This is a genomic window from Vibrio sp. HA2012 (assembly GCF_002812955.1).
GTDB lineage: Bacteria > Pseudomonadota > Gammaproteobacteria > Enterobacterales > Vibrionaceae > Vibrio.
This window is the reverse complement of record NZ_PFXK01000006.1, coordinates 56,413-114,083: the sequence shown is the minus strand read 5'-3', so window position 1 is coordinate 114,083 and position 57,671 is coordinate 56,413. Positions and strand designations below refer to the sequence as shown.

Sequence of the window (57,671 nt, the reverse complement as noted above, 5' to 3'; positions counted from 1 at the left end):
TTGAAGGCGATTATATTAACGGCGATACCATTGCCGGTGAAAATGAACTTGCGTCACAACTCGGGGTGTCAAGAACTTCAATTCGAAGTGCGATTCAAAGTTTAGCGGGCAAAGGGATTTTATCGACGGTTCCGAAAATGGGCACGGTTGTTAATAGCAAGGATCAATGGGACTGGCTGGATATAGAGTTACTCAATTGGATAGCTGAATTTGATGTCGATGAAGAATTGATACCAAACTTGATGGAAGCCCGTCTGATTTTCGAACCTAATATTGCCGCACTGGCGGCCATGAATGCATCGTCAAGAGATCTGGTGGCATTGGAAGAAGGTTACGATCTGATGGTTAAGGCAGAGAAAATACGCGATCGGGAACTATTTAATATAGGGGATGCCCAGTTTCACAAAGCGTTGATTGCATCCAGTAAGAACTATTTCCTCATGTCGATGGGTGACGCCATCATCACTGCACTCGGAATGACTTTTAAGCACACGTTGGAACAAGAAATAGAGCTCAGTGGGCCTGCGTTACGCAAACATTATGAAGTGATGGATGCGGTACGTATGCGTGATGCAGAAAAAGCACGTTCTCTAATGCGCAACATAATTATGGATGCGATCGGCAAAACAGTTGGCGAAAATGTGATGTCAAGCCGATACTTGCTGTGATTTTTTTGAATTACATCACTTAAAAGTGATATTTTTTTACGTATTCTCCTTGTCATACAAGATGCTTCTCTTTGTACTACATGAGGTGATGGGTGAGTAAATTCTGGATAGCAGTCGATTGGGGAACCACAAACTTTAGAGCCTTTTTGATGGATGATAGTGGGCAATGCATGGCGGAGAAATCGGCACCGCTTGGCTTGCTTGCTGTCGAAAACCAGCAATTTTCTCAAGCTTTAAAAGACCAGTTGGGGGATTGGAGCAAAACTACATCCACGATATATATGGCTGGTATGATTGGTTCAAAACAAGGGTGGCTGGAAGCGCCTTATGTCAATCTTCCGGCCGATCATGCGAACTTTTTACAGTCTTGTGTAGAAGTAGAACAAAGCTGGGCTGACAGCATTAAAATTATTGCCGGAGCAACCTGCCTCAATAAACTCAATCTGCCAGAAGTCATGCGCGGTGAAGAAGTGCAATTGATTGGCTTGGCCAACTTAGTCAACTCACCTAAAGTCAGCGCTATCTTGCACGGAACCCACAGTAAACACGCACAATGTCATTATGGTGAAATCACCAAATTTTCTACATTTATGACTGGTGAGCTGTTTAATATTCTTGTGAAAAATTCGATTCTGGGCATCAACCTTCCTGCTCAGGAAGACTCTGAATCGGTGTTTAACTTCGCCGTTAAATTAGGTTTTGCCAATTCGATTAACGAAATTTTGTTTAGTGCAAGAACCAACAGACTATTTGGTGGTATCAAAGACTCTCAAGTGCATGACTATATTTCTGGCATGCTGATCGGAAATGAGATAAGTGCATTAAATAAAGACGAAACGCATTATTTAATTGGTAGTGAATCTCTATCGAAAAAATATGCGTCTGCATTGGCTTCGTTAGGCTATCAATATGAGATTGTCTCTGGAAAAGAGTGTTTCCTAAACGGCATGTATCAAATTTATTTAAAGGAATCAAGATGAATTCTAATCAGCTTAGAAGTAATGAGTGGTTTAAAAAAAATCCATTGATTGCAATTCTGCGTGGTATCGAAACCTCTGAGGTGATTGAGGTTGCAGAGAAATTAATTGCAAACGATTTTCGCTTTATTGAAGTTCCGCTTAACAGTCCAAATGCTGTCGAAAGTATTCAATTATTGGTCAAAAAATTTGCCGGTGAAGCGGTGATCGGCGCTGGTACAGTAACCGATATAGAAAAACTGGATGCCGTACTGGCTACGGGCTCAAAACTCATTGTTACGCCCAATATGAACCCACAAGTGATAGAGAAAGCAGTCGCGAATGATTGTCTGGTCTGTTGCGGTGTGTCAACTCCAACTGAAGCATTTAATGCGATCGCTCATGGTGCAACTGTATTGAAAATATTCCCTGCAGAAACAATCAAACCGATTGGTTTAAAAGCGGTGAAATCTGTATTACCTCCTGAAATTATGTGTATTGCGGTCGGTGGCATTAACCCTGATTCAAAATTACTTTCTGATTATATTGCGGCTGGAGCTGAAGGATTCGGATTGGGTTCCAATCTTTATAAGCGTGGTATTTCATTAAGTACTTTAGAGCAGAATGCTATCGAATATCGTAATGCTTGGCATCAATTATAATAACGTGGTGAAATTATGAAGCTAAAAACCCTACTTACTGCCTGCGCACTACCTATGCTTGCTGTCTCTGTGCATGCCAACGCAGCGAAAACAATGCGAATCGGTATTGGTGTGCCTGAGTCGCACTTTGAATATGCAGCGATGAAAAAGTTTGAACAACATGTTGAGACTGCAACCAATAACTCGATTGATGTCACTATTTATCCAAGTAACCAGTTAGGTAATGACCAGGAAGCTCTGGAGCAGATCAAATTCAATGCGGTACAGATGAACCTGCCTGATCCGGCTGTACTGGCGAATATCGTTAAAGATTTTAACATTCTGACATTGCCTTTTATTTTCCCGACCGAAGAGATCGCTAACCAAGTTGTTGACGGCGAATGGGGGCAAGAGCTTTCTTCGAAGCTGACAAAAGCGGGTTACGTTGGTTTAGGTTACGGTAACTTCGGTTTCCGCCATGTTACTAACAACTCTCACCCAGTTAAGACACTCGATGATTTTAATGGGTTGAAACTGCGTACTATGCAGAATAAATCGCATCTGGATGCGTTCCGTGCTCTGGGTGCAAACCCAACGCCAATGGCATTTTCTGAGCTATTCTCTTCACTGCAACAAGGCGTGGTAGACGGTCAGGAAAATCCGTATACCAATATCTATTCTCAGCGCCTGTATGAAGTACAGAAATACATATCTGATACCGGACATGTTTATTCATGGGTTGTTTTGGTTGTCGGTAAGAAATTCTACGATGGCTTGACTGACGTAGAAAAGAGCGCGATGCAAGATGCAGCGAAGATCGCGATCAACCACATGCGCGATGCAGTTAAAAAGGCCGATGCGGAATCTCTCCAACATATGATCGATGCCAATCTGGTTTACACGCCAATCGATCCAGCTGTGAAAGCAAAGATGCTGGCGAAAGTTGCACCTGTCGTCGAGAAATATGGTGACAGCATCAACCCTGACTTGTACAAGAAATTAGTAGAAAATGTAGCTCGTCTTCAAAAATAATCTCAATATTAAGAGCTGCATTCGCAGCTCTTAAATAATCTTGGTGTCTATATGAGTGACAAGAAAACTTCCTTCTTTGACAATATAGAGGAATACATAAGTACAATACTCTTTATTTCTTTAATTGTTTTATGTTTTTTACAAATATTATTTCGTTTCATATTTAATTTTTCCCTGTCATGGACAGAAGAACTTGCCCGATATGTATTTATATCGCTTGTTTACTTTGCTGCCAGCCTGGCGGTTGTCAGAGGTGCACACGTTCGCGTCGAAATTATTGACGGACTTGTGACCGGTAATAAGAAAAGAATTCTAGACTCTATTATTGATTTGTCATTTGCGGCTTTTATGGCATGGATTGGTTATTACGGATTAGAAATATCCGTTGATGCCCTTAATATCGAACAAACGACACCGGCTCTGGATTGGAAAGCGGGTTGGGTATACGCAATCATACCATTTTGTTTTTACTTAATTGCATTACGCCTGGTTCAGCGGGTTTATCGCCGGATTACCGGAAAGCTTGAGCATGAATATGCAATGTCTGAAGCTGAAGAAGCACTGCAAAAAGTTATAGATGAGCGAGGTCAGAAATAACATGGATACCTTTTTAATTACAATGGCTGTGTTTGTAATTCTGTTGTTTATCGGAATGCCAATTGCCATCAGTATTGGCATGAGCACCGCGTTTGCGTTGGTACTTGCTGATATCCCGATGTCGTTTATTTCTCAGACATCATTCACCGCTCTCGATTCATTTACCTACCTTGCCATTCCGATGTTTATTTTATCGGGATTTGTGATGGAAAAGGGCGGCCTATCTTCGCGGATAGTGAACTTTGCCTCGAGTTTAGTTGGCCGTGCACCCGGCGGACTTGGCATTGTAACGGTTGTCGCCTGTATGTTCTTTGCTGCTATTTCCGGTTCGTCCCCGGCGACCGTAGCTGCGATTGGTTCGATGATGGTTCCTTCGATGATTGAGAAGGGTTATAACCGCCACTTTGCTGGTGCTCTGACAGCTTCTGCGGGCTCTCTGGGCATTTTGATTCCACCATCGATTCCTATGATCATCTATGCGGTGACGGCTGAGATCTCCATCGGTGATATGTTCCTTGCCGGTTTTGTACCTGGTGGAATGATTGGTTTCGGCTTGATTCTCGCTGTTTATCTTATTGCTAAAAAACGCGGATATCGCGGACAGGAAGAAGGTTTTAATCTGTCACGTGTGAAGTCGACATTCTGGGAAGCTAAGTGGGCATTGCTGACGCCGGTAATTATTTTAGGTGGTATTTATTCGGGTATTTTTACTGCGACTGAAGCAGCCTGTATTACCGTAATCTATACTTTGATTGTTAGTTTCTTTATTCACAAAGAAATGGCATTTAAAGATCTGATCCCGACAATTTCCCGTGCGGCTCTGACAACAGGTTGTGTCATTATTATTCTGGGTTTTGCTACTGCATTTGCGCGTTACCTGACCATTAGTATGATTCCGCAAATGATCGGTGAAGCGATTCTGCAAGTCACGGATAGCCCAACAATTATTCTTTTGATATTTGTTGCGCTGATTATGTTCACCGGCTTGTTTATCGAAACAGCGGCTCAGATTTTAATTTATACCCCATTGTTCTTACCAATACTTGTGCAATTAGGCATCAGCCCATTCCATTTCGGTATTATTCTGATTGTTGGTACCGAACTGGCGTTAATTACCCCTCCTGTAGGTGTGAACCTGTTTGTTGCGAAAGGAATCACGGGATCTTCTATTGTTCAATTAACCCGAGCGATAGTTCCGTTCCTTATTAGTATGTTGCTTGTCCAAATTGCACTGGTGTTCATGCCTGGCGTGATCACATTTTTACCCGAACTGTTTAAGTAAGAGATAAATATGAAAATAATTAGTTATGAAACATTCATAGTGGCACCACGTTGGGGATTCCTCAAGATTGTCACTGATGAGGGTATTGTCGGTTGGGGTGAGCCTAGTTTAGAAGGCCGTACTCATACTGTTCATGCTTGTGTCGACGAGATGATGGAATATCTGATTGGTAAAGACCCGTTTGATATCGAATTACATTGGAACTACCTGCATCGCTCTTCATTTTACCGTGGCGGCCCAGTTATGATGTCGGCACTGTCGGGTATCGATCAGGCGTTGTGGGATATTAAAGGTAAAGCTTTGGGCGTTCCGGCTTATGAGCTTATCGGCGGTAAATGCCGTAATAAAATTAAAACCTACTCGTGGATTGGTGGTGACCGCCCGGATGACGTGGTTAACATGGCAAAAGATCGCGTAACAAAAGGTTTCTCTGCAATTAAGATGAATGGTACCGATGAGCTGAACTTTATCGATAACTTCAGCAAAGTAGATGCGCTGCTTGAGCGCGTTCAGAGCCTGCGTGATGCGATGGGTAAAGATTTCGGCATTGGTATCGATTTTCATGGCCGGGTTCATAAACCTATGGCAAAAGTTCTCATGCGAGAACTAGAACCGATGAAACCTATGTTTGTAGAAGAGCCTGTGTTAGCGGAACATTTTAGTGAGTCTATCCACGAAATTGCTCAATATGGAGCGATTCCAATTGCGACGGGTGAACGGTTACACACACGCTGGGAGTTTAAGGAATTACTGAAACATGGTGGTGTTGATATTATTCAGCCAGATGTATGTCACTGTGGTGGCATTACTGAGCTGAAGAAAATAGCTTCAATGGCAGAAGCTTATGATGTCGCTCTTGCACCGCATTGCCCACTAGGTCCGATTGCTTTGGCATCATCTGTTCATATCGATACAACTTGTCAAAATGCCATTATACAGGAGCAGAGTGTTGGTATTCACTACAATAAGGGATGTGATGTACTTGACTATATTAATAATAAGCAGGTGTTCGAATTTGATAGCGGCTATTGCATGAACCTTGAAGGTGATGGCTTAGGGATCGACATCGATGAAGACTTTATGCGGGATCAGGATGTAAAAGCTAGGTCGCAGCCAGCTTGGCGAAACCCTCACTGGACCAATGAAGATGGTTCCTTTGCCGAGTGGTAAGTTTAGATCAAAAAAATGGCACAAGAATTAAGATAGTAGAAGTGCGCTGTTAAGGCGCACTTTTTTTATTCCAGTGTATTATCTTGCTTCTAACAAACCAAAGCCAAATTAAAAGTATCAACCGCCACTTCTTCTTTCAAGTAAGCCAATTCTTATCGTTAAGGCTAATTTGGACGCTTAGCAACAAATTCAAAACTGTATTGATTAAGCTTGAAATAATTAATGCTGTACTCAAATATCGTTCCGTCATCAAACTCACCCACCGAGAGCACTTTCAACAGCGGAGAATCATCTTTCACCCCCAGAAGCTTGTTGACTTTTTTGTCTGCGATTTCAGGCAATACGGTCTGTCTGCTTTGCGCAATTTTCATCCCTTTGCCTTCAATATATTCATACTTTGAGCCTTTCATGGCATCAACAGTCAGGTCAGAAAATAAAGAGAGTGGCAGGTATGTGCTTTCCAGCATCTCAGGTTCACCATCAATCAGGCGCAAGCGTTCAATATGGTAAACCTTATCCTGTTCATGAAGCTCCAGCTTAGAGGCAACCAAAGAGTTTGGCTCCTGAACTTCAAAGGTCACGATTTCAGTGGTTGGCTCTTTGCCCTGCGCTTTCACACAGGCATAAAAACCGCGGAGGTAGAAAGCATCATGAACCGCTGATTTGTGTTTTTTGATGAAAGTTCCCCGCCCTTTCACCCGATAAAGCAAATCCTGCTCCACCAGAAGCGCAAGGGCCTTTCTTACCGTCATCCGGCTGACGCTATAGGTTTCCAACAGCAGATTTTCCGGAGGAAGCATGTCACCTTCCTGGTAGGTTCCTGATTTTATTTTACTTACCAGATCATCAGCAATTTTCAAATAGACAGGTTTCATAGAGTCTCAACATTAAAACATATACACAAAGTATACATTAAATAGACATTAAGTCTCTTTTTAACATTGACATGTACACCATATGTATACATATTATGTACATATCCAATACATAATAGAACGAGATCCTACAATGAAACGACAAAACCTGACCATTATCGGCGGCGGCTCTACTTACACTCTGGGTATGATGATGAGTTTGATCGCGGAAAAAGATAATCTGCCGCTTAAAACTGTCCGTTTTTATGATATCGATGGCGAACGCCAAAAGCTTAATGCCGAAGCGACGAAGATCCTGCTGAGAGAAAAATACCCGGAAGTTGAAGAGTTTGTTTTCACCACTGACCGGGAAGAAGCGTTCAGAAATACCGATGTCTTCTTCATCCAGATCCGTACCGGTGGCCTTGCTATGCGTGAACGTGATGAACAAATCTCTCTGTCTCACGGCTGCGTTGGTCAGGAAACGTGCGGTGCAGGCGGCATGGCATATGGTCTTCGTTCTATCGGTGATATGATTGATTTAATTAAAGATATTCGTAAATTCAGCCCAGATGCATGGGTACTTAACTATACCAACCCTGCCGCCATCGTCGCAGAAGCGCTCAACCGCGTTTTCCCGGACGATAAGAAGATTCTTAATATCTGTGATATGCCCTGTGTGATCATGGAAAGTTACGCCAAAATGCTTGGTTGTGAGCTTTGGGATCTGGTACCGGAATACTATGGCCTGAACCACTACGGCTGGTTTACCAAGGTCCGTAACCGTCAGGGGGAAGATCTGACACAACAGATCAAAGACATCATTCTGGAAAAAGGCCTGGAAGCCAGTGCCGTTGATATTGCTCATGACCCGTCCTGGCAAGCCACATTCAAAAATATGCAGATGATGCTGGCGGATAATCCGGAATACCTGCCAAGCACTTACCTGCAATACTACCTGTACCCTGAAAAAATGGTCGCCAAAGAAGACATTAACAATACCCGTGCCCGCCAGGTCATTAATGGCCGCGAGAAAAACGTGTTTGCCATGTGTCGCCGTATCATTGAAAACGACACCACAGAACCAGAAAACATGCACGCCGATGTTCATGGCATTTATATGGTTCGGGTTGCGGCATCCGTGCTGTTTAATCAGGGGGAAAAGTACCTTGTGATTGTTCCTAACAAAGGCATTATCAGCAACCTGCAGGATGATGCTATGGTTGAAGTACCAGCAACACTGATGAATCACGGAGTAGAGCCATATGCCATTGGTAACATTCCGACCTTCCAGAAGGCGATGATTGAAACTCAGCTTGGCTTTGAAAAACTGGTGGTTGACGCGTGGTTTACCGGTTCACGCCAACAGCTTATTAATGCGCTGACGCTTAACCGTACGGTGATTAATATGCCAACAGCGAAGAAACTTGTTGATGATATTCTAACGGAAAACAGAGCTTATCTTCCGCAGTTCTTTGAAAAGGACGCGTAACCCAAACCACTAATAACAAAGGCTCTTAACGGGCCTTTGTAAAGATGAATGTTTTCACTCACACCTCAGACTCCACTGTAAACATCCCCTAAACTAGCGTAGAACCACTTCAGATCGAAGTCAGACATAAACATTCGAGGAATGATTGAACGCCTGTATAAATGGTGAGCAACTTATTGCGAGTCCAGCGCGTACCGCGAAGCAATGTCTTTAAACGCGCGATATTTAATGCGTTTGTTAAATGTTGTCACGATTCTGTAAAAACGCATTATCAAATTCCTCTCTAAAATTATCAAACTCAGTTGAAATATTCATTGCCTCAACTCGAACCATGACAAGTTTTTCGAGGAATTCCTGTTTGCTAAGCTTATCCTTTGTCATAAAAAGATCCCTTACCTGCTGGTTAAAGGAAGTTATGTTTTGCCAAAGCATTTCATTTTTATCGTTGATTTCGTCAACAATGCTAGCTCTATTGAGAAGGCTTATATCATCGAACTTTTCAAGCTCTAGAAGTAACTGATACGCCTCGCTTAGTAATGGTTTCATAATTTCACTTAACAATCTTTTTCAACAGACAATGTCTACATTTAGTAGCGATATAATATAGACACGATAACAATAATTACCTGATTAATTGCCCAAAATTTAAGATAATGAATACAAACGCTTTGCTGCAAAGCTAACCACTATCCTTTGTACTGGTTCGTAAAACAAAAATGGGGCATTTCCGATTCAGCTAGAATCTGAATCAGGAAAATCGTTTTCGGAACTCTCGTGGAGTTAATCCAACAATTTTGATAAAAACCTTTCGGCATGCGCTGATATCTTCGTAACCAACCTGATTGGCTATCCACTCAAATGAACGTTGTGTGCTTTCCAGATAGTCACATGCATTCTGTACTCTGAGACGCTGCAAATATTGATTAGGGTTGTAACCAGTAGCCTTTAGAAACCGTCTTTGCATTGTTCGTTCAGTAAGATTTACTTGCTTTGCTAACTGATGAATGGACAATGATCCCGCATAACTTTGATGCATTTTTTGTTGAACCGCAAGATTCGAATTTCAGCTCCGATCAACGCAGGCTCTCAGTTTCTACGCTCCATTTTTTATGATTTTCTGCTGCAATACCCAGATGTTCAGCTAGATCTTCGTTTTTCCAATTCTCTGATTGATATCGAAGCGGAAGCCATAGATGTAGCGTTTCAGGTTGGCCACCCCGCAGTAGAAAATTGGATAGCTAGGCCAGTAAAAAATATTCATTTCATTTTATGCTCTCATCTTGATTATGATATTTCCGACATATCCACGCCAGACAAGTTGTACGGCCATCCCGCCATCATTTGTAATCCAATAACACCATGGCAACTGGTACACAAAGAGAGTGGTGAAGAATTTGACTATCATCCACAAAAGAGCGTGAAACTCGAAGTTGATGAGATGCTGATGCTGACTCACGCTATAAAAAAAGGACTGGGCATCGGATATGTACCGGATTACTTGGCTATGCCGATGATAACACAAGGGGAAATGAACCATGTGCTGCCTGACTGGCGCAGCAAAGCCCGCACATTGTTTATGTTGTATCGCGATCGAGATCATCTGCCTATGCGTGTACGTCTGTTAATTGATTTCGTAATCGCAAATATTGATGTGATCTAAGCTGAAACTTTGGTCATTTGCGTATTCCGGAGCAATCCAGCCACCGATTCCCGTTTTAATCCGGACACCATTTCCGGGATAAACCAGCCATTTTTCGCACTCACTCCGGAATCAGTGTCCGGTTGAGCGGAAACCCTGTCCGGTTACTCCGGAATATCCCTCTTTTCTCTTTTAAATCAATCACTCACTATTCTTGTTATGCATCTTAACTTAGCAAGGAAGTGATAATGCCGAAAAAGAGAACATCTATGACAAATATCAAAGAGGTATTACGCCTTAAATATGAGTGCAATCTATCGACCAGAAAGATCGCTTCCTGCTCGAAAGTCAGCCGCTCAACGGTCTCAGAAATACTGAACCGCTTTGAGCAAAGTACAGTCCATTGGCCACTTCCGGAAAACTGCTCAGATACTGAATTGGCTCAGGTGCTTTACCATGACAAAACACCCAGCGACACAAAGGTGATGCCGGACTTCAGTCAGTGTTTTGTTGAACTTAAACGTAAGGGCATGAGTAAGCATCTTCTGTGGGAGGAGTATCTGGCTGAATATCAGGAGAGAGCTTATCGTTACAGCCAGTTCTGCGAGCATTACACTCGTTGGTTAAAGAAACAGAAACGCAGTATGCGTCAGAGCCACCTGGCCGGTGACAAACTGTTCATCGACTACTGTGGGCCAACCATCCCGGTGGTGAATCCTGAAACCGGAGAAGTCCACAATGCTCAGATCTTCGTGGCAACATTAGGGGCTTCCAACTACACCTATGTTGAAGCCTGTGAAAGCCAGCGGCTTGAGCACTGGCTGGAAGCTCATGCCAATGCCTTCGAACACTTCGGTGGCGTTCCGGCTCTTCTCGTGCCTGACAACCTAAAAGCCGCCGTCACCAAAACGGATCGCTACGAGCCCAAACTCAACGATAGTTACCGAAAGCTGGCTTACCATTACCGAACCGCTGTTATGCCAGCCCGACCCTATAAACCCAAAGATAAAGCGAAGGCAGAAAATGCCGTACTTATCGTGGAACGTTGGATCATGATGCGACTACGTCATCGCACCTTCCACACCTTCAAAGAGCTGAATCTCTCCATCCGTGAATTAATGGACTCGCTGAACCAAAGACAGATGAAGCAGCTGGGAGCCAGCCGAAAAGAGCTGTTCGATACCTTGGATAAACCAGCCCTGAAACCACTCCCGGTACAACGTTATCTCTACACAGAAATTAAACGTGCCAAAGTCGGACCGGATTATCACATCGAATACAAAAAACATTATTACTCGGTACCCCATCAGTTAGTCGGTCAGCATGTTGAACTTGAGGCAACCTCCAGGCTGATACAGATATACCATCAAGGCAATTTGGTCTCTCAGCATCCAGTCAGTAAAAAGGAGCATGGACTCAGTACCTATCCGGAGCATATGCCCAGCAGCCATCAATATCAAAAATGGTCGCCAGAGCGGTTACTTCGTTGGGGAGGCAGAGTTGGCGCAGCCACACAGGAAGTCGTCAATCGCTTGCTGATGTCCAAAGCGCATCCAGCGCAAGCCAACCGTAGTTGTCTTGGGCTTCTCAATCTGACGAAAAAATACGGGGACACTCGCTTAGAGCAGGCATGCAAAGATGCTCTGATGGTGAATAAACCCTATCTTCGGTTCATCAAAAACCTTCTTGAAAACCATCGGGAAGGCTTGCTGTCGTCCTCACCAGAATCAACTCCGGACATCCAGCACAGCAATGTGCGTGGCCCAAACTGTTATCACTAGGAGATCATGATGAACCAGATAAATGAACAGCTAAAATCACTACGCCTGAGCCATGCCGCGTCGGCTCTGGAACAACAACGAGAACAGTTATCCACCTATGCAGAACTTAACTTCGAGCAGCGGTTAAGCCTGCTTCTTGAAAGTGAATTACTGGGTCGAAATCAGGCAAAGATCCAACGCTTAAAACGGCAAGCCAAACTCAGAGTTGATGCTCTGCCAAGCCAGATTATCTACAAAGAAGGGCGAGGACTTAAGCGTACTCAAATGAGTGAGCTCTTAACCGGAGGTTACCTGCACAAAAACCAAAACGTTCTGATCACCGGGCCGACCGGAGCCGGAAAAACCTATGTTGCCTGTGCGCTTGCAGCTCAGGCCTGCGAACAGCTACACAGTGTTCGTTACCACAGGCTCAGCCGTTTACTTGATGACCTGAGCTCAGGTCGCCTTGACGGCAAACACAGCTAATTGATTTGCTCGCTGCAAAATATCCACGACTCCTGCCGCTTCAAATAACAGCCCGCCCTCAGGTACAACAACTAGAATGTCTTTCATCATTATAACTCTTGGCTTTAATTGTAATTTAAAGCATATTGAGCCAATAAATTAAAGGATTAGTAGATGAGTAAACGTAGGTCAATTAATGCCAAAAGAAGATTGTCAAAAATTTTAGGTTGGCAAGGAAAGGCGCATAAGCGTTTTTGAAAAGACAGCGTATCGATGTGAACGCTGCCTTTTTAGTATGATACTTTAATACTTAGTATGAATCTTTATTACTCAGTATGAAACTTTATTCTACTCACACAACAATAAGATTATATTTCAATATCTTACTCAACAGTAACGGCCTTTGCCAGGTTCCTTGGCTGGTCTACATCCGTCCCTTTAATCAAAGCAACGTGATAGGCCAGTAGCTGCATTGGCACAGTGTAGAATATTGGTGCGGTGATTTCACTTACATGTGGCATGGAGATAATCTTCATGCTTTCATCTGCTTCAAAACCAGCTTTCTCATCAGCAAAAACATACAGCTGACCGCCACGAGCACGAACTTCTTCTACATTTGATTTCAGCTTTTCCAGCAGATCGTTATTTGGAGCAATAACAACCACTGGCATATCCGCATCGATCAAAGCCAGAGGACCGTGTTTCAGCTCACCGGCCGCATATGCTTCTGCGTGAATATAAGAAATTTCTTTCAGTTTCAGAGCTGCTTCCATCGCAATCGGATAGTACTCGCCACGGCCAAGGAACAAGGTGTGGTGCTTATCAGCAAAATCTTCTGCCAGTGCTTCGATCTCTTTATCGAATGCCAGAGCACTGTCGATCTGCACCGGCAGAGCGTGGATCGCTTCTACGATTTCCGCTTCTTTGGCTTTATCAATGCGCCCCTGCTCTTTACCAATAGCGGTCACCAACATCAACATAGCAGCAAGTTGAGTCGTGAACGCTTTTGTTGATGCCACACCGATTTCAGTACCGGCACGGGTCATAAAGGCAATATCAGATTCTCGCACCAGTGAAGAACCCGATACGTTACAGATCGTCATCACCGCCATATAACCACGCTCTTTTGCAATACGCAGGGCAGCCAGCGTATCGGCGGTTTCACCGGACTGTGATAAAGTAATGAGCAGGCTGTTCGGGCGGGTAACAAAATTACGGTAACGGAACTCAGAAGCGATTTCGACATCACAACTGACTCCGGCAATATCCTCAAACCAGTAACGAGCGGCCATACCTGAATTATAGGAAGTACCACAGGCAATAATCTGAACATGCTCCACTTTACTCAGGATATCAACCGCATTTACGCCAATACTTTCTGTGATCACAGAATCTTTGGTTACACGACCTTCCATCGTACTCTTCAGCGCTGTCGCCTGTTCGAAGATCTCTTTTTGCATAAAGTGCCGGTACTGGCCTTTATCACCCGCATCATGTTCAATACTGGATTCAATCACTTCACGCTCAACCTGCTCACCAGATGCAGCATAGATAGTAACATTGCGACGGGTAAGTTCAGCGACATCCCCTTCTTCCAGGAACATAAAACGGCGTGTCACGCTGAGAAGAGCCAGTTGGTCAGAAGCCAGGAAGTTTTCACCTATACCTAAACCGATAACAATCGGGCTGCCTGAACGAGCAACCACAATACGTTCAGGATCCCGGCGATCCACAGCTACTGTGCCATAAGCGCCTTCCAGTTGTACGGCGGTTTTTTTCAGGGCTTCCACCAGCGAATCAGAAGTACGCAGTTCCCATTCAACTAAGTGAGCAATCACTTCAGTATCAGTCTGAGAAACAAATTCATAACCACGGCTCTGCAACATAGCCCGCAGCTCTTCGTGGTTTTCAATAATTCCGTTATGAACAACCGCGATATCGCCAGAAACATGGGGGTGAGCATTCACTTCGGAAGGTTCGCCATGCGTTGCCCAACGAGTATGTGCAATACCTGTTCCACCGGTAACATTTTCTGCTTCAACAGCATCAGCCAGTTCCTGAACTTTCCCCAAACGGCGAACCCGAGTCAGATTTTTATCTGCATCAACAACAGCCACACCGGCAGAGTCATAACCCCGGTATTCCAGACGACGTAATCCTTCAACAAGTATTTCAGCTACATCACGCTGCGCAACCGCGCCAACTATTCCGCACATGGTATTCTCCACTATGATTTGTTGTTACCTGCCTTTCTATAGACTTGTCAGGCAAGACAATAAGGTTTAATTCTGTTGCATTTATTCAGGAGCACGGATCACCCGCACACCTTTGGATTCTATGTGTTGTTTTTGCTCATCCGTCAGCAAGGCATCTGTCACCACAATATCGATCTGTTGCCACGACAGTTCCAGATTCGGGATCCTGCGTCCGACTTTGTCAGACTCGATCATCAGGATCACTTCCCGGGAAACATCCGCCATTACCTTGCTGAGTCCGATCAGTTCATTAAAGGTCGTTGTGCCTCTTTCCAGATCAACACCATCAGCACCAATAAACAGCTGATCAAAATCGTAGGAACGCAATACCGATTCCGCAACTTGCCCCTGAAAAGATTCCGACCGGGTATCCCATGTTCCACCAGTCATCAGCAGAGTCGGTTCGTTCTCCAGCTCATTCAGCGCACTGGCAACATGCAGGGAATTGGTCATCACCACCAGCCCGCGTTTGTGATTTAATTCCGGGATCATGGCCCCAGTCGTACTGCCACTGTCAATAACGATCCGGTTATGATCACGGATAAGGGCTGCTGCCGATTTCGCAAGACTTCTCTTTCGATTCGAAACTTCTCCGTTCAGTTCCGCATTCACCACCTCTTTAGGCAATGCGATAGCCCCGCCATAACGGCGCAAAAGCAGACCATTTGCTTCAAGGGAAGCCAGATCTTTGCGGATGGTTACTTCTGAGGTTTCAAACTTATTAGACAGTTCTTCAACGCTTATCTCACCTAGATCATTCACGAGTTTTGAGATCATATGGCGACGTAGCTGGGTATTTCTCTTAGACATATTCTGAAAGCATAAAGTTTCGATTCAAAAGAATTATATTCAAGTCGAAACTTATTTGTCTATTTATTTCAGTCCAAAAAATAAAATTTTTAAGCGAAAATCTTGTCCTAAAACAATTCTTAACCGTGATATTGCACACGTTCAGTGGTAGAATTCGCGGCCTAAAAGAAAAAAAATTACAGAATTCACCGTTATTTTTTTGCAACTTTGTCAGTGTAGACTGTACTAAGTTGGTAGTTTTATAAATCCCTAGTAAAGAGAAGAAGCAAGTCTTAGCAGGGGTTAGCAACGAAATTAACCATATAAAGGCAGGAATAACGGGTACACAAAGAAGAATGTAACAATACAGAAATGTTGTCATTTTCTTTCTTATGTACCTCTGCCGAAACAAAACTGATTTTAAATTGTAACCATACTTACCGGAGAGTATTTTCCATGAAAAAGACCAAAATCGTATGTACGATTGGCCCTAAAACTGAATCTGTAGAGATGCTAGGCAAGCTGGTAGACGCTGGCATGAACGTAATGCGCCTAAACTTCTCTCACGGCGACTTTGCAGAGCACGGTACTCGTATTGCAAATTTCCGTCAGGTAATGGAAGAAAAAAGCAAACAACTGGCTATTCTTCTGGATACCAAAGGTCCTGAAATTCGTACTATCAAGCTGGAAAACGGCGATGACGTTGAACTGGTTGCTGGTCAAGAATTCACTTTCACTACTGACGCAACTGTTGTTGGTAATAAAGATATCGTAGCTGTTACCTACACAGGTTTTGCAAAAGACCTTAAAGAAGGTAACACCATTCTTGTTGATGACGGCCTGATTGAAATGGAAGTTATCTCTACGACTGAAACTGAAGTTAAGTGTAAAGTACTGAACAACGGTGCTCTGGGTGAAAACAAAGGTGTTAACCTGCCTGGTGTTTCTGTACAGCTTCCTGCCCTGTCTGAAAAAGACAAAGCAGACCTTAAATTTGGTTGTGAGCAAGGCGTTGATTTCGTTGCAGCTTCTTTCATCCGTAAAGGTTCTGACGTTAAAGAAATCCGTGAGCTACTAAATGCAAACGGCGGTGAAAGCATCCACATCATTTCTAAAATTGAAAACCAGGAAGGCGTGGATAACTTCGACGAAATCCTTGAGCTTTCTGACGGTATCATGGTTGCACGTGGTGACCTGGGTGTTGAAATCCCTGCAGAAGAAGTAATCTTCGCTCAGAAAATGATGATCGAAAAATGTAACCGTGCGCGTAAGATGGTTATCACAGCAACTCAGATGCTGGATTCTATGATCAAAAACCCTCGTCCAACTCGTGCAGAAGCGGGTGACGTTGCGAACGCAATCATGGATGGTACTGATGCAGTTATGCTTTCCGGTGAAACAGCGAAAGGTAAATACCCTGTAGAAGCCGTAACCATCATGGCTCAAATCGCTAACCGTACTGATTCTGCTCTTAAAGCTGAGCTGGGTGACCGTCTGGACAGCCCTCGCCTGCGCATCACAGAAGCAGTATGTAAAGGTGCTGTAGATACAGCAGAAAAACTGGCTGCACCTCTGATTGTTGTGGCAACTGAAGGTGGTAAATCTGCACGTTCTGTACGTAAGTACTTCCCGACAGCAAACATTCTTGCACTGACTACTAACAAGAAAACTGCGGCTCAACTTGTACTGACTAAAGGTGTCCGTCCAGTTGTTGTTGAATCTATCGACAACACTGACGATTTCTACCGTAACGGTAAAGAGCTGGCTCTGAATACTGGTCTTGGTAAGAAAGGCGATATCGTTGTTATGGTATCTGGTGCGCTTGTTGCTTCCGGTACAACTAACACAGCTTCTGTACACGTACTATAAGATTCTGTTCAGTAAGATCACAAAGAGGGCATACATTGCCCTCTTTTTTATTATCTGTTTTTTTATTATCTTGAAGACTTCCGATTTTCCAGACTTTCCATCAGGCAATATCATCACTACTGCGGCAGATTGATACTCTGTTCCGGCCAATTGATTTGGATTCATACAAAGCAATATCCGCACATTTATAAGAGCGGGTTCCTTCTTCGGTTAAATCCGTTACCCCAATACTGATCGTTGTTGGAATTCTGGTATCAGTGGCAATACTGGAGCGGATCCGATTCAGTACACGTTCTGCTTCGTCAAGCCCTGTATGCGGCATAATTACAGCAAACTCTTCACCACCGATACGGGCAACAAAATCCGTTGAACGTGTGTTTTCAGAAAGCAGAAATGATACAAGTTTGATCACTCTGTCTCCCTCATCATGTCCATGTTCATCATTGATGCGTTTAAAATTATCAATATCAACCAGAGCCAGACAACTGACATGGTTTTCCGGATAGCGCTTAATCAGATCAATTTCACTGCGTAATGCTTCTTCAAACTTTCTCCGGTTCCACAGATGCGTCATGCTGTCCCGCTCACTCAAATAGCGCAACCTGTCTTCCAGCTCTTTTCGCTCTGTAATATCAACCAGAGAGATAATATAGTTCACTATATGCCCATCTGAATTGCACATCGCCTGAATACGGGTAATCGCCGTCAGCTCAACACCTGCCCGTCCGGTGATTTTCAGCTCGCCTTCCCAGAAATGATCCTTAGCTACATGCTCCCATATATCAAACCAGCCTGTAGGATCGCGTTTATCAAACAACAACTTACGCACATTACCATAGCGAATCTGGTGTTCGGTATATCCGGTCATATTTTCAAACTCACGGTTAACCTTCACCATATGATGATTTTTATCAGTGATCAGTACTGCAGACATACCGTTCAGAGCAGCCAGAGCCAGTTTGCTTTCAATACTTCGCTTCTGAAAAATAAAAATAAGATAGCCCGTAGGTATTGTGCATAACCCAAGAAGAATCAACATAACAATGGCATGCTGTATCGCACTGGATCGTTCTTCTTCTACATGCGCAGACAATTCCGTTTCGGAGAAGCTCTGCAATAAAAAGATCTCCTCTGTGTAATTAACTCTCACCCGGCTAAAAACATGCAAGCTACCATCCCGGCTAAGAAAGACACCGGATTCGTTATCCTGCATATTTTGCCACAGTTCAGGCTCCATCTTACCTAAATTGAACTGTTTTCGCTCCTGGATAGCGAAGCCATATAACATACTGGCATCCTGTCCTTTCAGGTAATACCCTGATGATGAAATAATACTGGTGATGTATTCATGATCCTGAAAAAAAGTCAGCCCGTCCTGAGTTGCCTCAAAATTAATCCTCAACGTCAGGTAACCCATCAGCGTGTCCCCGATATAGTAAGGATGAGTAATACGAACAAAAGCCATATACTCGTCCCCTTTCCGGGACAATTCAAACCGCCGGATATTCTGATACATCCCCAGGCGGTGTAAAGCTTTCTGAAAAAAATCGCTCTGACTGACATCCTGATAGTCATGCTCAACAATGTCCGTTCCGTCAGGCGCAAAGCTGACTTTGATCTGCTCTTGTCCCTGAAGGTCAATATAAGTGATTTGATCGATCTCATGCTGAGAAGCGGGAAAAGAGAGCCAGAGTTCTTCCACTAGGTGACGATTGACAGTATCCGACTGGAAAGCAAAGCGGTACAGTGCCCGGCTTTTACCCAGCAGATCGATCAGAGTATCCAGCTTAACATCAGTTTTATGGATCTGATTTTGGGTATAGGCAAGCTGCAATCTGGCATTATCCGTTACCATTGCAACATTTTGCTTATAGATATGTTCATATCTGGCGGCGTAAAAGAGTACAATTAATGAACTCAACAATAACCAGCCAGCCAGCAAATAGCCAATCCAGTGCTTATTAACCATTATTATCTATGCCAAAGAGCAAGCATTATATCCGTAGGGGGTTGTAGGGGACGGAATTCTAGCAAAAACGAGCTATTTTTTAAACAAAAAGACCACTTTATATTAAGCGGCCTTTAGAGTTATTATTCTAACTATATTGATGATAAGTTCATCAACATCATTTTGTTTTCATGCTTTCCAACACGCTGGTAAGTACAGATTCTGTCTTCTGGTTATTAAATTGCTTACGTAATTCAGAATCTTCACTGTTAGCAGCATCAACGACTTTGTCCAGATTTGATTCGTAAGCCGGCTTATCCATACCAATTAATACGTATAAACCACCGGTAGGGCTTACCTGACTCACAATCACACGGCTATTTGCCAAAGTACGATTGGTTACACTTTTGGTCACATCACGAAATGCTTCCATTACATCTTCAGAGGCCGCTTCACTGCTGGTCAGAGAAGTTCCGGTCAACGCCTGCTGAAACATATTACTTACATTAGTTTCAAATTCGGAAGCTAAGGCGACACGTGCATCATTCATGGCAATACGACGCATCACATTCTGACCAGCCGCGCTTTTTTTAGCGTAACCTCTGGCACCAATAGCCAGATCATCAGGCATCACATCACATATCCATGCCGGAGCTTCAGTTGTTGGTGCATCAGGAAAAGTGCACTGAGTATAGTTTTGCACCCCTTTCACTGTACTATCGCTCTGACAACCGGCTAAGGCAGCCACTGCAACTCCTACAAGAAGTAATTTTTTCATTTTGCTATTCCGTTCTTAAAAAAGTTTACCCAGACCATCGCTCATATCTTTGGTATGACATTCAAGGTCCCATATTTCACAATTTCGGGTATCGCCATTGACCTGGACTTTATCGCCTTTTTGTACCTTAGCTGCAACTTCTTCGTCAATAGCAACCCAGGAATATTTGTCCTTAATACCATGTTCTTCATTATTGATGATATTACCAGTACCATAACCATGGGTTTCCAGCTCAAAAGTTCCATCACCTGCATCTACACGTTCCTGAGAAACAAAACTGACTTCCATCTTTGGCACCACTTTTCTATCTTTGCCCATGGAGATTTTCACCATACTTCCAGCTTCACACTGACGGAGTTCCATCACAACAGCTGAAGGGGCTAATACCTTTTTGAGGCCAGTAGAATAGTTCACAGCTTCTGCCGCAGCTTTGCTTGCCATTCCGGTATACTGAGCTTCTGTAATAGGACAGCGGCTATTTCTTGTTTCACTGGAAAATGATTCATCACCATTCAGCTCAACTCTTTCCACTGTTTCCATATCTGGCAGGGTAACAATCTTAACAACCGCTTTTACGTCTATAGAGAAATCGCACGCAGGTGGCACCCACATATCTTTACCTGTCAAAAGGTTTTTCGCGGAATGGCCATCAGTAAAACTTTTCGAAAAATCTGAAGAACTGATTTCAGTAATTACTGCATAATCAGCAATTGGAACACCTTTAGTATTATAACGGCCACTTTGTTCAGCCAACTTAATCTCATCTTTTAGCTTGTCAGCCATTTTACGGTCAACCAGCTTAGCCCCCATGTCATAAGCCTGATTTTCCAGCTCCTTACGCATAATAGTCTGCATTTTTTTACCCGACTCATCATCATAGGCAAGATCAACCGGGAGAACGATAACTGACACCTGAGCACTAGATTGACCAGAGATTTCAGCCTCAGGGATCTCTACTCGAGTTGAGGACGGACAGACTTCTTTATAACTGGTTTGACAACCTACCAGCAAACTCGCAAGCGCAATTCCAACTGCTGTTTTTTTATACATGAATAGACTCCAACATTTTTTATGTATATACCGTTTATAACTATTCTTTCTTTATCGGCTCATTTTTACATTAACATTTATCGCTATTTTTATAGGCTAAACCCTAGTGATCGCCATAACCCCTTATCGTCTAACTGAGATTTAAAATGACGAGAAGCACCTTCTGCTGACATCTGATAATTACTTACCGAGTTTCCTGAAGAAATAATCTCATCACTAGCAATCGTTTTGCCTTTATTATTTAATGTTGTTATTGAACTGATAATTGTCGTGATATAAGCAGAACCTACTTTGTTTTCCCTCTTATCCAGAGCAAGATGGATCGTATGGGTCACTTTAGCGGCGTTTCTTTTCTGTGTCGTATTTATTTTTTCCTTCGATAATGCGTCAAAAATAAATCTTGTCATATTTTTGTCATTCGGTTCCGCTACAACCCAGATAAGGATAGTATTCTGAATTTCACTGACTTTATTCACCAGAACATCAATATGTTGTGTTGAATAAGCTCCCTCGGGCTCCATTGCAGATAGTATTGCAATGCGAATCAACGCCTCTTTCTTTCGCTCAATAATCGAACGGTTGTTGAGATACCACACCAATGTGTCCGTATGTGTTAATTTGGCTATCTCTGCATCTGCAGCACGGTTCATTTCTTTCAATTCACGAATCAGCTGTTCCTGAATAGCACTCTTCTTTATTCTGGCCTGAACATAATAGGCTGCCTCATTATGTTCAATTTTAGGGTATTCAATACCCGTCAGAGTCAAACGTGCACTTTGTGTATTAATGCTGGTGTCAACTAGATTCTGATAGTGACCGTTACCATTGTCCTCTCGATAAACTTCCCGTTGGATATTCTGAGATTGGATCTGAGTCCACAATTGCTCGTTGATTTGATTCATGGCCACTTTTTTCGCCTGAGACTGAGTACGCCCCTGCCCCACAGCATACAAATATTGTTCATCATTATTCTGTGTCATAGAAAACCACTCCGGAGCTTTCGGTGTTGACTGACAACCAGATAAAAATAAAAAACCTAAAGTAAAGAGAGTGATGAAATATTTGTGATACATAACCATTCGCGCTGTTGTTATCATATTTTTACCGAATAATTATTATGCTTCTGGATCACCAGAAATCAAGTAATAAATATATCAATTCTGACGACCTCGCTACTTATAAATCAATCAATATCAGCACAAAACTTCCTTCTATTACTGTATCACTTAATCTGCCAGCAATAGCATTGTCATTACCTTTCCCTATGCTATTCTTGCCATAAAAGGAACAAACAGATTTTAAATTTGATTTCCCATACAAACAGAAATATAAATATAGATTGATAGATTCAATATCACGACATCTCATAGTCCCAATAATACAGGTACACAATATGTTTAGAAAAACGGCTTTACTTTTTATTCCGGTATTATCCTTTTCTGCTTTTCAGAGCAATGCAGCAGAAACTCTGGGAGAAGCCTGTGGCCTGCGCTCATCATTAACCCAATGTCCCAGCGTTGATTACTATCTGAATAAACCTGCAGATTTCAGTGATGAATTTGATCAATACAAAACATGCACAAATGCCGAATTCGGTCTGTTTAAAGCAGAACAAGCCTGTGAATTTGATGCCTATGTACAGCAGGCTCAACTTGAATTTGCTGACTATAAAAAGATAATAACTGAATTATGGGATAACCCGACATTCAGTGATAAGAGTTCCTGGGTGTCCTATTCACCGTCGATGAAAATCAGACGCGAAGTTGATTTTGAAAAGAACGTTGTCCGGATCACCACTCTGGAAGGGGACACAACGTCGCTAGATGAACTGAAAAAAGAAGTACTGGATACCACCAAGTTGTCCGTATCCGAGGCTCAGAAAGCAGACCCATTCGTCGGAAAAATACTTGCTGCGGCCAAACCAAAACAATTAAGTAATGCACCATTATTGCCAGTAGCAACATCTCAGGAAGACAAAGTCAAAGAACAGCAGGAATTACTGGAAAAATCAGTCGTCACCAAAGTAACGGACTCAAAGGGTAACAAGGTCGTGACTATTGAAGCTCCTTTCCCGACAACATGGCTTAACCGTAAAGAACAGCGCTTTATCGATCCTATTAATACGTATGCCGATAAGTTTCAGCTTCAGCCTAGCTTTATTCTATCAATTATCCGTACAGAGAGCGCTTTTGATCCAACAGCAGTCTCTCATATACCCGCATTTGGCCTAATGCAGGTTGTACCGACTTCAGCCGGTCTGGATGCCACTAATTACCTCTTCGGTGAACAACAAATGCTGAGTAAAGAATATCTGTTTACACCTGAAAAAAATATTGAAGTAGGGTCTGCTTATCTGTATTTACTCACTAATCGCTACTTCAAAGGCGTTAATGATCAGGACAGTCTGAAATACTGTGCGATTGCTGCCTACAACGGTGGAATGGCACCTATCTACCGCATTTTTGGCGAAGGTAGCCGCAAAAAGGCTATAGCTAAAATTAACACCCTTAGCCCGGATCTTGTCTACCAAGAGATTATTGAAAAACACCCGGCAGTCGAAACCCGCAACTACCTGAAGAAAGTGACTTCAGCTGAAGCAAATTACCTGAAAAAAATATAAACCAAAAAAAACATAAGCTTAAAAGTGACAAGGCGCTATGACAGAAGAACACACAAAACAGACAGAACACTACGAAGAGTACAATTACAATAATTTCGGCTCTTCATGGAAATTTATCATCACCTTAATTTCATTAATCACCATTGCACTGGGTAATCTGGATGGAGCCTGGGAAGGTGTGCTCAAAATATGGGACTTTGGGCATTCAACATTTACCAATCAGCCATCGCACAATCACCTTAACCAAATCTATATCAATGCATCCAGTAATATTCTTGGGGAAACCTTTGGTCCACCGGTTTATATCAAGCATACGACAAACGGTGACGATATTTATTACTATAAAGACAAGCATTTCATCCTTTCAGCCATAACTAAAAATAATACTATTGCTGCATTTTTAGTCTTCCCTGATAGTGATTTTAAGCCAAACACCAGTGAGCATGCCGGCGGTAAAGACTATCTTTCCCAACCATTTTCTGCTCATGAGAATTTAGTTTCCAGTCATTCCAATATCGCACGCGTCGGTAACTATTACATTGAAGAAATTACCGGGGGTAAGTTCGATATGCTTTATTCTTCAGTCGGTGGAGTCAGTGAATATCTGGGAGTAATCGAGCCAGAAAAGATGAAAGTACTGGCTGATTTCAATGATAAACTGATGATGGAAGAAGAGACCAAAGAAAGCCTGCAAAAGGTAAGGCTCGCTTTTACACCTAATTTTTACGGTTACAGTTCAGTCGGTATTGCCGAACTTGAGCAGGCTATTCTTACGTTCCTTGAATACGAGCTGATAACGAATAAAATCGGTTAGCTATTAAGTCAAAAGGGGAAAATCTCCCCTTTTTCATGGCCATTCACACTTATTTAAACCCTTTATCTCTTTTGATAACATCATAAGCCGACTGGATTTCCTGTGCTTTTTCTTTTGCCATGTCCATCATTTCCGGAGGCAAACCTTTTGCCACCAACTTATCCGGATGGTGTTCATTCATCAGTTTACGATAGGCTCTTTTAACTGATTTTGCATCAGCGCTCTCATCAATACCCAATACCTTATAAGCATCCGCCAGGCTGTTCTCGTCTGTCTGCTGCTGCCAACCACCATATTGTTGCTGCCCCTGAGAGTGCTGTCCGCCACCAAACCGGCCTCCCTGATGATGAAAACGAAACGCAGCTTCCTGCATTTTCAGACGTTGCTCCAGTTGTTGGGAAGAAAAGCCCAGACCTCTGGCTATCGTGTGCAGTACATTTCTTTCTGTCGGATGCAGACTACCGTCCGCAAAGGCAGCTGATATCTGCAGTTCCAGAAAAAACTGCAATAAATCAAAACGACCTCCAGCAGAAATACGAACTTTTTCCAGCGTTTCCTGTAAAGGAAAATCGGCCGCTTTTCCATCCCGGAAAGCATTCTGCGCAGCTTGCCTCTGAGTACCATGCAGATTCATCCGATCCATCATGGTACTGGCTAACTGAATCTCTTCTTTTGTAACCTGTCCTTTCGCTTTTGCCACATGCCCCATCACGGCAAAAGCTGTTTTAAAAAACTCCGCCTGCCTTTCTTCCTGACTAGGCCCCCCGGAAAACGCACTGGATGCACGGAAACCGGCCTGACTTAAACGACGGGCTTTATCAAATTGATGCCCGAGAAACAATCCAAATATGGCGCCATAAGGTCCACCGAACAAAAATCCGAAAAACAACCCCAAAATTTTGCCGAAAATATGCATTATTGTGCTCTCATCTATGAATTTTTATCGTGTCTGATGGTCTGATAGTGTCGGACGCGTTAATTTCCTTTATGATAAGGAATCTTTTGCCAAATTTCGGCTTGATATACCGAATAATCAAGTTAACAGGATAGTACAACTCGATGTCACACTTCCCCCGCACTTTTTTAACTGCATCAATTAGTGCCGCGCTATTTGTGCCAGCGACGCAGGCAGAAACTTCTGACAGCACTAGTGTGCAGGAAATGCCCGTCACAGATCAATGCCTGATAGACAATGTAGGCAACAATGATACCCGGCAACCGGTTCAGGTTGTAGCGGATAGCGTTGAAGGAATCAATGGCGAGAAAGCCACCTACAAAGGAAACGTTGTTGTTATTCAGGGCACAAAGCGCATCACCGCAGATACTCTAACCCTGCATCAGCCTGAAAGTACCGTGATTGCCGAAGGTAATGTCGGTCTGTCTGATGGTCAGTTTAAAGCAGAATCCGACAAACTCACGGCGAATCTGGATACAGATGATGCCACTCTGGAACAAACTGAATACCACTTTCTCTGTACACCGGCACGCGGTGAAGCGAACTATATCCATCGTGCAGGCAAAACATTTTACGAGATGGAAGATGGATCTCTGACATCCTGCCCTGACGGAGATAATGCCTGGAAACTAAAAGCTTCCTCTATCACATTAGATCAGAATGAAGAGCAAGCGACGCTGTACAATACAAGACTCGAAGTACTGGATGTACCGGTATTTTATATGCCGTATCTGATTGTGCCGGTTGGCGACACCCGTAAAAGCGGGATGCTATACCCGACAGTATCAATGGACAGTCGCGATGGCTTCACCGTTGAAGTCCCGGTGTACTGGAACCTGGCTCCCAACTATGATCTGATGACAACGATCAACTACATGGAAGACCGAGGCACTCAGTTAGACAGTCAATTCCGTTATCTGACTACTGCCGGCAGTGGTAGCATCAATCTGGAATACCTTCCGGAAGACAAAAAATATGAAGAGCTGGATGCCCGCTGGGGATTAAACTGGAATCATAGCGGCATCTATGACGGAGCCTGGAAATTCACATCCAACTACTCCAAAGTCAGCGATATTGATTATTTCAAAAATCTCAGCTCCAGTATCGGTAGCCGGGAAGACGGGCAGCTATTACAAACAGCGGCTGTGTCGTACCGGAGCAAGTCCTGGGATACCACGCTGAAAGTGAAAAATTTTCAGGTACTGTCGGAAGACAGCTACCCATATCGTCTGATGCCTCAGCTTGAATTTAATTACTATGCCCCAGAGCTGTATTCAAAACTGAATTTTAATCTACACAGTCATATCAGCCAGTTTGAAACCGATTCATCAACATTGCCGGATGCGACCCGGACTCACCTTGAGCCAATACTGTCTCTTCCTCTGACAACCACCTGGGGAACATTTACTGCAGAAAGTAAGTTGTATTACACCTATTATCAGCAGGATCTTAAGGACAATAATAGTGACTATGAGGAGAGCGTATCCCGCAGTATTCCTCAGTTCAGGGTACACAGCGGACTGTTCTTAGACAGAGATACCGCTATGTTTGACAGTCTGGAAGGCTACACACATACACTCGAGCCTCAAATCCAGTACCTGTATATTGCCGAAAAAGATCAGTCAGATATCTATAGTGGTTATGACACTACTAATCTGCAACTGGATTATTACGGCCTGTTCCGTGACGGAAAATACAGCAGTATTGACTATATTGCCCCGGCTAATCAGGTCAGCTATGGTGCAACATCACGCTTTTACGACAGTAATTTCAGGGAGCGGATGAATATCTCATTCGGTCAGATTTTCTACCTGGATTCGACTTATTCCGAAAGTGCCTCCAGTGATTCACCTTCGTCCTACTCGGCATGGGCAGTAGAAACAGAGTTCAACTATGATGATACTTTCTTCTATCAGGGGGGAATTCAGTTTGATACCGCTTCAGATCAGATCCAGATAGGCGACAGTACCTTTGAATACCGTTATCCGTCCGGATCCGGTTTCAGCCAGATAAATTACCGCTATGTTTCATTGGATTATATTGAACAGAACCGGGATTTTGATGATGTTGATATCAGTGACTATACCCGTTACGGTATCTCCCAGTTGGGCTTTATTACCAGTTATGACATCAACAAAAACTGGAAAGCCGGTGGCCAGTATTTCTACGACACCCGGGAAAACAAAAATCTGGAATGGTTTGCCCGACTAACCTATCTCAGCGACTGCTGGTATATCGGCTTTAGCTACAGTAACCAGATTTACGACTGGGATACGATTGGTAGCGGCGAACCTGACTATGAAAAAAGCTTCAGCTTTAACTTCGGTATAGTGGGTCTGGCAACGGGTATGGGAGTAGGTTCCGATTCTGAAGCGTCAGGTAACACCCTGAGCTACAGCCGTCCCTTCTATTTAAATAACTGATGCTCTGTGCTCCTGCCGGATAAAAGCAGCAGGAGCCTTAATCATACAATACGATTTGGATATATGAATGAACATGTGGAAACACACGCTGCTAAGCCTGTTTTTATTATTAAACATCACGCCCGCCTCTGCTGATCCGGTTGAACTGGACAGAGTTGTCGCCATTGTCAATGATGGTGTGATCCTGCAAAGTGACATCAGCAATGCACTGAAGACACTCACGTTTAATGCCCGACAAAAACATCAGTCCCTGCCGGATGAAACCGTACTTAAAGAACAGGTGCTGGAAAAACTGCTTCTGGACACAATTCAACAGCAGGAAGCAGACAGAATTGGCGTCAGAATTGATGACAACCGTTTAGATGATGCTATCAATAATATTGCTAAAGAAAACGGGCAGACACTGGAAGCATTTCAGGCTGAATTAGCCACTTCAGGGATCAGCTACGAGACCTTCCGGGAAGAAATTCGTCAGGAAATGGCGATCTCTGAGGTGCGTAATGCCATGGTGCGCCGCCGGATCAATATTATTCCTGCAGAAGTTGACAATCTGGCCACTCTGCTGGCTAACGAATCCAATTCAGCCGTTCAGTACCATATCCAGCATATTCAGCTACGCTTTGATAATGGTACAGACAAAGAAGCCGTCGCCCGACAGGCAGAAAAGATTGCAGCTGAAGTGGAAAAAGGGTCTGATTTTTCAGAAATGGCAATTACCTATTCGAAGGGACCAAAAGCTCTGAGCGGTGGTGACTGGGGATGGATGCGTAAAGAAGAGATGCCGACGATCTTTGCGGATCAGATTACGACCCAGTCTAAAGGGGCTATCATTGGCCCTTTCCGTAGCGGTGTCGGCTTCCATATTCTGAAAATCACGGATGTGAAAGGTCTGGAAACGGTCGCGGTTACAGAAGTCAATGCCCGGCATATTCTGCTGAAAACATCCGTTATCATGAGTGACGAAGGTGCCCAGAGACTATTAAAAGAAATTACTGATAAAATCAACAACGGTAATACCACGTTTGCTGATATGGCTCTCCAGTACAGTCAGGATCCAGGTTCCGCATCACAAAAAGGTGAACTTGGTTATCAGACACCAGATCTTTATGTACCTGAATTCAAACATCAGATAGAAACTCTGCCGGTAAGAAAGATAAGTGAACCGTTTAAAACAGTACATGGCTGGCACATTGTAGAAGTACTGGATCGTCGTCAAGTAGATAAAACCGATTCAGCGTTAAAGAATAAAGCTTACAGAATTCTGTTTAACCGCAAATTCAACGAAGAGGCAGGTACCTGGATCCAGGAAATGCGGGCAGGGGCATTTGTAGAACTGGTTGAAAGCGAAGCGGAGTAATCATGACAAAGCCCATCAGAAGAATTATCGTCACCGCAGGAGAACCCGCCGGTATTGGCCCGGATCTGGTACTGGCTATCGCTCAAAACGACTGGGATCATCAGATAATTGCTTGTGCCGATAAAAATCTGCTCGTCAAACGCGCAGATGAGCTGGGGCTGGATATAAACATAAAAGCGTTTGATGCCACCCTCCCGGCAGAAAAACAGCAGGCTGGAACATTACTGGTCGAACACATTCCTCTGGCAGAGCCAGTAATAGCCGGACAGCTTAATCCGGCTAACGGTTACTATGTACTGAATACACTGGAAAGAGCAGCAACCGGATGTATGAACGGAGAATTTGATGCGGTTGTAACCGGTCCGGTACACAAAGGCATCATTAATCGTGCTGGTGTTGCATTCAGCGGTCATACCGAGTTCTTTGCTGAAAAATCATCGACACCTTTAGTTGTCATGATGCTGGCAACCGAAGGATTACGTACTGCACTGGTCACAACCCATATGCCTCTGGCGGATGTATCAAAAGCCGTTACAGCAGAGCGTCTGGAGAGTATAATCCGCATCCTGCATAAGGATCTGGTCACAAAATTCGCCATAGATAAACCCAAAATCTATGTCTGTGGCCTCAACCCTCATGCAGGAGAAGATGGGTGCCTTGGTACTGAAGAGATCGATACCATGATCCCGACACTGGAAAGGCTGCGGACGGAAAATAATATGCAGCTGATCGGTCCGTTGCCTGCAGATACTATTTTTAATGATAAATATCTGCAGGATGCTGATGCCGTTCTGGGTATGTACCACGACCAAGTTCTGCCGGTGTTAAAGTTCAAGGGGTTTGGACGTTCGGTAAATATTACTCTTGGTCTGCCTTTTATCAGAACCTCTGTCGATCACGGCACAGCATTAGATCTAGCGGGCAAGGGGGTAGCGGATACAGGAAGCCTCCGTACTGCTCTCCGATACGCGATAGAATTAGTTGAGAATATAGAATGAGAAATGATGTCCACTTAGGGCACAAAGCGCGAAAACGTTTTGGTCAAAACTTCCTGAATGATCCTTATATAATTGATGGCATTGTTTCTGCCATTAACCCGAGACCGGGACAAAATCTGGTTGAGATCGGGCCGGGTCTGGCTGCTCTGACCGAGCCGGTAGGACGTGAAATTGATAAGCTTACTGTTATCGAGCTGGATCGGGATCTGGCCGAGCGCCTGCGTCAGCATCCGGAACTGGGATCAAAACTGACCATCCATGAAGGGGATGCGATGCGTTTTGATTTTACTCAGTTGGTAAAACCAAACAATAAACTGCGCATATTTGGTAACCTTCCTTATAACATTTCCACACCACTAATGTTTCATCTATTTGAATTTCATAAAGAAATTCAAGATATGCATTTTATGCTACAAAAAGAGGTCGTAAACCGTCTTGCCGCAGGTCCCGGGAGTAAGGCTTACGGGCGTCTGACCGTGATGGCACAGTATTTCTGTAAAGTAATTCCGGTGCTGGAAGTTCCGCCGACGGCCTTTGTACCACCACCAAAAGTCGATTCAGCCGTTGTTCGTCTGGTGCCGTACGAAGAATTACCTCATCCGGCTACCAGTATGAAATGGCTGGATCGGGTGTGTCGTGATGGCTTCAATCAGCGCCGTAAAACTATCAGAAACTGTTACAAAGGCTTACTGTCTGTTGATGAACTGGAACAACTGGACATTAATCCGACCATGCGTCCGGAAAACCTGACTCTGGAACAGTTCGTTGCTATGGCAAACTGGCTGGATAAAAACCAGACTAAAAACGGGTAAGTACATCCAAAATCCTGAATTAACCGGGGAGAACTGTGGCAAATTATATTATCGGCGATATTCAGGGCTGTTTTAATGAACTGCAGCTGTTACTGGAACGTGTTCATTTTGACCCGGCTCAGGATACAATCTGGTTTGCCGGTGATTTGGTGGCCCGCGGTCCCGACTCACTCAGTACTCTGAGACTGGTCAAATCGCTGGGCTCCTCTGCCGTTACTGTGCTTGGTAACCATGATCTGCACCTGCTGGCCGTTAGCCTCGGAGTTCATCCTCTGAAAAAGAAAGACAGGACAGCCAGCATCTTCAATGCTCCGGATCAGGAAGAATTGCTTGACTGGCTGCGCCACCAGCCCTTAATGGCAGAACACGATGAATTTGTTGTCTGCCATGCCGGAATTTCCCCACAGTGGGACAGAAATCAGGCTCAGTCTGCTGCCCGTGAAGTCGAGAGCATTTTGCAAAGCAATAATCACTGGCAGTGGCTGATTGAAAAGATGTATTCCAACACGCCGGATCGATGGGATCCAACGCTTACCGGCATTGACCGCTACCGATATATTATCAATGCATTTACCCGTATGCGCTTCTGTTTTCCTGACGGCAGACTGGATATGGACTGCAAACTTCCTCCGCAAGAAGTGGATGCAGAAGTACTGCTTCCGTGGTTTAAACTGGCAGACAGACAATTCTGGGATAAAATCATTATCTTTGGCCACTGGGCAGCATTAAACGGGCATTATGGTCAGGATGTTATCGGTCTGGATACAGGTTGTGTCTGGGGTGGAGAGCTGACGATGCTACGCTGGGAAGATAAGCAGTATTTTACTCAGGCAGCATTAGAAGAAAAAATTCAGTAAGGATTGTTGACGTTGTATCAGATACGTTCCCACACCGAAGCCTGAGAACACATCGTATTTATCTCAATCCCTTACGTTACCCTAATCCCTGAAAAATCATCAGCCTGCCGTTTTGTCCAGAATCACAAAGTGCATAGCATAGGGGTTCTTTTCGTCCGCAGGATAATCTTCCGTATAAGTACATTGCCATTCTTCAGAACCCCATGACGGAAATTGTGTATCGCCATCAATGTCCGCTTCAATCAATGTCAGATACAGACGATGCGCTTTGGGTAAGCAGTATTCGTAAATAGATCCGCCACCAATAATCATCAGCTCTTCACAGTTACCTGCGGTGGCGATGGCTTCTTCTACTGAAGTCACGGTTGTGACACCTTCTATTGTCAGTCCTTTATCCCGACTAATCACGATATTCAGACGGCCGGGAAGAGGACGCCCAATAGATTCATAGGTTTTTCTTCCCATCACTACAGGCTTTCCCATTGTCTGTTTCTTAAACCAGATAAAATCAGCAGGAAGATGCCACGGCATCTGATTATCTTTACCAATAATGCGGGCACTTGCTTCTGACGGATAAGAATGCTGAGTTCTATCTACCGTTCCACCATGTGCCATTGCGGCAATCATACTGATTTTCATTAATAAAAACCTTCTGTTAAGAATTTTTTGTCTCACCTGAAAAGGACGAAACTTGTGATCCTGCTGATATTTTTACCTGCTTCCACCTTTGCGGGAACAACAATAAAATACCGGGATAACAATAAAATACCGAAATAACAATAAAACTCGAAAGCGGTAAAAAGCTTAGTGGTAGTGATTATGTTCACACCACAGGTTTACGCCGGTAAAAAATCATTGCAGGAAATGCCAGGCCAAGCGCCAGTCCTGCAATAATAAACATGGCTTTCAGAAAGTTCTCTGCCATAGCAGACAATAGCTCTGCTGAATATCCAACGTGGTTAATTTCTACCAGTGCGATCATCGACTTGTAGGCAAACACACCGGGAACCATAGGGATCAATGCAGCAACAGTAAAGACTTTCGGATGCGCCAAAAATTTGTGTGACCAGTGGATGCCTATCGCTCCAACTGCCGTGGATGCAAAAAAGGTCGCCCACTCAATAGGAATACCAAACTGCATAAACAGGAAACGGCTACCGTGCCCTAATGCACCACCAACAGCACAATAAATCAATGCCTTATGCGGTACATTGAATACCAACGCAAAGCCGACCGCCGGTATGGCAGCAAAAAACATATCATTCAGCAAGGCAAACAACAGTTCCATCAACTTACCCATCCCCAGACATTCATCACAGTCATAGCTCCGACAATACCCAGACAGGTAGCCAGAGTCAGCATACTCGCCATCATAAAACGGGCGATCCCCATATCGGTATAGCCTTTAAGCACATCAGCCACAGAGTTAATCAGAGGAAAACCGGGTACCAGCATCAGAACAGCTGCCGCCATTGGAATAAAAGGCTGATTTCCCCAACCGTAAATCATTGCCTGAGAGGAAATCAATGTCGTCACAAATGCGGTCACAGCAAAATTCAACATAGGATTAAAATGTCGATGACCTATCTCCTGCCGTACAATCATACCAACAGCAGAAGCCAAAAAAGTAATAGCAAAGATCGTCCAGTCTCCACCTTGTAGCCGGCTGAAAGAAGCACACGACAGGCCTATCATAAACACGACCAGCCAGCGATTATAGCGTCTGGGAGAAATCTGGTTCAGGCGCTCCTGAGCCATCTTATAGTCGGCTATCCCTCTCTCCATCATAATGCAGGTGCGCTGAACTTCTGTCACTACCCACATATTGATTCCCCGGTCAGCACACCGGCGAGCAGTAGTAATGCAGTGTCCGTTGGTCACTGTTGTTACCACAAGTGAACTCGAAGAAAGGGAAACTTCGACTTCGTCCATACCAGCAGCCAACCCAATTCTATGCATAATGCCACCAACCAGTGCACTTTCCGCACCATGAGCCAGCAACATCTGACCCGCCTGAGCAATCAGACGGGATATCGACCTCTGCTTACTTTCCACTTACTCCCTCACATAAATAACGTGCCCATCGTCTTCATCATCATCGTCATCCCAATCATCGTCCCAGTCATCTTCTGTAACGACATCTGTTCCTGACATTGCGTTTTTATGGTAATCGTCCCACATAAAGTCAACTTTATCTGCTTCAGACTGTTCTGTTTTCTCTTTCGGTAACGACTCCATAAACTCTGCCAATTGATAACAAAGCTCTTTGGTTCCCTGTTTGTTCACTGCTGAGATTTTAAAATAACGATCTTCCCAGCCTAATGCTTCCAGAATTTCATTGATCTTCTCATCCGCCTCATCTTCAGGCAGAAGATCCGCTTTATTAAATACTAACCAGCGCGGTTTACCCGCAACTTTTTCACTATACTGTTCTAATTCATCGATGATCATCAGTGCATTCTGAATCGGATCACTACCATCTATAGGCAGGATATCGACCATATGCAGCAGAACACGACAACGTTCCAGATGCTTAAGGAAGCGAATACCCAGACCCGCACCATCTGCTGCCCCTTCAATCAACCCCGGAATATCGGCTACTACAAAACTTTTTTCCGGTACGACACTCACAACACCGAGACTTGGGATCAGAGTGGTAAACGGATAATCTGCCACTTTAGGTTTAGCCGCAGATACCGCACGGATAAATGTAGATTTACCCGCATTAGGCAGACCCAGCATACCCACATCGGCCAACAACAACAGCTCCAGACGCAGTTCACGTACTTCACCTTTTGTTCCGAGAGTTTTCTGCCGCGGAGCACGATTTACTGACGATTTAAAACGGGTATTGCCCAGTCCATGCCATCCGCCTTTAGCAACCATCACGCGCTTACCATGTTCTGCAACTTCACCGACAATTTCATTCGTGTGAATATCTACCGCACGCGTGCCAACAGGCACTTTCAGTACCTTATCTTTACCACGTTTACCGGTGCAGTTACCTCCGCGGCCATTCTCACCACGCTCGGCAGCATAAAAACGCTGAAAGCGGTAGTCAATCAAGGTATTCAGGTTTTCATCGGCTTCAATATAAACATCACCACCATCACCACCATCACCACCGTCGGGACCACCTTTGGCGACAAATTTTTCACGCCAAAAGCTGACCACACCATTACCGCCGTCACCAGCGTCTACTTTCACTACCGCTTCATCAACAAACTTCATTTTTTACTCCGCATTACTTGCGTTGCAATATCATTGCTATTTCTTGTTCCCATGCCCACACGAGGGAATGTATATCTGACTTATACCAGATGGGAAAATCTTTGCCCTGAATGATCTGAAATCCTATCAGAATGGTATAAAAACCATCGCATCATTCATTAATATAGCTCTTTATGCCATCCTATGCCGGAACATAAAAATGCATAACGAAACAGATAAGTAGATATTCTGTTCAGAATGCCTGCTTATCTGTTCTGCATAAATAAAAAACCCCGCCAAACAGGCAGGGCTTTTAAATTCAGCTAGAAGCTAAAATTATTCAGCTTCGATGCTTACGAATTTACGGTTCTTAGGACCTTTAACTTCAAATTTCACTTTACCATCAGATAGAGCGAAAAGAGTGTGGTCTTTACCGATACCAACATTGTTACCAGCGTGGAACTTAGTACCACGTTGACGAACAATGATGTTGCCCGCAAGAACTGATTCACCACCGAAACGCTTAACACCCAGACGTTTACTTTCTGAATCGCGACCGTTACGAGTAGAACCGCCAGCTTTTTTGTGTGCCATTGTTAAACTCTCCTAATAAAGATTAAGCGTTGATACCAGTGATCTTCACTTCAGTGAACCACTGACGATGACCCTGTTGCTTACGAGAGTGCTTACGACGACGGAACTTAACGATTTTAACTTTATCGCCACGACCGTGCTTAACCACTTCAGCAGTAATCTTGCCACCCTCTACCAGAGGAGCACCAACAGTGATTTCTTCACCGTTAGCTACAAGAAGTACTTTGTCGAATTCAACAGTTGCGCCTGTTTCAACGTCTAATTTTTCTAAACGAAGAGTTTGACCTTCGCTTACACGGTGTTGTTTACCACCAGATTGGAAAACAGCGTACATTTTTTACTCCGCTTTTTCCGCACAGCCTCTGCAGTTAATTTTGCAATTCGGGTGTGCGCTAAACTAATCATCAATAGGGCGCAGATTCTACGCGAATGAATGCCCCATGACAAGCCATATTTTTAAAAAATTGGCGAAAACCTAATCGCCAAAGAAAAGTGGTTGAATCATGCCTTTTGGTGGTGCATTTGGCAATAATTTTTAGTCTAATATCAGTCAATAATTACAAACTTATAGCCTTTACCGGGCAGTACCTTGACTGGAATTACCATGGATTTTAAAGCCATCCAGGCTCTTACCGCTGATGATATGACAAAAGTAAACGAGACAATCCTGGCTCAACTGGATTCAGACGTTACTTTAATCAATCAGTTGGGTTTCTACATTATCAGCGGAGGGGGAAAACGCCTTCGTCCCCTTTTGGCCGTATTATCAGCCAGAGCGTTAGGTTATCAGGGAAAAGAGCATACAATCGCAGCTGCCTTTATTGAATTTCTGCATACAGCAACACTTCTTCACGATGACGTTGTTGATGAATCAGATATGCGTCGGGGTAAGGCCACAGCCAACGCGACATTCGGCAATGCAGCCAGTGTGCTGGTCGGAGATTTTATCTATACCCGCTCCTTTCAGATGATGACCAGTCTGGGATCCCTCAAGATCCTGGCTCTGATGAGTGAGGCCGTTAATGTCATTGCTGAAGGGGAAGTCCAGCAATTAATCAACTGCAATGATCCCGAAACGACAGAAGACAATTATATGCAGGTGATTTACTCCAAAACGGCTCGTCTGTTCGAAGCTGCAACACAAATTGGTGCCATTCTGACCGATTCTCCGGCAGAAGTCGAAACTGCGATGCAGAATTATGGCAAGTATCTGGGTACGGCATTTCAGCTTATAGACGATGTGCTGGATTACACCGCAGATGGTGCAGAAATGGGGAAAAATGTCGGAGATGATCTGGCGGAAGGTAAACCGACGTTACCTCTTCTGTACGCTATGCATCATGGTTCTTTTGAGCAGTCAGCCATGATCCGGGAAGCTATTGAAAAAGCAAATGGTATGGATAAGCTGGAACAAATCCTACAGGCGATGGATGAAACCGGAGCACTAACATACACCACAGAAAAAGCACATAAAGAAGCAGATAAGGCCATTTCCGAACTGACGGTTATTCCTGATTCAGTTTACAAAGATGCGCTGATTGCTCTGGCTCATCTGGCAGTAAAACGAAATAAATAAAAACAATGTAAAGAGCAGATGCACACGTCATCTGCTCTTTTCTGCTAAAAAACAAACATAATCAGCAGTATTATTCTATAAAATCGACACCCTTCTTCACATCCACTGCCAATATTTCTGCCATTTTTTCCAATTCAGACTGTTCAAATTCACTCAAAGGACCAAGATCCAAAAACTCTTCAACGCCTTCCTTACCTAACCTGACAGGCTGAGAAAAAAATCGTCCATACGGAGTATTACCTTCAACATAAGCATACTCAATAACGTCCTCTTTCCCCATTAACCCATTGACCAGAGACAATGCAAACTCACACCCGGCTTCAGCCATAGAGAGTGTAGCCGAACCACCACCAGCTTTAGCCTCTACAACTTCAGTTCCGGCATTCTGTATACGGGAAGTCAGAGAAAGCACCTCTTCTTCTGTGAACGAAAGCCCCTTAACCTGAGACAATAACGGCATAATGGTAAATGCAGAGTGTCCACATACAACCGGTACATAAACCTTATCCGCATCAATACCTTTCAGTTCAGCAACAAAATCTTCAGCTCTCAGAACGTCCAGAGCCGTCACACCAAATAGCCTGCGCGGATCATAAACGCCGGCTTTTTTCATGATCTCAGCAGCAATAGGTACCAGGGTATTAACAGGATTGGTAATGATGGAAACCAGAGCCTTAGGGCAAACCTCTACTATTTTTTCTATGATTGACTGAGTAATAGATGCATTGACATTAAACAGGTCGGAGCGTGACATTCCCGGTTTACGGGCTACCCCAGCAGAGACAATAACCACATCAGCCCCCTCCAGAGCAGGGCTGGGATCATCACCTGAATGTCCTTCAATAGTGATCGTGGTCGGAATATGACTAAGATCAACCGCTACTCCAGGTGTAACAGGAGCAATATCATACAGAGCCAGTTCAGCATGATCCGGAAGCCGGAGCTTCAAGAGTAAGGCCAGAGCCTGTCCAATGCCTCCAGCGGCACCAATAACAGCTACTTTCATAAGTAGTTCTCCTTAAGGGTAAGTTTAATTTTTATATAAATTTCACGTGATTTTCTGAATATTTTATAAACAACATAACCTCACGTTAGTTGAGGCATTCTTTGATTACAATTAATTAACGTCAGCTTTGAGACTTAACGCAATGCACAGATCAAAGTTCAAATTATTCCCCTAATTTTCATAACCTTAAACTTATATCCACCAGACATCCCAGCGTAATTCCACTCACTGAACAACCACATATATTAAGTGATACTACTTGCATTTTTCCGGGCTTTGCTTGGCTAACTCAGGCTTGATATGCGAGAATGCCCTCTCAATAGGTTTCGATACGAATATAAGTCATGCGTAATTCAGAAAAACAGGACAATCTGGTCCGGTCATTTAAGGCACTATTAAAAGAAGAGCGATTCGGCTCACAGGGTGAAATTGTTGATGCATTAAAACTGGACGGTTTTGAAAATATTAACCAGTCGAAAGTTTCCCGCATGCTGACTAAGTTTGGTGCCGTGCGTACCCGCAATGCGAAAATGGAAATGGTATATTGTCTTCCTGCCGAACTGGGCGTGCCGACCGTATCCAGCCCGCTAAGGGAACTGGTACTGGATATTGATCACAACAATGCGGTTGTCGTTATCCACACCGGACCAGGGGCGGCACAATTGATCGCCAGATTACTTGACTCACTGGGTAAATCAGAGGGGATTCTGGGCGTCGTCGCAGGTGATGATACTATTTTTATCACCCCAACTCTGCAGGTTTCTACCGAGCAGCTTTTTGACTCAGTTTGCACTCTGTTTGAGTACGCTCAATAAACCTAATTTGGACCAGATCACAGGAATAAAGCTCTAAATTATTATTCCGTGATAACGATCACGATTTTGTAAAAATTAATGCAAAAAACACTTTTTGATGCAACTGACTGATTTTTAAGACAATCACATCAATAATTACCCTGAATTATTCTTTTTCCGTCAGGCATTTTTTCTGCTGAAAACTACTTTCATATAATTATGTGCCGTTTTTTTGGTATTATTCAGTCACTTTTCCAGTCTCTAATACCGGAAAAGATGCCGTTTCTAACTTAGGAAATTTCGGTGCATACTATCCTTAGTAAGATTTCTTACTAAAAGTAAGTACCGGACAACAATTAATAAAAGGAAGGGAAATTCATGGCATTTAAAAAACTTGTCCAAGTGGGCGCTATTGCCGCAGCAGTTATGGGTGCAGGAGCCGTTCAGGCTCAAGACTTCATTACTATTGGTACAGGCTCTGTTACAGGTGTTTACTACCCGACCGGTGGTGCCATCTGTAAACTCGTCAACAAAAGTCGTAACGAACATAATATCCGTTGTTCAGTAGAATCGACAGGCGGTTCTATCTACAACGTCAATACCATCCGTGCCGGTGAGCTGGATTTTGGTATTGTTCAGTCAGACTGGCAGTTCCACGGATATAACGGTACAAGTAAATTTGAAGAACAAGGACCGTATAAAAAACTGCGTGCAATGTTTTCCCTGCACACAGAACCATTTAACATCATTGCGCGAGCAGATTCCGGAATCAACAACGTTGCCGACCTGAAAGGTAAGCGCGTTAACATTGGTAACCCGGGTTCCGGTGACCGTGCCACAATGGGTGTGGTAATGGATGCTTTCGGCTGGACAAACGACAGCTTTAAGCTGGCTTCTGAACTGAAAGGTTCTGAACGTTCACAGGCATTGTGTGACAACAAAATTGATGCCTTCATTTATATGGTTGGCCATCCAAACGGATCCATTAAAGAAGCAACAACGTCCTGTGATGCTAAACTGGTTTCCGCAACTGGCTCTGAAATTGATAAAATCGTAGCGGAAAATCCATACTATGCCTACAGCACTGTGCCTGCAGACATGTATCGAGGTACAGATTCTGACGTACACAGTTTTGGTGTAGCAGCAACCATGGTTACCACCAGTGATGTTCCGGATGAAGTGGCTTACAACGTAGCAAAAGCTGTGTTTGAAAATTTCGATACATTCAAACGCCTGCATCCGGCTTTCGCTAGCCTGAAGAAAGAAGATATGGTTAAAGCCGGTCTTTCTATCCCATTGCATCCGGGCGCTGAAAAGTATTACCGGGAAGCAGGTCTCCTTAAGTAAGATAGGCAGTACGACTCGCTTAATCTGAATGACTAAGGAGGCACCCGCCTCCTTAGTAGTTTTTATATCTGAATAAAAATAACAAATCGGTACTGATACCGACCAACCAGTATCCGTAACATAACACCCGTTATTGATACAGTTTTTATTGGTTTTCATCTGGTCGAAAACCATTTGCTGTGGCCGACCCGGAATGTAACACCTTCCGGTGTCTTTGTTTAACACGACCATCAATTATAAGGATAACAGTACATGACGCAGACAAACATTCCGTCTCAAGATGTGCACGATATGGTGGCACAGGCCGATACCGGAGCCCGTAATCCTTCAGGCATTCCGGGTCGCATCTTGTGGTTTGTGCCTCTTTGCTGGTCATTATTCCAACTTTGGTACGCCTCTCCACTGCCATTCATCTTTGATTTTGGCGTACTTAATGACACACAAGCCAGATCCATTCATCTGGCATTTGCTATTTTTCTGGCATTTACCGCCTATCCGGCACGCACACATTCACCACGGGATCATGTTCCCGTCATCGACTGGCTACTGGCATTGGCTGGCAGCTTTTCTGCAGCGTACATCTATTTGTTCTATGCTGATCTGGCTGGACGCTCAGGCGCTCCGACGACTCTGGATATCATCACAGCCGTAACCGGGATGCTGCTTCTGCTTGAGGCAACCCGACGGGCACTGGGGCCACCGCTGATGCTTGTCGCAGCCGTGTTTCTTACTTATACCTTTGCCGGCCCTTATATGCCCGATGTTATCGCACATAAAGGTGCCAGCCTGAATAAAGCGATGTCTCACCTATGGCTGACAACAGAAGGCGTTTTTGGTGTTGCACTAGGTGTTTCAACCTCATTCGTATTTCTGTTCGTGCTGTTCGGTGCGATGCTGGAACGAGCCGGTGCAGGGGCTTACTTTATTAAGGTCGCCTTTTCACTACTCGGACATATGCGTGGCGGGCCAGCTAAAGCAGCAGTAGTTGCATCTGGCTTGTCCGGTCTGGTTTCCGGTTCATCCATTGCCAACGTGGTAACAACCGGAACATTTACTATTCCGCTGATGAAACGAGTCGGTTTCCCCGGAACCAAAGCCGGTGCAGTTGAGGTAGCAGCGTCTACCAATGGTCAGTTAACCCCGCCAATCATGGGGGCGGCAGCATTCCTTATGGTGGAATATGTCGGTATTTCCTATGTTGAGGTAATCAAAGCCGCTCTGTTACCCGCATTGATCTCCTATATCGCACTGCTGTATATCGTGCATCTGGAAGCCTGTAAAGCAGGTATGACCGGTCTTCCCCGCAGGGTTAAACCATCGGTTGTACAAAGCCTGCTTTCCTTTACCGGAACGATTCTTGGACTCTGTATCACCAGTGCCGTTGTTTATTACGGTATCGGCTGGACCAAAGACGTATTCGGCAGCACAGCGACAGCAATCGTAACCGTATTACTCATGCTGGTGTATCTGGCACTGCTTAATGTATCAGCCCGGTATCAGGAACATGCCGGAATGGCGATTGATGAAGAGCTGACTGAAGTTCCGGAAGCCGGTCCAACCGTTAAATCTGGTCTGCACTTCCTACTGCCAATTGTAGTACTGGTATGGTGCCTGACCGTTGAGCGTTTCTCTCCGGGTCTGTCCGCTTTCTGGGCAACTGTGTTTATGATCTTTATTCTGCTGACACAACGCCCTCTGCTGGCACTGATGTCTAAACAGAAAAATATCGGCAAAGAAGTCAAAGCCGGCTGTATCGATCTTTCAGAGAGTCTGGTATCAGGTGCCCGTAATATGATCGGTATCGGGGTGGCTACAGCAGCAGCCGGGACGGTCGTTGGTGTCGTAACACTGACAGGTATCGGACTGGTTATGACCGACTTTGTGGAGTTCATCTCTGGCGGCAGTGTCATTATGATGCTGCTGTTTACTGCAATCATCAGTCTGGTACTGGGAATGGGTCTGCCAACTACAGCCAACTACATTGTTGTATCAACATTGATGGCCCCGGTTATTGTCACATTAGGCGCAGCTCACGGCCTGATCATTCCGCTGATCGCTGTGCACCTGTTTGTGTTCTACTTCGGTATTCTGGCTGACGATACGCCACCTGTAGGTTTGGCTGCCTTTGCAGCGGCAGCTATTGCAAAATCGGATCCTATCCGTACCGGTATTCAGGGCTTTACCTACGATATCCGGACTGCCATTCTGCCGTTTATGTTTATCTTTAACACTCAACTGCTTCTTATGGGTATTGATACCTGGTGGCATCTGGCTCTGACGGTAAGTTCTGCAATAATAGCGATGCTTCTCTTCTCTGCTGCCACACAGGGATGGTGGTTTACCCGTAATAAATGGTGGGAAACACTGCTTCTGCTTCTGTTGACATTTTCTTTCTTCAGACCCGGATTCTGGTGGGATATGATCTATCCGGCCCAGGAATTACGTCCGGGAGTTGAGATAGCGCACATTGCTGAAAAACTCGATGTGGGACAATCACTTGAGCTTCGGGTTGCCGGGGAAAATCTGGAAGGTGAACATATTGAAAAAACGGTTCGCCTGCCATTTGATGATCAGGCTGAAACAGCTCAGGCCCGAATCGATTCAACAGGACTGATGCTTAATGACGTTGATGGCCGAATGATCGTTGACATGGTCGAATTCGGTAGCCCTGCTGAAACTTCCGGCATTGATTTTGACTGGGAAATCAAATGGGTAGTTGTAGAAGCAGACAGACCAATGAAAGAATGGGTGTTTGTTCCTGCACTGTTACTGCTGATTGTACTAGGCTTTAATCAGAAGCGACGCGCACGTAAGGAAAATATGAGTGCGTAAATACCGTTATCTCTGCAGTCCCTTAGCAATACGGCAGAAATAACCTGAACCGGAAAAGGATTATCAGGTCATGAATGGCCGGGATACCCGGCCTGAACAGGCTAAACCACCGTCCTAGCGGAGAAAAGAAGAGTATGTATAAACAAATCCTTGTTCCTGTTGACTTAAATGATAAAGGCTTTTCAGATAAAGCTGTTGAACTGGCTGTATGGCATGCAAAACATTCCAATGCAGAAGTACATCTTCTGAATGTACTTCCGGGGATCCATATGTCGATGGTTGCGACTTATTTTCCCAAAGATGCCGCTCATCAGATGAAAGAAGATGTAAAGAAGCAACTGGATCAGTTTGCCCGAAAACACATCAGTGCTGATGTAGTGTATAAAACCCATGTAGCAGAAGGCAAACCTTCTGCCATCATTCTTGAGTATGCTGCGAAACTTGGTACTGATCTGATTATTATGCCAAGCCATAAACGCTCTAAGATGGACAAAGTGCTGTTGGGTTCAGTCGCAAATAAAGTAGTACAGAAATCACCGATTAATGTTCTGATTGTAAAGCCTCAGGGCTAAACTGCATCAGGAACAACAGAGAACGCATAATTTAAAATGCCCGTCATGCCGGAAAAAGTCGGCATGACGGGCATTTTTGTATTCTTTACCCTCTACACGACCCTGTTCAGTTCTTTTCCGTCTCGGAAAGCTTCGATATTATCCACTAATATCTGCATCATTTTGTTTAAGGCTGAATCGCTGCCCCATGCTACATGCGGTGTCAGAATAAGGTTTGGCAGCCCAGCATGGGCAATCAGAGGATTTCTCTTATCAGCAGGCTCCTGAGTAAAAACATCTGCAGCGGCCCCGCCTATCTCTCCGGAAATCAATGCATCTACAAGCGCCTGCTCATCCACCAGACCACCACGTCCGGTATTGATCAGCACAGCTTTCGGTTTCATTGCTTTCAATTCCGCTCCGGAAATAAGGTTATAGGTGTCATTATTCAGCGGGCAATGCAGAGAGAGTACATCAGCAATCGCCAGAACGTCTTCAAACGGCAGGTAGCCCTCCCGACAGGTTTCTGACCCCTTACGTTCAGCAAAGATCACATTCATACCAACAGCTCTGGCCAGCTTCGCCATTGCCTGCCCCAATTCCCCGCTACCCACAATACCAATTGTGGCACCGGCAATATCATTGATGGAACGGGTAAAGAAACAGAACAACCCCTGACGCAGCCACTCACCATCTTCAATATCCTGCTGGTAACCACGCAGGTTGCGCATCAGAGTAAATATCATAGCCATCGCATGTTCTGGCACAGACTGAGATGCATAGCCTCTAATATTGGTAACAGCAATATTATGTTCCCGGCAGTAAGCAATATCGACGTTGTTAAATCCGGTTGCCGTCAGTGCAATCAGTTTTACTGTTTCATTGCCTGCCAACGTCTGTACATTCAGAGGCACTTTGTTAGCCACTACAATATCCGCATCTTTGATCCTTTCCGCAACCTCATCCGGTGCAGTAAGATCATAATTAATCCATTTGTGCTCAAAAGAGAGTTCAGGAATGCTAATGTGTCCGGGAATGGTGATCCGATCAAGGAAAACGATCTTTGGTGTAGTCATGCTATCCGTGCCTTATGAATAATAGAATACAGAGCGGACGCAAGCGTCCTGAAGATTACAGAATACACTTTTGTGTTCTGTAACCTCAAGCACAGCACTCTGTCATCTTTTATTTCAGGGTCTTGGCAACGTTTTATAATCCGGCAGCTTCAAAGGGAGATCATATAGCGTTTCTAACATCGGCTCTATCGCAGGAAAAAAGTCACAGGAAACAAACATGGAACGTAACCAGTCATTTTTCGGATGATAAAAACTTAACTCAGCGGAATGTAGCTGCAACCGTTCTGAAAAAGCCCGCGCTTCCTGATGTGCATAAAACTCATCCCCCACAATCGGGTGGCCAATTGCAAGCATATGGACACGAAGTTGATGCGATCTTCCAGTAACAGGCAACAATCGAACCACTGTTGTCTGCGCTTCCCTTTGCACCACCTGATAGCGGGTCACAGACGGTTTTCCGTGCTCATAACAGACCTTCTGCTTTGGGCGGTTAGGCCAGTCACAAATAATAGGTAAGTCAATCAGTCCCTCATCCGGCTCTACCCTTCCCCACACCCGTGCATAATAAATTTTATGGGTCAGGCGATACTGAAACTGCTTTTTAAGATGCCGTTCAGCCCATTTATTCAAAGCAAATAACATCAGTCCCGATGTCGCCATATCCAAACGATGCACCACCTGGCTTTCCGGGAACTCATCTGCCACCCTGCTCCACAAGCTGTCATGATGCTCAGGCAAGCGTCCGGGCACTGACAGCAAACCTGCCGGTTTATTCGCTATCAGGATATGTTCATCCTGATAGGTAATATCCAGCCAGGGATCGGTCGGTGGGGTATATTCTAATAAGGCCATAGGATCAATTATGACTCACCACAATCAGACGCAGTGAATCCAATTGGATCTGAGCCTTGCCGATATAGCCACTCAGCTCTTTGATCTGATTCTCAATCACTTCCAGTTCTTCCTCTCGAATATTCGGGTTGACAGCTTTCAGCGCCTGCAGACGTTCCAGTTCACTGTTCAGGCTAGCTTGCATATCCTGCTGGGCCTGCTGACGTACAGCCTGCAGCTTCGGCTCAACACTGGCGTCTGCCGCCTCAATCAAGCTATGTACTTCTTTCTGTACCGAACCAACCAGTTTTGCTGCAATATGTCGTCCCACAGGGCTAAGCTGACGGTTAAAGCTTTCAAATTCAACCTGTTCAGCCAGATCATTTCCCCTGGCATCCATCATCAGACGAATAGGTGTCTGTGGCAGAAAACGGCTGATACCGCTGCGTTTCGGAGCCTGAGCATCCACCAGATACACCATCTCCAACAGGATAGTGCCTACCGGCAATGCCTTGTTCTTCAGCAAAGAAACAGCAGACGTACCCACACCTTCACTCAGAAGCAGGTCAATCCCCCCCTGAATCATCGGGTGCTCCCAACTGATAAAATGCATATCCTCACGGGAAAGTGCCGTATCACGGTCAAAGGTGATGGTGGCGCCCTCATACGGCAGTCCCGGATAATTCGGCACCAGCATATGTTCAGATGGCGTTACCACCAATGCATTTTCACCTTTATCATCCTGATTCAGCCCAATGGTATCAAACAGACTCAGGGCAAAGGTAACCAAGTTAGTATCACCATCGGTAGCCGCTACTGTTTCTACAATCTTCTCTGCTTCTTTACCACCATTAGAATGCATTTCCAGCAAGCGATCCCGCCCCTGTTCCAGTTGATGTTTCAGTTCCCGGTTCAGTTTTGCCGAAGCGTCAATAACCTCATCCAGACCATGCTCATCACTAGCTGCCAGCATCTCTATCAGCGTTGTGGAAAACTTATCGTACACAGCTCGCCCAGTCGGGCAGGTTTCTGCAAAGGCGTTCAACCCTTCATTAAACCAGCGGGCAAGAATAGCCTGAGACGTCCCCTTCAGGTACGGGATATGCACATCAATATCACGCAGTTGTCCAATCCGATCCAAACGACCAATACGCTGTTCCAGCAAGTCAGGATTAAATGGCAGATCAAACATAACCAGCTGATTAGCGAATTGAAAATTACGTCCTTCTGAGCCTATTTCTGAACAGAGCAACACCTGAGCACCGCCCTCTTCCTGAGCAAAATAAGCCGCCGCCTTGTCACGTTCCAGAATAGACATTCCTTCATGGAATACTGTAGCGCGGATACCTTCTCGCTCTCTAAGCGCCTGCTCCAGCTGCAATGCCGTTGCAGAACGGGAGGCAATCACCAGGATCTTCTCACTACGCTTCTCTTTCACTTTTTCGATCAGCCAGTCAACCCGGGGATCGAATTGCCACCATGAACCGGCGTCACCTTCAAACTCCTGAAAAATCTCTTCCGGATACAACATCTTCATCGCCCGGGCTTCAGCCGGCATTTTGCCGCCCAGCATGCCGGCAACCCGCATAGCCGTTGTGTACTGAGGAGGAATACCCATCGGCAGCAGATGTACATTACGCTCAGGAAAACCTTTTATCGCCGCCCGGGTATTACGGAACAGTACCCGACCAGTACCATGACGATCCATCAGGTTATCAATCAGTTCATGACGGGCTTGTGCTTTATCTTCTTCACCAACATTACTTTCGATAACACGGAACAGGGGCTCAACATCCTGCTCAGACAATAATTCGGTGATCAGATTCTTCTCATCATTCGTCAGTTTCGTACCGGAAAACAATGAAGATACAGCATCAGCAACCGGTGCATACTGCTGCTCTTCTTTTACAAAGGCTTCATAAGCATAGAAACGATCCGGATCCAGCAGACGCAAACGGGCAAAGTGACTCTCATGCCCCAGTTGTTCCGGTGTTGCTGTCAGTAACAATACACCCGGCGTTCTTTCTGCCAGTCCTTCAATCACCTGATACTGGCGACTTGGTTTTTCAGGGCTCCACTCCAGATGGTGAGCTTCATCCACCACCAGCAGATCCCATTCAGCTTCCAGAGCCTGTTCATAACGCTTCTTGCTTTTACGGATAAAATTTAGTGAACAGAGCACATATTGCGCAGTATCAAACGGATTATCCGCTTCGGCATACGCTTCCACGCAGCGCTCTTCGTCAAAGATAGAGAAATGCAGATTAAAACGACGCATCATCTCCACCAGCCATTGATGTTGCAGAGTTTCAGGTACCACAATAAGGATACGTTCAGCCCGGCCAGACAATACCTGCTGATGAATAATCATACCGGCTTCAATCGTCTTACCCAGACCCACCTCATCAGCCAGCAGTACACGCGGCGCATAACGGCGACCAACTTCATGGGCGATAAATAACTGATGCGGGATCAAACCGGCGCGCATACCACATAAACCACGCATCGGACTTCTGTGCTGCTGATACTGGTTCTGCAGCGCACGATAGCGCAGTACAAAGTTGTCCATACGATCCACCTGACCGGCAAATAACTTATCCTGAGGTTTATTAAAGCGGATCTGATTACTGAGGAAGATTTCCCGCAGTACTATATGTTCTTCTTCGGTATCTGTACGGATACCCACGTAGGTGTATAATCCATCTTCCTCAAGGATCTCTGTTACTTTCAGTGACCAGCCATCCTGACTTTCTACCACATCCCCGACATTAAATATCACCCGAGTCACCGGAGCATCCGTTCGTGAATATAAACGGTTTTCTTCTGATGCCGCAAACATCAGGGTGACGGTTCTTGCATCCATTGCAACAACAGTTCCTAGTCCTAAATCGCTCTCTGTATCGCTGATCCAGCGTTGTCCCAAAGCAAATGTCATAGGGGTGAGTACCTCTTGGTTGGGGTGGTAAGTATCTATGTAAGTATTGTACCGAAGTCAGAAAATGTCTCGGTTTAAAGGGGCGCTAATCTTACTCGATGCAGTAACAGAGATCACGTGTAAAACAGGAGGTTTTTGCCATTTTTTTTCTTTAACCGGAAACTGAAATAAAACGGTAAACAAGGTATGAGACATCTAGATATTGGGTTAGGTACTGATTAAAGAGTACTAAATCGGCTATCTAATGAAAACTCTGCCGCACTGTGCGGATCAAAAGGAGACGCTTATGGGCGATACCGACCGGAAAATCTTTGTGTTAGATACGAACATCCTGCTACACGAACCTTTCGCAATCTACTCCTTTCAGGAACACGATGTGGTCATCCCGATGACCGTCCTTGAAGAACTCGACAGAATTAAAGACAGTAAACGAGATGTCGCCCGTGATGCTCGCGTTGCTATCCGTGCACTGGAAGACATCTTCCGCGATGCCACGCCAGACGAAATTTCTGAGGGTATCCCATTAAATAAGGATCACAATACAACCGGCAGTATTGCAATTCTGGCCGATTTTGAATTGCAGGAAACGGTCAGAGCATTTGCCGACAAAGCCGGGGATAACCGAATTCTGAATGCTGTACTTTATATACAGAACCGCCGCTCCCCACGGGAAGTCGTTCTTGTCACCAAAGACATCAACATGCGCCTGAGAGCCAAAGGAGCCGGAGTTCGTTTTGTAGAAGACTATCGTACCGACCAGTTAATTGATGATGTGCGCTACCTGACGAAAGGATTCCACACCTATGAAGGTGACTTTTGGCAGTCTATCGACCGGGTAGATACTCAGAGCCTAGATGGTAAAACCTTCCATACCTTGAACAAATCTTCACTGGCTCCGGCTTTTATCAATCAGTATCTTATTGATGAAGAAAGTGATTTCGCCGGACGTGTGGGCTATATCGATAACGACAACGACACACTGCAGATCCGTGACCTGAGCCGGGAACGGATTATGAGCCGTCAGGCATGGGATATACGGCCGAAGAATATCTATCAGGCCATGGCTATTGATGCCTTATTGGATCCGAAAATCGATCTGGTGATCCTGACTGGTGCCGCAGGCAGCGGTAAAACCCTATTGGCTATGGCAACAGCTTTGGAACAATCCATCGAAAAGAAAATGTTCGATAAAATCATTGTTACCCGCAACACACCGGATATTGGAGAATCCATCGGCTTCCTGCCCGGCAGTGAGGAAGAAAAGATGATGCCCTGGCTGGCCGCAGTCACCGACACACTGGAAGCTCTGCATAAAAACGATCACTGCACTGAAGGCTCGCTAAAATATATCTGTGATAAAGCGAATATTCAGTTTAAGTCGATTAACTTTATGCGTGGCCGCTCCATTCAGAACGCCTTTGTGCTACTTGATGAATGCCAGAACCTGACCGCTTCACAAATCAAGACCATCATCACCCGCTGCGGCGAGGGTACCAAGCTAGTCTGTTCCGGCAATCTGGCTCAGATCGACTCTCCATACCTGACTCCGGTCACTTCCGGTCTGACTTATATGGTAGAGCGGTTTAAGAACTTCGAAGGCAGTGCCAATATCCACCTGAACGGGGTAGTAAGAAGCCGTTTGGCTGAATTTGCGGAAGAGAATTTATAACGATATTAAAAAAGGTCTGATAATCAATCATTACCAGACCTTCTTCTTTTTATACGCTATCGATTAATGGCTTAATGCATTACGGATTTCCGGATCAGAGAAAACCTGCTCGAAACGATTTTTATATAGCAACAGCATTTCGTTTACGATACCGCTGCCTGGAATATCTTCTTCACCAGAGAATTTTTTATATGCAAGTTGCTCCGCATTTTTATCAATCACATAAACATCCATGTCATACCATGATGAATCAGAAAAAGGATGTGAATCATATTTCCATTCATTCAGGTTGATGACAACAGCGGTTTTTCCGTAGCTGGCAACATTCTCAAACACCTCTTTCAACGGCATACCGGCTGTTGTTGAATAGACCGATACCTCAACACCATTTTTCCTGATACCGTGACTAATCCGATTACCAAGGTAAACCGCCATTGGCTCTTGTGTCGGTGTGTTATAACTATACGGAATACCTAGCCCACTACGGATAATACCTTCAAACGCAGGTGACTTATCTTTGTTAACAACATACGGACGAGAATCCACAACAGCAACAGATAACGCTTTTAACTCCGGCGACATATTGACTTCCGGAGAAGACTGCTCCACTGTCAGAACGCTTGCACAACCAGCCAGATACAGACCAGTAAAACCAACAAACAACCACTTAACTAATGTTTTCATACAACTTTTTACCTGTTTTGTTTATATTTTTGAAAAATAAGTGAGGTGTTAATACCTCCGAAAGCAAAGTTATTGCTCATGATATAGTCACACTCGATCTCTCTACCACTGCCGGTAATGTAATCCAGAGCACCACATTGCTCGTCAAGGTTCTCCAGATTAAGCGTCGGGCTGAACCAGTTATGGTTCATCATCTCAATACTTAACCATGCTTCAACCGCGCCGCACGCTCCAAGTGTGTGCCCGAAATAACTTTTCAGTGAGCTGATCGGTGCACTCTGACCAAAGATATTGGCTGTTGCGTTACTTTCTGCGATATCGCCTTTATCCGTCGCCGTACCGTGAGCTGAGATATAGCCGATACTCTCAGGGGTAAGGTTCGCATCTTTCAGGGCCATTTCCATACACAGCTGCATGGTTTCCTTCTGCGGCTGAGTCACATGAGCTGCATCGCAGTTACTGGCAAAGCCCACCAGTTCCGCGTAGATATGCGCCCCGCGCGCTTTGGCGTGTTCGTATTCTTCCAGCACCAGAGTCCCGGCTCCCTCACCGATAACCAGACCGTCCCGATCCTTGTCGTAAGGACGAGGGGTAGATTTCGGATCATCGTTTTTCAGACTGGTCGCAAATAAGGTATCAAATACCGCGGATTCAGTCGGACACAACTCTTCCGCGCCACCGGCAACCATAACGGTCTGATAACCATGTTTGATGGCCTCATAAGCATAACCGATAGCCTGACTGCCGGAAGTACATGCACTGCTGGTCGGGATCACCCGTCCTCTTAAACCAAAAAATAAACCGACATTAACTGCTGTGGTATGCGGCATCATCTGTACATAAGTGGTTGCAGTAATCGCAGAGGTGGATTTGTCGTTCAGCATCACGCCAAACGCACCAACCGCATTTGTGCTGCCGGTTGATGAGCCGTAGGCCACTCCGGTCTGACCATTCGTCAATACTTCATTCCCAATAAGACCGCTCTGAATTAATGCATTTTCCGAAGCCAGTGTTGCCAGTTGAGATACCCGGCCCATTGAACGCACTTTTTTACGCGTGTAATGCTTAGGCAGGGAAAAATCATTAATAGGCGCAGCCAGCTTTGTGTTCAGACCATCGTACTGCTCATAATCAGGCATGTACTGGATGGCGTTTTCACACGCTCTGAGTTTAGGCTCTACGCTGTCCCAGTCATTTCCGAACGCGGTAACACCGGACATACCGGTGACAACTACTCGACGATTCATATTAGTCCTCCATTGACAGAGATCACCTGTCTTGTAACGTATGCTGCAATATCTGACATCAGATAGCTGGCTAACCCGGCCACTTCTTCCGGCTGGCCCATTCTGCGCAGAGGGATCTGTGGCAGTGCGTGTTCTTTTACATGCTCGTCAACCATACCGGTATCAATCAGTCCCGGAGCAATACAATTGACGGTTATCTTTCTTTTGCCCAGCTCAAGTGCCAGTGATTTCGTTGCGCCGATAACACCGGCCTTCGCCGCGCTATAGTTGGTTTGTCCGCGGTTCCCCATCAGGCCCGACACAGAAGCAAGGGTAATAATGCGGCCACCTTTTCTGCCTTGAACCATAGGCATAACGCAAGGGTGCAGCACATTGTAAAAGCTGTCCAGATTGGTATGGATAACTCCATCCCATTCCTGTTCTGTCATAGCAGGAAAAGCCGTATCGCGGGTAATACCGGCATTATTAACCACACCATAGTAAGCGCCGTTTGCAGCAATATCGGCTTCGATCACTTCCCGGCACTGTTCGCGGTTACTGATATCAAATTGCAGAATTCTGCCGTTCTGCCCGATATTCTGGATCTCAGACAGGGTTGATTCTGCCCCCTGCCTGTCTCCCATATAGTGGACAATAATTTCAAAGCCGTCTTTCGCCAGTTGTATAGCGATAGCTCGTCCGATTCCTTTACTGGCTCCCGTCACCAACACTTGTCTATTCACAACAGATCAACCTTTTTTCATTTCTTGTAATTTATCTTCATCAGGCACATACACATTCAGTTGGCATTGAGCGATCAGTGTGCCGTTGTGCTCAATTCTTCCGGAAAATACCGCCATTCCGCTATCTTCCATCACTTGTTCGGCAAAGATATCCAGCACCATGTTCTCATGAAATGCACCGAGTTCCGTATTATACCGACGGCTTCCCAATAAAAAACCGATCGGTGGCGATTCCTGCCTTTTTCGGGCGTGATAACCAGACCATGCCGCGATGGACTGCGCCATATACTCGATACCAACGTAGGCCGGAATGACTCTTTTCTCGTGGTCAAAAAACAGGTTGGCTTCCGTCACATCCGCCTGACAATGGATGGATATTTCTTCTACACTGATAACGCGATTCAGCAGCACCATCGGCTCATCATGCGGCAGAAGATCCTTTACTTCCGGCAGCTTTTCTATTTCAGATAATCTCTTTACTTCGGGTTGATCATTCATCTGCATACCCAAACACCAAACTAATATTATTCCCGCCAAATGCGAAAGAATTACTCAACACAGCCTTACCGTGCAAAGGCATATCCTGCTGCACAAACCGTAGTGGGATAGCATCAAACTGACCGTCATTTATCTGCCTTGGCAAGGCCGACTTATACTTGAGCAGATACCAGCAAATGGCCGCTTCCATCGCACTGGCAGTCCCTAACGTATGTCCGGTCAGAGGCTTGGTTGAGCTGACCGGTGTATCGGCAGAAAAGACTCTCGCAATAGCCTTGCCTTCCATCGCATCGTTTAACAGCGTGGCCGTGCCGTGCGCATTGATATAACCGATATCGTCCGGCGTCAGCCCCGCATCATTCAGCGCTTTTTTCATCGCTTCTTCCGCGCCGACACCATCCGGATGAGGGGCTGAAATATGGTGGGCATCGGAGCTGTCTCCCGCCCCCAGAAGCGCTATCTGATCGGCTGATGGCACAGCAGAGAGCAGCATAAAAGCGGCCGCTTCACCGATATTAATGCCGTCACGATTCAGGCTAAACGGGTTACAGTGCGTAGTCGACAAAGCTTCCAGCCCGTTAAATCCGTTTAATGTTAACCGGCACAGGCTATCTACACCACCGGCAATCACCGCATCAACCAGTCCTGCTTTTAACAGCCGTTTGGCCGATAAAAATACCCGGCCGCTGGACGAACAGGCCGTTGAGATGCAGAAACAAGGACCGGACAGCTGAAAATAGTCGGCGATAAACTCGGCCGGATTACCCAGTTCCTGTTGATTGTAGTGGTACTCTTTAGGAAACGCCCCGCTTTCCAGCTTTTCTTTCAGCGCAGCTTCACCATCAGAGATCCCCGAAGTGCTGGTACCCACTATCACCGCAACCCGCTCTGCGCCATATTGGGCAATAGCCTCCCTGACTTCGGCTTCTATCTGTACCAGAGCAGACAGCGCCAGCCGGTTATTGCGGGTGTTATAGCTTTCCAGGTGAGTGGGCAGCTCAGGTAAATCGGCTTTCACCATGCCGACCACCGTCTGGTTGCCGTTATTCAGCCAGCCGTCCACCCTTTCCATATCGGAGGCTTCCTGACCTTGCAGCCGTTTAAGTATGGTCTCCGTATTATTCCCCAGTGCGGAGTGAGAACCACACGCTTGGATATAAACGGGAAATTGATTCTTTTTATGTTCCATTGTGCCCAGACTTTATGACGTTAAAGAAAGTTAGTTCAGGGTGGATATCACCACCGAATAACCCGCTTCAGGGTTTTCCAGCTTAATATCACCAGCCAGTTTGTTATTAATATCAGTATAGTGGATAAAAACTACCACCTTTCCGGACGCATCAACCAGCGTTCGGGTATGGGCTTTATCAACCAGATCCCAACCGGACAGAGAGAGCTTTTCTCTCCAGACATCCTGAGGCCACAAGCTTACCATAATATAAAACAGAACTTGTTTCGGATCCGGCAACTGAGCTTCCAGTCCGGGCAACACATAGGTGGCAATACCGGCAGATGAGTATTCCAGACTCAGCAACCTGGTTCCCCAGGAAGAAAATCCCGCCAGTACAACGCGGTCGGCATCTACTTCAAGCTTAACCGGCAACTGCTGCGTGTCACCGTTCCAGGTTGCTGTAATCATCTGCGAAACCGACACAACACTCTCCAGCGCTTTTGGCTCCGGAAACGGGATAGACGTGCCACCAGCCATCTGAACGCTGTTGTCCGGAGAAACGTTCACCGATGAGCAGGCCATCAGCAAGAGCACGCCCCCCCCTATCAATAAAGATCTAAACCATAACCGTGCTTTCATTCCGCCTCCTTCTGTTGACAGGTATTCAGAGCCAATGGTGACAGTAACCAGGACACAAAGATACCGGTCAGAATCGTAATACCGAAACTGTGAATCGCATTGGTATTACTGAGTGCCAGCAAGCCAAACGAAAGAATGGTCGTCAGGGCAGACAGCGTGATCGCCAGCAGCGTCGTTTTGCTCTGTTTCTGCTCGGTAAAGAACAGAGTGTAATCAATGCCGATACCCAGGATCAGGATCAGCGCCAGCAGGTTAAACAGGTTCACCGGCTGACCGGTGACTCCCGTTACCGCGATGGCAGAAAAACCAGCGATGATCGGAGGCAGCACCATTTTTGCGCCCTGAACAAGGGAATAGCGCCAGCTTAACAGCAGCCAGATAGCCACAATCGCAACGGCGAGCAGCAGGGTGACATTCCCCCGGTATTCACCAAACAAGCGGGAGATTTCGTCAGCTTTATTTAGATAAGACACCCCGTTCTGAGTGTGAGCCCAGGCTTTAATCGCCGCGATATCAGTAACTCCATTGAGCATCACCACGGAATAATAGCCCTCATTCATCTGTCCCAGCCAAAGAAAACCTATGGCTCTGGCAACAGGTGAGGCCAGAAAGTCAGCCACACTTACAGGCGTAAAAGGCGTTAGCATGGCGGCATCCACTGATATTCCCAATGCAGATTCCAGAACCGGAGTCTGCTTTTGGTATAAGGTCTGGATACGCTGATAATTGGCCTGCTGCTCCTCAACACCGGGCAGATACTGATGAATACTCTGATAGCCCAGCAGATCACCGTCTTGGATCAGGCGATTCAGCCCGTCTGATAATACACCCAGTCTGGACAGCAGTGCTTGTTCACTGTCCGCCGCGACCAACAGCATCTGTTGACTGCCGGATACCCCGGATAATGTCTGGATCGCATCTTCCTGCTGCTTCAACGTTTTGGGCATCGCCTGCAACTGATGGATATCATCGTTATACGTCACGTTGCCGATAAACAGGCACGATACCGCAATGGTCACCAACGGCAGCCCCCATCGATAACGGGGAATACGCCACAAATTTAGCCAGCGCTTCCACAATACATGTCCCGGCAGAACACGTGGTTCCGACGGCGTACTGGCCAGTTTCGGATACCAGCAGACCACGGTAATGTAGGAAGCCACCAGCCCGATCACGGAAAACACCGACAGTTGCTGTAACCCCGGGAACGGCGCAATCAGCAGTCCCATATAGCCGATCAAACTGGTGATAAGCCCCAGGGTTATCGCGCCAAAGATCTGCCTCAATGCCTTACCTGCATTCCATGCCTTTCCCGCTGCCAGTCTTTCCGTCAGATAGTGGAAGGAATAATCGATAGACACACCAATCAGGCTGGAGCCGAACACCAGGCTGAACAGGTGGATTTTTTCAAACAGTAGTAACGAACCGGCCAGAGCAACGACAAAACCACAGAAGATAGACAGTAGCGCCATCATGAGCGGCAGCGTACTGCGATAGATAACCAGAAACAGCAACAACACGCCAAGCAAAGAGCCCAAGCCAATGGTGCTTATCTCCGACTTAGCACTCTGGGTACCGAAGGCCGCATAGAACAGGACACCGGTATGCATCACATCCGTGACGTACTGCTTCCGTACCGACGCCTCTAACTGCTTAATGGCAGGAACCTGTTGCTGAACACCTAGGCTATAGGGCGACAGGCTTAACTCCCCGACCACCAGCACATACTCCTTGCCGTCAACCGTCTGCGTCAGATAGCCGTCATCCAGCTTAAATTTGCCGGAGAGCTTAGACAGATAGGAGGCGTAATCCCGGAACAACAGAAACGGATCGTTACCCAGTTCTGCGCCCGTCACCCCAGAAAACGGGTTGTAGACTGACTGAATGACGTACTGGGTCTGCTCTTCCGGAGCCCGGCTGATTCTCTGTTGCTGCTCCGGCGATAAAAACTGAAAGCGGTGCTGGTAATAAAACCGGCTCCCCTGCTGCTGGCTTTCTGCTGACAGTCTGGCGGTAATATCTTTAAACACCGCCAGCTCAGACAGCTGCGCTGCAAACCAGTCCGCGGAGGCGTGCAGGGTGTCCCGGTCTTTGCCGGACAGAACAAAGATCACCTTATTGCTGACGCTGTCAGCGACCTTGTCAAAAGCAGCCTGAGCCACAGGGTCCTGCCGGTTCTCCGGTAACAGCGCCAGAATATTGGTCTCA

At 45.3% G+C, this 57,671-nt stretch carries 50 protein-coding genes and 2 pseudogenes (2 of these 52 only partly in view); 25 read left to right on the top strand and 27 right to left on the bottom strand.

The features are described from left to right. From CSW98_RS12350 to dgoD, 7 genes are all read left to right on the top strand, one after another. A protein-coding gene (locus CSW98_RS12350) for a FadR/GntR family transcriptional regulator (protein WP_100800793.1) crosses the window boundary here: on the top strand, nucleotides 1–668 show its 3' portion. Its footprint begins 52 nt before the window's first position; only the last 668 of its 720 coding nucleotides appear in the window; its start codon lies beyond the left edge, outside the window; the stop codon is at nucleotides 666–668. 92 nt (nucleotides 669–760) lie between these two features. Then, nucleotides 761–1,648, top strand: coding sequence for a 2-dehydro-3-deoxygalactonokinase (locus tag CSW98_RS12345; protein ID WP_100800792.1), 888 nt, complete (start codon nucleotides 761–763; stop codon nucleotides 1,646–1,648). Beyond that, nucleotides 1,645–2,286, top strand: a complete 642-nt coding sequence (locus CSW98_RS12340) for a 2-dehydro-3-deoxy-6-phosphogalactonate aldolase (RefSeq protein ID WP_100800791.1) — start codon at nucleotides 1,645–1,647, stop codon at nucleotides 2,284–2,286. Before CSW98_RS12345 ends, CSW98_RS12340 begins: the two co-directional genes overlap by 4 nt. Before the next feature lie 15 nt (nucleotides 2,287–2,301). Then, a complete protein-coding gene (locus tag CSW98_RS12335; protein ID WP_100800790.1) occupies nucleotides 2,302–3,297 on the top strand; it encodes a TRAP transporter substrate-binding protein in 996 nt (331 codons plus the stop codon). Nucleotides 3,298–3,348: 51 nt separating this feature from the next. Continuing rightward, nucleotides 3,349–3,894, top strand: a complete 546-nt coding sequence (locus tag CSW98_RS12330) for a TRAP transporter small permease (RefSeq protein ID WP_100800789.1) — start codon at nucleotides 3,349–3,351, stop codon at nucleotides 3,892–3,894. A 1-nt stretch (nucleotide 3,895) separates the two neighbouring features. Next, nucleotides 3,896–5,176, top strand: coding sequence for a TRAP transporter large permease (locus CSW98_RS12325; RefSeq protein WP_100800788.1), 1,281 nt, complete (start codon nucleotides 3,896–3,898; stop codon nucleotides 5,174–5,176). Nucleotides 5,177–5,185: 9 nt separating this feature from the next. Continuing rightward, the gene (dgoD, locus tag CSW98_RS12320) at nucleotides 5,186–6,346 is read left to right on the top strand and encodes a galactonate dehydratase (RefSeq protein WP_100800787.1); all 1,161 of its coding nucleotides are present in this window, start codon (nucleotides 5,186–5,188) and stop codon (nucleotides 6,344–6,346) included. Between the two features lie 164 nt (nucleotides 6,347–6,510). Here the strand turns inward: dgoD and CSW98_RS12315 are convergent, their stop codons facing one another. Continuing rightward, entirely contained in the window at nucleotides 6,511–7,221 is a 711-nt protein-coding gene (locus CSW98_RS12315) for a GntR family transcriptional regulator (RefSeq protein WP_100800786.1), read from the bottom strand. 133 nt (nucleotides 7,222–7,354) lie between these two features. On the opposite strand from CSW98_RS12315, the gene CSW98_RS12310 reads away from it, so the two are divergent. Then, complete coding sequence (locus CSW98_RS12310; RefSeq protein WP_100800785.1) at nucleotides 7,355–8,692, top strand: family 4 glycosyl hydrolase; 1,338 nt, start codon at nucleotides 7,355–7,357, stop codon at nucleotides 8,690–8,692. A 237-nt stretch (nucleotides 8,693–8,929) separates the two neighbouring features. Here CSW98_RS12310 and CSW98_RS12305 read toward each other — a convergent pair whose 3' ends face one another. Further along, the gene (locus tag CSW98_RS12305) at nucleotides 8,930–9,238 is read right to left on the bottom strand and encodes a hypothetical protein (RefSeq protein ID WP_100800784.1); all 309 of its coding nucleotides are present in this window, start codon (nucleotides 9,236–9,238) and stop codon (nucleotides 8,930–8,932) included. Between the two features lie 202 nt (nucleotides 9,239–9,440). Then, nucleotides 9,441–9,710 (bottom strand): annotated as a pseudogene (locus tag CSW98_RS12300) (helix-turn-helix domain-containing protein); the annotation flags it as partial. 12 nt (nucleotides 9,711–9,722) lie between these two features. Here CSW98_RS12300 and CSW98_RS12295 point away from each other — a divergent pair. The 3 genes and pseudogenes from CSW98_RS12295 to CSW98_RS12285 all read left to right on the top strand — a co-directional run. Beyond that, nucleotides 9,723–10,352 carry a substrate binding domain-containing protein gene (locus CSW98_RS12295; protein ID WP_100800783.1) on the top strand — a complete coding sequence of 210 codons (630 nt, stop codon included), beginning with the start codon at nucleotides 9,723–9,725 and terminating at the stop codon, nucleotides 10,350–10,352. A gap of 227 nt (nucleotides 10,353–10,579) precedes the next feature. Continuing rightward, on the top strand, nucleotides 10,580–12,112 hold the full coding sequence (istA, locus tag CSW98_RS12290; RefSeq protein ID WP_100800782.1) for an IS21 family transposase: 1,533 nt from the start codon (nucleotides 10,580–10,582) through the stop codon (nucleotides 12,110–12,112). 9 nt (nucleotides 12,113–12,121) lie between these two features. Continuing rightward, nucleotides 12,122–12,571, top strand: a pseudogene (locus tag CSW98_RS12285) (ATP-binding protein); the annotation flags it as partial. A gap of 368 nt (nucleotides 12,572–12,939) precedes the next feature. Here CSW98_RS12285 and glmS read toward each other — a convergent pair. Together glmS and CSW98_RS12275 are read right to left on the bottom strand one after the other, a co-directional pair. Then, nucleotides 12,940–14,772, bottom strand: coding sequence for a glutamine--fructose-6-phosphate transaminase (isomerizing) (gene glmS, locus CSW98_RS12280; RefSeq protein WP_100800781.1), 1,833 nt, complete (start codon nucleotides 14,770–14,772; stop codon nucleotides 12,940–12,942). Nucleotides 14,773–14,853: 81 nt separating this feature from the next. Then, nucleotides 14,854–15,621, bottom strand: a complete 768-nt coding sequence (locus tag CSW98_RS12275) for a DeoR/GlpR family DNA-binding transcription regulator (protein ID WP_100800780.1) — start codon at nucleotides 15,619–15,621, stop codon at nucleotides 14,854–14,856. Nucleotides 15,622–16,056: 435 nt separating this feature from the next. On the opposite strand from CSW98_RS12275, the gene pykF reads away from it, so the two are divergent. Beyond that, complete coding sequence (gene pykF, locus CSW98_RS12270) at nucleotides 16,057–17,469, top strand: pyruvate kinase PykF (RefSeq protein WP_100800779.1); 1,413 nt, start codon at nucleotides 16,057–16,059, stop codon at nucleotides 17,467–17,469. A 100-nt stretch (nucleotides 17,470–17,569) separates the two neighbouring features. On the opposite strand, the gene CSW98_RS12265 is transcribed toward pykF, so the two are convergent. From CSW98_RS12265 to CSW98_RS12250, 4 genes are all read right to left on the bottom strand, one after another. Further along, nucleotides 17,570–19,438 (bottom strand): GGDEF domain-containing protein, encoded by a 1,869-nt coding sequence (locus tag CSW98_RS12265; protein ID WP_100800778.1) that lies wholly within the window; start codon nucleotides 19,436–19,438, stop codon nucleotides 17,570–17,572. 157 nt (nucleotides 19,439–19,595) lie between these two features. After that, nucleotides 19,596–20,195, bottom strand: coding sequence for an LPP20 family lipoprotein (locus CSW98_RS12260; protein ID WP_100800777.1), 600 nt, complete (start codon nucleotides 20,193–20,195; stop codon nucleotides 19,596–19,598). A 15-nt stretch (nucleotides 20,196–20,210) separates the two neighbouring features. Further along, nucleotides 20,211–21,245 carry a hypothetical protein gene (locus CSW98_RS12255; RefSeq protein WP_100800776.1) on the bottom strand — a complete coding sequence of 345 codons (1,035 nt, stop codon included), beginning with the start codon at nucleotides 21,243–21,245 and terminating at the stop codon, nucleotides 20,211–20,213. A gap of 89 nt (nucleotides 21,246–21,334) precedes the next feature. Continuing rightward, complete coding sequence (locus tag CSW98_RS12250) at nucleotides 21,335–22,225, bottom strand: LPP20 family lipoprotein (protein ID WP_157810385.1); 891 nt, start codon at nucleotides 22,223–22,225, stop codon at nucleotides 21,335–21,337. A 413-nt stretch (nucleotides 22,226–22,638) separates the two neighbouring features. Between CSW98_RS12250 and CSW98_RS12245 the strand changes: the two genes are divergently transcribed. Both CSW98_RS12245 and CSW98_RS12240 read left to right on the top strand, forming a co-directional pair. Then, nucleotides 22,639–23,865, top strand: a complete 1,227-nt coding sequence (locus CSW98_RS12245) for a transglycosylase SLT domain-containing protein (protein WP_100800774.1) — start codon at nucleotides 22,639–22,641, stop codon at nucleotides 23,863–23,865. Nucleotides 23,866–23,902: 37 nt separating this feature from the next. Beyond that, the gene (locus CSW98_RS12240; protein WP_100800773.1) at nucleotides 23,903–24,679 is read left to right on the top strand and encodes an ETEC_3214 domain-containing protein; all 777 of its coding nucleotides are present in this window, start codon (nucleotides 23,903–23,905) and stop codon (nucleotides 24,677–24,679) included. A 49-nt stretch (nucleotides 24,680–24,728) separates the two neighbouring features. Here the strand turns inward: CSW98_RS12240 and djlA are convergent, their stop codons facing one another. Beyond that, on the bottom strand, nucleotides 24,729–25,595 hold the full coding sequence (djlA, locus tag CSW98_RS12235; protein WP_100800772.1) for a co-chaperone DjlA: 867 nt from the start codon (nucleotides 25,593–25,595) through the stop codon (nucleotides 24,729–24,731). A gap of 143 nt (nucleotides 25,596–25,738) precedes the next feature. Between djlA and lptD the strand changes: the two genes are divergently transcribed. From lptD to apaH, 5 genes are all read left to right on the top strand, one after another. After that, on the top strand, nucleotides 25,739–28,057 hold the full coding sequence (gene lptD, locus CSW98_RS12230; protein WP_100800771.1) for an LPS assembly protein LptD: 2,319 nt from the start codon (nucleotides 25,739–25,741) through the stop codon (nucleotides 28,055–28,057). Nucleotides 28,058–28,124: 67 nt separating this feature from the next. Beyond that, nucleotides 28,125–29,414: a peptidylprolyl isomerase SurA gene (gene surA, locus CSW98_RS12225; RefSeq protein WP_100800770.1), complete on the top strand. Its 1,290-nt coding sequence runs from the start codon at nucleotides 28,125–28,127 to the stop codon at nucleotides 29,412–29,414. A 2-nt stretch (nucleotides 29,415–29,416) separates the two neighbouring features. After that, nucleotides 29,417–30,412 carry a 4-hydroxythreonine-4-phosphate dehydrogenase PdxA gene (gene pdxA / locus CSW98_RS12220; RefSeq protein ID WP_100800769.1) on the top strand — a complete coding sequence of 332 codons (996 nt, stop codon included), beginning with the start codon at nucleotides 29,417–29,419 and terminating at the stop codon, nucleotides 30,410–30,412. Further along, on the top strand, nucleotides 30,409–31,224 hold the full coding sequence (rsmA, locus tag CSW98_RS12215; RefSeq protein WP_100800768.1) for a 16S rRNA (adenine(1518)-N(6)/adenine(1519)-N(6))-dimethyltransferase RsmA: 816 nt from the start codon (nucleotides 30,409–30,411) through the stop codon (nucleotides 31,222–31,224). The genes pdxA and rsmA overlap by 4 nt, the downstream gene beginning before the upstream one ends. Nucleotides 31,225–31,259: 35 nt before the next feature. Then, the gene (gene apaH, locus CSW98_RS12210) at nucleotides 31,260–32,081 is read left to right on the top strand and encodes a bis(5'-nucleosyl)-tetraphosphatase (symmetrical) ApaH (RefSeq protein ID WP_100800767.1); all 822 of its coding nucleotides are present in this window, start codon (nucleotides 31,260–31,262) and stop codon (nucleotides 32,079–32,081) included. A 99-nt stretch (nucleotides 32,082–32,180) separates the two neighbouring features. Here the strand turns inward: apaH and folA are convergent, their stop codons facing one another. The 6 genes from folA to rplU form a co-directional block, all read right to left on the bottom strand. Beyond that, complete coding sequence (folA, locus tag CSW98_RS12205; RefSeq protein WP_100800766.1) at nucleotides 32,181–32,720, bottom strand: type 3 dihydrofolate reductase; 540 nt, start codon at nucleotides 32,718–32,720, stop codon at nucleotides 32,181–32,183. A 184-nt stretch (nucleotides 32,721–32,904) separates the two neighbouring features. Beyond that, nucleotides 32,905–33,381, bottom strand: a complete 477-nt coding sequence (locus tag CSW98_RS12200; RefSeq protein ID WP_100800765.1) for a threonine/serine exporter family protein — start codon at nucleotides 33,379–33,381, stop codon at nucleotides 32,905–32,907. Next, the gene (locus tag CSW98_RS12195; protein ID WP_100800764.1) at nucleotides 33,369–34,136 is read right to left on the bottom strand and encodes a threonine/serine exporter family protein; all 768 of its coding nucleotides are present in this window, start codon (nucleotides 34,134–34,136) and stop codon (nucleotides 33,369–33,371) included. The genes CSW98_RS12200 and CSW98_RS12195 overlap by 13 nt, the downstream gene beginning before the upstream one ends. After that, entirely contained in the window at nucleotides 34,137–35,312 is a 1,176-nt protein-coding gene (gene cgtA / locus CSW98_RS12190; RefSeq protein ID WP_100800763.1) for an Obg family GTPase CgtA, read from the bottom strand. It lies immediately after the preceding gene. A gap of 315 nt (nucleotides 35,313–35,627) precedes the next feature. Then, nucleotides 35,628–35,885 carry a 50S ribosomal protein L27 gene (gene rpmA / locus CSW98_RS12185; protein ID WP_100800762.1) on the bottom strand — a complete coding sequence of 86 codons (258 nt, stop codon included), beginning with the start codon at nucleotides 35,883–35,885 and terminating at the stop codon, nucleotides 35,628–35,630. 22 nt (nucleotides 35,886–35,907) lie between these two features. Further along, the gene (rplU, locus tag CSW98_RS12180; RefSeq protein ID WP_100800761.1) at nucleotides 35,908–36,219 is read right to left on the bottom strand and encodes a 50S ribosomal protein L21; all 312 of its coding nucleotides are present in this window, start codon (nucleotides 36,217–36,219) and stop codon (nucleotides 35,908–35,910) included. Between the two features lie 270 nt (nucleotides 36,220–36,489). On the opposite strand from rplU, the gene ispB reads away from it, so the two are divergent. Beyond that, complete coding sequence (ispB, locus tag CSW98_RS12175; protein WP_100800760.1) at nucleotides 36,490–37,461, top strand: octaprenyl diphosphate synthase; 972 nt, start codon at nucleotides 36,490–36,492, stop codon at nucleotides 37,459–37,461. 70 nt (nucleotides 37,462–37,531) lie between these two features. Here ispB and mdh read toward each other — a convergent pair whose 3' ends face one another. After that, complete coding sequence (mdh, locus tag CSW98_RS12170; protein ID WP_100800759.1) at nucleotides 37,532–38,467, bottom strand: malate dehydrogenase; 936 nt, start codon at nucleotides 38,465–38,467, stop codon at nucleotides 37,532–37,534. A gap of 344 nt (nucleotides 38,468–38,811) precedes the next feature. Here mdh and argR point away from each other — a divergent pair, with 344 nt between their 5' ends. From argR to CSW98_RS12150, 4 genes are all read left to right on the top strand, one after another. Next, nucleotides 38,812–39,282, top strand: a complete 471-nt coding sequence (gene argR, locus CSW98_RS12165; RefSeq protein ID WP_100800758.1) for a transcriptional regulator ArgR — start codon at nucleotides 38,812–38,814, stop codon at nucleotides 39,280–39,282. Between the two features lie 357 nt (nucleotides 39,283–39,639). Further along, a complete protein-coding gene (locus CSW98_RS12160; RefSeq protein ID WP_100800757.1) occupies nucleotides 39,640–40,608 on the top strand; it encodes a TAXI family TRAP transporter solute-binding subunit in 969 nt (322 codons plus the stop codon). A gap of 252 nt (nucleotides 40,609–40,860) precedes the next feature. Continuing rightward, a complete protein-coding gene (locus CSW98_RS12155; protein ID WP_100800756.1) occupies nucleotides 40,861–43,440 on the top strand; it encodes a TRAP transporter permease in 2,580 nt (859 codons plus the stop codon). 134 nt (nucleotides 43,441–43,574) lie between these two features. Continuing rightward, nucleotides 43,575–44,012: a universal stress protein gene (locus CSW98_RS12150; RefSeq protein WP_100800755.1), complete on the top strand. Its 438-nt coding sequence runs from the start codon at nucleotides 43,575–43,577 to the stop codon at nucleotides 44,010–44,012. A gap of 92 nt (nucleotides 44,013–44,104) precedes the next feature. Here the strand turns inward: CSW98_RS12150 and CSW98_RS12145 are convergent, their stop codons facing one another. The 3 genes from CSW98_RS12145 to rapA form a co-directional block, all read right to left on the bottom strand. Continuing rightward, a complete protein-coding gene (locus CSW98_RS12145; RefSeq protein ID WP_100800754.1) occupies nucleotides 44,105–45,067 on the bottom strand; it encodes a D-2-hydroxyacid dehydrogenase in 963 nt (320 codons plus the stop codon). Nucleotides 45,068–45,181: 114 nt separating this feature from the next. Continuing rightward, entirely contained in the window at nucleotides 45,182–45,919 is a 738-nt protein-coding gene (gene rluA, locus CSW98_RS12140) for a bifunctional tRNA pseudouridine(32) synthase/23S rRNA pseudouridine(746) synthase RluA (RefSeq protein ID WP_100800753.1), read from the bottom strand. Between the two features lie 4 nt (nucleotides 45,920–45,923). After that, nucleotides 45,924–48,833 (bottom strand): RNA polymerase-associated protein RapA, encoded by a 2,910-nt coding sequence (rapA, locus tag CSW98_RS12135; protein ID WP_100800752.1) that lies wholly within the window; start codon nucleotides 48,831–48,833, stop codon nucleotides 45,924–45,926. Between the two features lie 286 nt (nucleotides 48,834–49,119). Between rapA and CSW98_RS12130 the strand changes: the two genes are divergently transcribed. Then, a complete protein-coding gene (locus CSW98_RS12130; RefSeq protein ID WP_100800751.1) occupies nucleotides 49,120–50,502 on the top strand; it encodes a PhoH family protein in 1,383 nt (460 codons plus the stop codon). Between the two features lie 63 nt (nucleotides 50,503–50,565). Here CSW98_RS12130 and CSW98_RS12125 read toward each other — a convergent pair whose 3' ends face one another. The 7 genes in view from CSW98_RS12125 to CSW98_RS12095 are tightly spaced (at most 30 nt apart) and all read right to left on the bottom strand, a layout consistent with a single transcriptional unit that may run on beyond the window. Further along, on the bottom strand, nucleotides 50,566–51,186 hold the full coding sequence (locus CSW98_RS12125; RefSeq protein WP_100800750.1) for a YajG family lipoprotein: 621 nt from the start codon (nucleotides 51,184–51,186) through the stop codon (nucleotides 50,566–50,568). 8 nt (nucleotides 51,187–51,194) lie between these two features. Beyond that, a complete protein-coding gene (locus CSW98_RS12120; protein ID WP_100800749.1) occupies nucleotides 51,195–52,433 on the bottom strand; it encodes a beta-ketoacyl-ACP synthase in 1,239 nt (412 codons plus the stop codon). After that, on the bottom strand, nucleotides 52,430–53,155 hold the full coding sequence (locus CSW98_RS12115; protein WP_100800748.1) for a 3-ketoacyl-ACP reductase FabG2: 726 nt from the start codon (nucleotides 53,153–53,155) through the stop codon (nucleotides 52,430–52,432). The genes CSW98_RS12120 and CSW98_RS12115 overlap by 4 nt, the downstream gene beginning before the upstream one ends. A 6-nt stretch (nucleotides 53,156–53,161) precedes the next feature. Then, the gene (locus CSW98_RS12110; RefSeq protein ID WP_100800919.1) at nucleotides 53,162–53,617 is read right to left on the bottom strand and encodes a hotdog family protein; all 456 of its coding nucleotides are present in this window, start codon (nucleotides 53,615–53,617) and stop codon (nucleotides 53,162–53,164) included. Nucleotides 53,618–53,645: 28 nt separating this feature from the next. Next, on the bottom strand, nucleotides 53,646–54,842 hold the full coding sequence (locus tag CSW98_RS12105) for a beta-ketoacyl-[acyl-carrier-protein] synthase family protein (protein WP_100800747.1): 1,197 nt from the start codon (nucleotides 54,840–54,842) through the stop codon (nucleotides 53,646–53,648). A 30-nt stretch (nucleotides 54,843–54,872) separates the two neighbouring features. Beyond that, complete coding sequence (locus CSW98_RS12100; protein WP_100800746.1) at nucleotides 54,873–55,463, bottom strand: DUF3261 domain-containing protein; 591 nt, start codon at nucleotides 55,461–55,463, stop codon at nucleotides 54,873–54,875. After that, nucleotides 55,460–57,671 carry the 3' portion of an MMPL family transporter gene (locus CSW98_RS12095; RefSeq protein WP_100800745.1) on the bottom strand. Its footprint extends 122 nt past the window's final position, so only the last 2,212 of its 2,334 coding nucleotides appear in the window; the start codon falls outside the window, past its right edge; its stop codon occupies nucleotides 55,460–55,462. Before CSW98_RS12095 ends, CSW98_RS12100 begins: the two co-directional genes overlap by 4 nt.

What these genes read in the sequence shown, in the direction of transcription:
- CSW98_RS12340 (WP_100800791.1), top strand. Translation starts at nt 1,645, where the DNA reads ATGAATTCTAATCAGCTTAGAAGTAATGAGTGGTTTAAAAAAAATCCA.
- CSW98_RS12335 (WP_100800790.1), top strand. Translation starts at nt 2,302, where the DNA reads ATGAAGCTAAAAACCCTACTTACTGCCTGCGCACTACCTATGCTTGCT.
- CSW98_RS12330 (WP_100800789.1), top strand. Translation starts at nt 3,349, where the DNA reads ATGAGTGACAAGAAAACTTCCTTCTTTGACAATATAGAGGAATACATA.
- CSW98_RS12325 (WP_100800788.1), top strand. Translation starts at nt 3,896, where the DNA reads ATGGATACCTTTTTAATTACAATGGCTGTGTTTGTAATTCTGTTGTTT.
- dgoD (WP_100800787.1), top strand. Translation starts at nt 5,186, where the DNA reads ATGAAAATAATTAGTTATGAAACATTCATAGTGGCACCACGTTGGGGA.
- CSW98_RS12315 (WP_100800786.1), bottom strand. Translation starts at nt 7,221, where the DNA reads ATGAAACCTGTCTATTTGAAAATTGCTGATGATCTGGTAAGTAAAATA.
- CSW98_RS12310 (WP_100800785.1), top strand. Translation starts at nt 7,355, where the DNA reads ATGAAACGACAAAACCTGACCATTATCGGCGGCGGCTCTACTTACACT.
- CSW98_RS12305 (WP_100800784.1), bottom strand. Translation starts at nt 9,238, where the DNA reads ATGAAACCATTACTAAGCGAGGCGTATCAGTTACTTCTAGAGCTTGAA.
- CSW98_RS12295 (WP_100800783.1), top strand. Translation starts at nt 9,723, where the DNA reads ATGCATTTTTTGTTGAACCGCAAGATTCGAATTTCAGCTCCGATCAAC.
- istA (WP_100800782.1), top strand. Translation starts at nt 10,580, where the DNA reads ATGCCGAAAAAGAGAACATCTATGACAAATATCAAAGAGGTATTACGC.
- glmS (WP_100800781.1), bottom strand. Translation starts at nt 14,772, where the DNA reads ATGTGCGGAATAGTTGGCGCGGTTGCGCAGCGTGATGTAGCTGAAATA.
- CSW98_RS12275 (WP_100800780.1), bottom strand. Translation starts at nt 15,621, where the DNA reads ATGTCTAAGAGAAATACCCAGCTACGTCGCCATATGATCTCAAAACTC.
- pykF (WP_100800779.1), top strand. Translation starts at nt 16,057, where the DNA reads ATGAAAAAGACCAAAATCGTATGTACGATTGGCCCTAAAACTGAATCT.
- CSW98_RS12265 (WP_100800778.1), bottom strand. Translation starts at nt 19,438, where the DNA reads ATGGTTAATAAGCACTGGATTGGCTATTTGCTGGCTGGCTGGTTATTG.
- CSW98_RS12260 (WP_100800777.1), bottom strand. Translation starts at nt 20,195, where the DNA reads ATGAAAAAATTACTTCTTGTAGGAGTTGCAGTGGCTGCCTTAGCCGGT.
- CSW98_RS12255 (WP_100800776.1), bottom strand. Translation starts at nt 21,245, where the DNA reads ATGTATAAAAAAACAGCAGTTGGAATTGCGCTTGCGAGTTTGCTGGTA.
- CSW98_RS12250 (WP_157810385.1), bottom strand. Translation starts at nt 22,225, where the DNA reads ATGACACAGAATAATGATGAACAATATTTGTATGCTGTGGGGCAGGGG.
- CSW98_RS12245 (WP_100800774.1), top strand. Translation starts at nt 22,639, where the DNA reads ATGTTTAGAAAAACGGCTTTACTTTTTATTCCGGTATTATCCTTTTCT.
- CSW98_RS12240 (WP_100800773.1), top strand. Translation starts at nt 23,903, where the DNA reads ATGACAGAAGAACACACAAAACAGACAGAACACTACGAAGAGTACAAT.
- djlA (WP_100800772.1), bottom strand. Translation starts at nt 25,595, where the DNA reads ATGCATATTTTCGGCAAAATTTTGGGGTTGTTTTTCGGATTTTTGTTC.
- lptD (WP_100800771.1), top strand. Translation starts at nt 25,739, where the DNA reads ATGTCACACTTCCCCCGCACTTTTTTAACTGCATCAATTAGTGCCGCG.
- surA (WP_100800770.1), top strand. Translation starts at nt 28,125, where the DNA reads ATGAACATGTGGAAACACACGCTGCTAAGCCTGTTTTTATTATTAAAC.
- pdxA (WP_100800769.1), top strand. Translation starts at nt 29,417, where the DNA reads ATGACAAAGCCCATCAGAAGAATTATCGTCACCGCAGGAGAACCCGCC.
- rsmA (WP_100800768.1), top strand. Translation starts at nt 30,409, where the DNA reads ATGAGAAATGATGTCCACTTAGGGCACAAAGCGCGAAAACGTTTTGGT.
- folA (WP_100800766.1), bottom strand. Translation starts at nt 32,720, where the DNA reads ATGAAAATCAGTATGATTGCCGCAATGGCACATGGTGGAACGGTAGAT.
- CSW98_RS12200 (WP_100800765.1), bottom strand. Translation starts at nt 33,381, where the DNA reads ATGGGTAAGTTGATGGAACTGTTGTTTGCCTTGCTGAATGATATGTTT.
- cgtA (WP_100800763.1), bottom strand. Translation starts at nt 35,312, where the DNA reads ATGAAGTTTGTTGATGAAGCGGTAGTGAAAGTAGACGCTGGTGACGGC.
- rpmA (WP_100800762.1), bottom strand. Translation starts at nt 35,885, where the DNA reads ATGGCACACAAAAAAGCTGGCGGTTCTACTCGTAACGGTCGCGATTCA.
- rplU (WP_100800761.1), bottom strand. Translation starts at nt 36,219, where the DNA reads ATGTACGCTGTTTTCCAATCTGGTGGTAAACAACACCGTGTAAGCGAA.
- ispB (WP_100800760.1), top strand. Translation starts at nt 36,490, where the DNA reads ATGGATTTTAAAGCCATCCAGGCTCTTACCGCTGATGATATGACAAAA.
- mdh (WP_100800759.1), bottom strand. Translation starts at nt 38,467, where the DNA reads ATGAAAGTAGCTGTTATTGGTGCCGCTGGAGGCATTGGACAGGCTCTG.
- argR (WP_100800758.1), top strand. Translation starts at nt 38,812, where the DNA reads ATGCGTAATTCAGAAAAACAGGACAATCTGGTCCGGTCATTTAAGGCA.
- CSW98_RS12160 (WP_100800757.1), top strand. Translation starts at nt 39,640, where the DNA reads ATGGCATTTAAAAAACTTGTCCAAGTGGGCGCTATTGCCGCAGCAGTT.
- CSW98_RS12155 (WP_100800756.1), top strand. Translation starts at nt 40,861, where the DNA reads ATGACGCAGACAAACATTCCGTCTCAAGATGTGCACGATATGGTGGCA.
- CSW98_RS12150 (WP_100800755.1), top strand. Translation starts at nt 43,575, where the DNA reads ATGTATAAACAAATCCTTGTTCCTGTTGACTTAAATGATAAAGGCTTT.
- CSW98_RS12145 (WP_100800754.1), bottom strand. Translation starts at nt 45,067, where the DNA reads ATGACTACACCAAAGATCGTTTTCCTTGATCGGATCACCATTCCCGGA.
- rluA (WP_100800753.1), bottom strand. Translation starts at nt 45,919, where the DNA reads ATGGCCTTATTAGAATATACCCCACCGACCGATCCCTGGCTGGATATT.
- rapA (WP_100800752.1), bottom strand. Translation starts at nt 48,833, where the DNA reads ATGACATTTGCTTTGGGACAACGCTGGATCAGCGATACAGAGAGCGAT.
- CSW98_RS12130 (WP_100800751.1), top strand. Translation starts at nt 49,120, where the DNA reads ATGGGCGATACCGACCGGAAAATCTTTGTGTTAGATACGAACATCCTG.
- CSW98_RS12125 (WP_100800750.1), bottom strand. Translation starts at nt 51,186, where the DNA reads ATGAAAACATTAGTTAAGTGGTTGTTTGTTGGTTTTACTGGTCTGTAT.
- CSW98_RS12120 (WP_100800749.1), bottom strand. Translation starts at nt 52,433, where the DNA reads ATGAATCGTCGAGTAGTTGTCACCGGTATGTCCGGTGTTACCGCGTTC.
- CSW98_RS12105 (WP_100800747.1), bottom strand. Translation starts at nt 54,842, where the DNA reads ATGGAACATAAAAAGAATCAATTTCCCGTTTATATCCAAGCGTGTGGT.
- CSW98_RS12100 (WP_100800746.1), bottom strand. Translation starts at nt 55,463, where the DNA reads ATGAAAGCACGGTTATGGTTTAGATCTTTATTGATAGGGGGGGGCGTG.